General features: G+C 69.8%; 52 protein-coding genes and 1 pseudogene (1 of these 53 running past the window's edge). 29 read left to right on the plus strand and 24 right to left on the minus strand.

From position 1 onward, the window contains the following. Positions 1-170 precede the first annotated feature (170 nt). Positions 171-1,964: a gamma-glutamyltransferase gene (gene ggt / locus RN743_RS02380; RefSeq protein WP_310775870.1), complete on the minus strand. Its 1,794-nt coding sequence runs from the start codon at positions 1,962-1,964 to the stop codon at positions 171-173. Between the two features lie 147 nt (positions 1,965-2,111). Here ggt and RN743_RS02385 point away from each other — a divergent pair, with 147 nt between their 5' ends. The 12 genes from RN743_RS02385 to RN743_RS02440 all read left to right on the plus strand — a co-directional run bounded on the left by RN743_RS02385 (position 2,112) and on the right by RN743_RS02440 (position 13,448). Further along, a complete protein-coding gene (locus tag RN743_RS02385; protein WP_310775872.1) occupies positions 2,112-2,702 on the plus strand; it encodes a cob(I)yrinic acid a,c-diamide adenosyltransferase in 591 nt (196 codons plus the stop codon). Further along, positions 2,699-3,607 (plus strand): alpha/beta hydrolase, encoded by a 909-nt coding sequence (locus RN743_RS02390; RefSeq protein WP_310775874.1) that lies wholly within the window; start codon positions 2,699-2,701, stop codon positions 3,605-3,607. The genes RN743_RS02385 and RN743_RS02390 overlap by 4 nt, the downstream gene beginning before the upstream one ends. After that, entirely contained in the window at positions 3,604-4,128 is a 525-nt protein-coding gene (locus RN743_RS02395; RefSeq protein WP_310775876.1) for a nuclear transport factor 2 family protein, read from the plus strand. The genes RN743_RS02390 and RN743_RS02395 overlap by 4 nt, the downstream gene beginning before the upstream one ends. Before the next feature lie 6 nt (positions 4,129-4,134). After that, positions 4,135-5,370, plus strand: a complete 1,236-nt coding sequence (locus RN743_RS02400; protein ID WP_310775878.1) for an FAD-dependent oxidoreductase — start codon at positions 4,135-4,137, stop codon at positions 5,368-5,370. 73 nt (positions 5,371-5,443) lie between these two features. Then, positions 5,444-5,818 carry a metal-sulfur cluster assembly factor gene (locus RN743_RS02405; RefSeq protein ID WP_310775880.1) on the plus strand — a complete coding sequence of 125 codons (375 nt, stop codon included), beginning with the start codon at positions 5,444-5,446 and terminating at the stop codon, positions 5,816-5,818. Between the two features lie 36 nt (positions 5,819-5,854). Beyond that, entirely contained in the window at positions 5,855-6,379 is a 525-nt protein-coding gene (locus RN743_RS02410) for an FxsA family protein (protein ID WP_310775882.1), read from the plus strand. Between the two features lie 38 nt (positions 6,380-6,417). Then, positions 6,418-7,248: an intradiol ring-cleavage dioxygenase gene (locus tag RN743_RS02415; RefSeq protein ID WP_310775884.1), complete on the plus strand. Its 831-nt coding sequence runs from the start codon at positions 6,418-6,420 to the stop codon at positions 7,246-7,248. A gap of 73 nt (positions 7,249-7,321) precedes the next feature. Further along, a complete protein-coding gene (locus RN743_RS02420) occupies positions 7,322-7,915 on the plus strand; it encodes a hypothetical protein (RefSeq protein ID WP_310775886.1) in 594 nt (197 codons plus the stop codon). Between the two features lie 30 nt (positions 7,916-7,945). Next, positions 7,946-9,676 (plus strand): multicopper oxidase family protein, encoded by a 1,731-nt coding sequence (locus RN743_RS02425; RefSeq protein WP_310776072.1) that lies wholly within the window; start codon positions 7,946-7,948, stop codon positions 9,674-9,676. Positions 9,677-9,713: 37 nt separating this feature from the next. Then, positions 9,714-11,090, plus strand: a complete 1,377-nt coding sequence (locus tag RN743_RS02430) for a hypothetical protein (protein ID WP_310775888.1) — start codon at positions 9,714-9,716, stop codon at positions 11,088-11,090. 10 nt (positions 11,091-11,100) lie between these two features. Beyond that, the gene (locus tag RN743_RS02435) at positions 11,101-12,891 is read left to right on the plus strand and encodes a carbohydrate kinase family protein (RefSeq protein ID WP_310775890.1); all 1,791 of its coding nucleotides are present in this window, start codon (positions 11,101-11,103) and stop codon (positions 12,889-12,891) included. Between the two features lie 68 nt (positions 12,892-12,959). Next, positions 12,960-13,448: a nuclear transport factor 2 family protein gene (locus tag RN743_RS02440; RefSeq protein ID WP_310775892.1), complete on the plus strand. Its 489-nt coding sequence runs from the start codon at positions 12,960-12,962 to the stop codon at positions 13,446-13,448. 42 nt (positions 13,449-13,490) lie between these two features. Here the strand turns inward: RN743_RS02440 and RN743_RS02445 are convergent, their stop codons facing one another. From RN743_RS02445 to RN743_RS02500, 12 genes are all read right to left on the minus strand, one after another. Continuing rightward, on the minus strand, positions 13,491-13,922 hold the full coding sequence (locus RN743_RS02445; RefSeq protein WP_310775894.1) for a DoxX family protein: 432 nt from the start codon (positions 13,920-13,922) through the stop codon (positions 13,491-13,493). A 50-nt stretch (positions 13,923-13,972) separates the two neighbouring features. Next, positions 13,973-15,196 carry a hypothetical protein gene (locus tag RN743_RS02450; RefSeq protein WP_310775896.1) on the minus strand — a complete coding sequence of 408 codons (1,224 nt, stop codon included), beginning with the start codon at positions 15,194-15,196 and terminating at the stop codon, positions 13,973-13,975. Continuing rightward, complete coding sequence (locus RN743_RS02455) at positions 15,189-16,295, minus strand: multicopper oxidase domain-containing protein (protein ID WP_310775898.1); 1,107 nt, start codon at positions 16,293-16,295, stop codon at positions 15,189-15,191. The genes RN743_RS02450 and RN743_RS02455 overlap by 8 nt, the downstream gene beginning before the upstream one ends. A gap of 145 nt (positions 16,296-16,440) precedes the next feature. After that, positions 16,441-17,523 carry a fatty acid desaturase gene (locus tag RN743_RS02460; protein WP_310775900.1) on the minus strand — a complete coding sequence of 361 codons (1,083 nt, stop codon included), beginning with the start codon at positions 17,521-17,523 and terminating at the stop codon, positions 16,441-16,443. A 47-nt stretch (positions 17,524-17,570) separates the two neighbouring features. Continuing rightward, a complete protein-coding gene (gene queG / locus RN743_RS02465; protein WP_310775902.1) occupies positions 17,571-18,680 on the minus strand; it encodes a tRNA epoxyqueuosine(34) reductase QueG in 1,110 nt (369 codons plus the stop codon). A gap of 1 nt (position 18,681) precedes the next feature. After that, positions 18,682-19,341 carry an endonuclease III gene (gene nth, locus RN743_RS02470; RefSeq protein WP_310775905.1) on the minus strand — a complete coding sequence of 220 codons (660 nt, stop codon included), beginning with the start codon at positions 19,339-19,341 and terminating at the stop codon, positions 18,682-18,684. A gap of 4 nt (positions 19,342-19,345) precedes the next feature. Continuing rightward, on the minus strand, positions 19,346-20,554 hold the full coding sequence (locus tag RN743_RS02475; protein ID WP_310775907.1) for a site-2 protease family protein: 1,209 nt from the start codon (positions 20,552-20,554) through the stop codon (positions 19,346-19,348). Between the two features lie 4 nt (positions 20,555-20,558). Next, on the minus strand, positions 20,559-21,263 hold the full coding sequence (locus RN743_RS02480; protein WP_310775909.1) for a metallopeptidase family protein: 705 nt from the start codon (positions 21,261-21,263) through the stop codon (positions 20,559-20,561). A 27-nt stretch (positions 21,264-21,290) separates the two neighbouring features. Further along, positions 21,291-22,778, minus strand: coding sequence for a sodium-dependent transporter (locus tag RN743_RS02485; protein ID WP_310775911.1), 1,488 nt, complete (start codon positions 22,776-22,778; stop codon positions 21,291-21,293). Further along, entirely contained in the window at positions 22,775-23,767 is a 993-nt protein-coding gene (locus RN743_RS02490) for an alpha/beta hydrolase (protein ID WP_310775913.1), read from the minus strand. The genes RN743_RS02485 and RN743_RS02490 overlap by 4 nt, the downstream gene beginning before the upstream one ends. Positions 23,768-23,777: 10 nt before the next feature. Next, complete coding sequence (locus RN743_RS02495) at positions 23,778-25,268, minus strand: hypothetical protein (RefSeq protein WP_310775915.1); 1,491 nt, start codon at positions 25,266-25,268, stop codon at positions 23,778-23,780. A gap of 15 nt (positions 25,269-25,283) precedes the next feature. Further along, positions 25,284-26,660 (minus strand): glycine--tRNA ligase, encoded by a 1,377-nt coding sequence (locus tag RN743_RS02500; RefSeq protein ID WP_310775917.1) that lies wholly within the window; start codon positions 26,658-26,660, stop codon positions 25,284-25,286. Between the two features lie 137 nt (positions 26,661-26,797). Here RN743_RS02500 and RN743_RS02505 point away from each other — a divergent pair, with 137 nt between their 5' ends. Next, positions 26,798-27,424: a ferritin gene (locus RN743_RS02505; protein WP_310775919.1), complete on the plus strand. Its 627-nt coding sequence runs from the start codon at positions 26,798-26,800 to the stop codon at positions 27,422-27,424. Here the strand turns inward: RN743_RS02505 and RN743_RS02510 are convergent. The 4 genes from RN743_RS02510 to RN743_RS02525 form a co-directional block, all read right to left on the minus strand. After that, complete coding sequence (locus tag RN743_RS02510; protein WP_310775921.1) at positions 27,421-29,073, minus strand: D-aminoacylase; 1,653 nt, start codon at positions 29,071-29,073, stop codon at positions 27,421-27,423. The two genes, RN743_RS02505 and RN743_RS02510, sit on opposite strands and share 4 nt — an antisense overlap. After that, positions 29,073-30,476, minus strand: coding sequence for an amidohydrolase family protein (locus RN743_RS02515; RefSeq protein WP_310775923.1), 1,404 nt, complete (start codon positions 30,474-30,476; stop codon positions 29,073-29,075). The genes RN743_RS02510 and RN743_RS02515 overlap by 1 nt, the downstream gene beginning before the upstream one ends. 121 nt (positions 30,477-30,597) lie before the next feature. After that, complete coding sequence (locus RN743_RS02520) at positions 30,598-30,996, minus strand: type II toxin-antitoxin system VapC family toxin (protein ID WP_310775925.1); 399 nt, start codon at positions 30,994-30,996, stop codon at positions 30,598-30,600. After that, positions 30,993-31,241, minus strand: a complete 249-nt coding sequence (locus tag RN743_RS02525) for an AbrB/MazE/SpoVT family DNA-binding domain-containing protein (RefSeq protein WP_310775927.1) — start codon at positions 31,239-31,241, stop codon at positions 30,993-30,995. Before RN743_RS02525 ends, RN743_RS02520 begins: the two co-directional genes overlap by 4 nt. 175 nt (positions 31,242-31,416) lie before the next feature. Here RN743_RS02525 and RN743_RS02530 point away from each other — a divergent pair, with 175 nt between their 5' ends. From RN743_RS02530 to RN743_RS15955, 4 genes and pseudogenes are all read left to right on the plus strand, one after another. Further along, entirely contained in the window at positions 31,417-33,885 is a 2,469-nt protein-coding gene (locus RN743_RS02530) for a prolyl oligopeptidase family serine peptidase (protein WP_310775928.1), read from the plus strand. Continuing rightward, positions 33,807-34,676, plus strand: coding sequence for an enoyl-CoA hydratase/isomerase family protein (locus tag RN743_RS02535; protein ID WP_310775930.1), 870 nt, complete (start codon positions 33,807-33,809; stop codon positions 34,674-34,676). The genes RN743_RS02530 and RN743_RS02535 overlap by 79 nt, the downstream gene beginning before the upstream one ends. Positions 34,677-34,797: 121 nt before the next feature. Then, complete coding sequence (locus RN743_RS15950; protein ID WP_343218977.1) at positions 34,798-35,121, plus strand: redoxin domain-containing protein; 324 nt, start codon at positions 34,798-34,800, stop codon at positions 35,119-35,121. A 12-nt stretch (positions 35,122-35,133) separates the two neighbouring features. Continuing rightward, positions 35,134-35,484: pseudogene (locus RN743_RS15955) on the plus strand (redoxin domain-containing protein); the annotation flags it as partial. Between the two features lie 39 nt (positions 35,485-35,523). Here the strand turns inward: RN743_RS15955 and RN743_RS02545 are convergent. Both RN743_RS02545 and RN743_RS02550 read right to left on the minus strand, forming a co-directional pair. Next, on the minus strand, positions 35,524-36,453 hold the full coding sequence (locus RN743_RS02545; protein WP_310775934.1) for an SDR family NAD(P)-dependent oxidoreductase: 930 nt from the start codon (positions 36,451-36,453) through the stop codon (positions 35,524-35,526). A 17-nt stretch (positions 36,454-36,470) separates the two neighbouring features. Next, the gene (locus tag RN743_RS02550) at positions 36,471-38,408 is read right to left on the minus strand and encodes a hypothetical protein (RefSeq protein ID WP_310775937.1); all 1,938 of its coding nucleotides are present in this window, start codon (positions 38,406-38,408) and stop codon (positions 36,471-36,473) included. A 143-nt stretch (positions 38,409-38,551) separates the two neighbouring features. On the opposite strand from RN743_RS02550, the gene RN743_RS02555 reads away from it, so the two are divergent. Beyond that, positions 38,552-41,695: an aminotransferase class III-fold pyridoxal phosphate-dependent enzyme gene (locus tag RN743_RS02555; RefSeq protein ID WP_310775939.1), complete on the plus strand. Its 3,144-nt coding sequence runs from the start codon at positions 38,552-38,554 to the stop codon at positions 41,693-41,695. 11 nt (positions 41,696-41,706) lie between these two features. On the opposite strand, the gene RN743_RS02560 is transcribed toward RN743_RS02555, so the two are convergent. After that, positions 41,707-42,819 carry an ATP-binding protein gene (locus RN743_RS02560; protein WP_310775941.1) on the minus strand — a complete coding sequence of 371 codons (1,113 nt, stop codon included), beginning with the start codon at positions 42,817-42,819 and terminating at the stop codon, positions 41,707-41,709. Between the two features lie 163 nt (positions 42,820-42,982). Beyond that, positions 42,983-45,094 (minus strand): S9 family peptidase, encoded by a 2,112-nt coding sequence (locus tag RN743_RS02565; protein ID WP_310775943.1) that lies wholly within the window; start codon positions 45,092-45,094, stop codon positions 42,983-42,985. 206 nt (positions 45,095-45,300) lie between these two features. Here RN743_RS02565 and RN743_RS02570 point away from each other — a divergent pair, with 206 nt between their 5' ends. From RN743_RS02570 to RN743_RS02580, 3 genes are read left to right on the plus strand one after another with little or no spacing between them, the layout of a single operon-like run. Continuing rightward, on the plus strand, positions 45,301-46,623 hold the full coding sequence (locus RN743_RS02570) for an aminotransferase class V-fold PLP-dependent enzyme (protein WP_310775945.1): 1,323 nt from the start codon (positions 45,301-45,303) through the stop codon (positions 46,621-46,623). Further along, a complete protein-coding gene (locus tag RN743_RS02575) occupies positions 46,601-46,966 on the plus strand; it encodes a nucleotidyltransferase domain-containing protein (protein WP_310775947.1) in 366 nt (121 codons plus the stop codon). The genes RN743_RS02570 and RN743_RS02575 overlap by 23 nt, the downstream gene beginning before the upstream one ends. 5 nt (positions 46,967-46,971) lie before the next feature. Continuing rightward, positions 46,972-47,394 (plus strand): HEPN domain-containing protein, encoded by a 423-nt coding sequence (locus RN743_RS02580; RefSeq protein WP_310775949.1) that lies wholly within the window; start codon positions 46,972-46,974, stop codon positions 47,392-47,394. A gap of 3 nt (positions 47,395-47,397) precedes the next feature. Here the strand turns inward: RN743_RS02580 and RN743_RS02585 are convergent, their stop codons facing one another. Both RN743_RS02585 and RN743_RS02590 read right to left on the minus strand, forming a co-directional pair. Next, positions 47,398-48,297, minus strand: a complete 900-nt coding sequence (locus RN743_RS02585; protein WP_310775952.1) for a TIM barrel protein — start codon at positions 48,295-48,297, stop codon at positions 47,398-47,400. Continuing rightward, positions 48,290-49,168: a sugar phosphate isomerase/epimerase gene (locus RN743_RS02590; protein WP_310775954.1), complete on the minus strand. Its 879-nt coding sequence runs from the start codon at positions 49,166-49,168 to the stop codon at positions 48,290-48,292. The genes RN743_RS02585 and RN743_RS02590 overlap by 8 nt, the downstream gene beginning before the upstream one ends. Positions 49,169-49,303: 135 nt before the next feature. Here RN743_RS02590 and RN743_RS02595 point away from each other — a divergent pair, with 135 nt between their 5' ends. Next, positions 49,304-49,945 carry a gluconate 2-dehydrogenase subunit 3 family protein gene (locus tag RN743_RS02595; protein ID WP_310775956.1) on the plus strand — a complete coding sequence of 214 codons (642 nt, stop codon included), beginning with the start codon at positions 49,304-49,306 and terminating at the stop codon, positions 49,943-49,945. Next, positions 49,942-51,630 (plus strand): GMC family oxidoreductase, encoded by a 1,689-nt coding sequence (locus RN743_RS02600; protein ID WP_310775958.1) that lies wholly within the window; start codon positions 49,942-49,944, stop codon positions 51,628-51,630. The genes RN743_RS02595 and RN743_RS02600 overlap by 4 nt, the downstream gene beginning before the upstream one ends. On the opposite strand, the gene RN743_RS02605 is transcribed toward RN743_RS02600, so the two are convergent. Continuing rightward, positions 51,627-52,949 carry a hypothetical protein gene (locus RN743_RS02605; RefSeq protein WP_310775960.1) on the minus strand — a complete coding sequence of 441 codons (1,323 nt, stop codon included), beginning with the start codon at positions 52,947-52,949 and terminating at the stop codon, positions 51,627-51,629. The genes RN743_RS02600 and RN743_RS02605 overlap by 4 nt on opposite strands. 92 nt (positions 52,950-53,041) lie before the next feature. On the opposite strand from RN743_RS02605, the gene RN743_RS02610 reads away from it, so the two are divergent. The 6 genes in view from RN743_RS02610 to RN743_RS02635 are tightly spaced (at most 26 nt apart) and all read left to right on the plus strand, a layout consistent with a single transcriptional unit that may run on beyond the window. After that, the gene (locus RN743_RS02610; RefSeq protein ID WP_310775962.1) at positions 53,042-54,472 is read left to right on the plus strand and encodes a hypothetical protein; all 1,431 of its coding nucleotides are present in this window, start codon (positions 53,042-53,044) and stop codon (positions 54,470-54,472) included. Positions 54,473-54,479: 7 nt separating this feature from the next. Next, on the plus strand, positions 54,480-55,316 hold the full coding sequence (locus RN743_RS02615; protein ID WP_310775964.1) for a glycerophosphodiester phosphodiesterase: 837 nt from the start codon (positions 54,480-54,482) through the stop codon (positions 55,314-55,316). Next, the gene (gene dinB / locus RN743_RS02620; protein WP_310775966.1) at positions 55,303-56,526 is read left to right on the plus strand and encodes a DNA polymerase IV; all 1,224 of its coding nucleotides are present in this window, start codon (positions 55,303-55,305) and stop codon (positions 56,524-56,526) included. The genes RN743_RS02615 and dinB overlap by 14 nt, the downstream gene beginning before the upstream one ends. 26 nt (positions 56,527-56,552) lie before the next feature. After that, positions 56,553-57,023 carry a PH domain-containing protein gene (locus RN743_RS02625; protein ID WP_310775968.1) on the plus strand — a complete coding sequence of 157 codons (471 nt, stop codon included), beginning with the start codon at positions 56,553-56,555 and terminating at the stop codon, positions 57,021-57,023. A 6-nt stretch (positions 57,024-57,029) separates the two neighbouring features. After that, positions 57,030-57,617: an HDIG domain-containing metalloprotein gene (locus RN743_RS02630; RefSeq protein WP_310775970.1), complete on the plus strand. Its 588-nt coding sequence runs from the start codon at positions 57,030-57,032 to the stop codon at positions 57,615-57,617. Further along, positions 57,614-57,671: the start of a methionine/alanine import family NSS transporter small subunit gene (locus tag RN743_RS02635; protein WP_310755446.1), read on the plus strand. The gene runs 62 nt beyond the window's last position; 58 of the gene's 120 nt are visible here — the first part of the coding sequence; the start codon lies at positions 57,614-57,616; the stop codon falls past the right edge of the window. Before RN743_RS02630 ends, RN743_RS02635 begins: the two co-directional genes overlap by 4 nt.

Consider the following 57,671-nt stretch of genomic DNA (forward strand, 5'->3'; position numbering starts at 1 on the left):
AGCGGGGGCAGGATTCGAACCTGCGACCTTCGGGTTATGAGCCCGACGAGCTACCAGACTGCTCCACCCCGCAGCGCGACCCGCAGGATACAAACGCATGCGGGAGGTGTCAACCTCGAAACCACTTCGGCAGGGCTCCGGCCCGCGGCTTCAAGCCGGGGGCGCGGGGGCTATGCCGTAGCCGAGCCGCCGCCCCAGCCGCGCGGGTCCGGTCCCCCCGACAGTCGCCCGGTGTCCGGGTCGATTCCGACGGCGTGGAGTTGCGCGACGAAGGCGTCGTTCGCGACCTCCAGGCCGCGTCCCTCCAACTCCTCCTTCAGGTGATGAAACAGCTGCGGCTCCAATTCGAGCAGGTGGTCCTCCCAGTGCCAGCGCGGGACGGAGACGGCTTCGAGCGCCGACATGCCGAAGTCGACCGTGTTGCTGATCGTGTGCTGGACGGCGCCCAGGATCCGGGTGCCGCCCGCCGCGCCCGTGACGAGGATGGGCTGCCCGTCCCGCAGCACGATGGCCGGCGAGATCCCGGTGATCCGCGCCTTGCCGGGTGCGATGCTGTTGGGACGTCCGGCCACCGGGTTGAACTGGAACATGCAGTTGTTCCAGGTGAAGCCGAGCCCTTCGGTCACGACCCCCGAAGCGGAGCCCAGCGTGTGCGTGAGCGCCACGCAGTTCCCGGCCCGGTCGGCGGTCGAGAGGTGCGTCGTGTCGGGTCCCTCCGGCGGCTCCTCGACGACGTCGGGCGGGAGTTCGCGCCGGTCGATGAAGCCCCTCAGTTCGGCGGCGCGGTCCTTCGACACGAGGATGTCCGTCGGGTCGTCGATGAACTTCGGGTCGCCGTGGTACCGGCGCCGGTCGATGAAGGAGAGGATCTGGGCGCGGCCCAGGAGTTCGACGTGCTCCGCCTTCCCGTGTTCGAGACCCGGCACGTCGTAGCCCTCGAGGAGGTTCAGGATCTCGATCACCTGGGCGCCGCTGCCGGGCAGGGCGTTCGAGAACACGTCGTGGCCGCGGTACGTGCCGTGCACCGGTTCGTAGACGTCGGGGGTGTACGCCTCGAGGTCGGCCATCGCGAGCAGGCCCCCGTTGCGCTCGAAGTCCGCCGCGATGCGTTCGGCGATCTCGCCGCGGTAGACGACATCGGCGCCGCCCTCGGCGATGAGTTCGAGCGTGCGGCCGTAGTCCCGCTGCACGAGCCGTTCCCCCGCCCGCCACGGCACGCCGTCGTTGAGGAAGATGCGCGCGGAGGCCTCGGTCGTGCGGACCTTGGTAAAGAACGGGACGACGCCCGAGGATGACTCAGTCCGCGTCGTGAAGCCGCGCGCCAGGGCGCCGGGGATCTCGAAGCCATCGTACGCGAGCCGGATCGCCGGCTCGACCAGTTCGGCCCACGGCCGGGTCCCGAACCGGCTCCACGCCTCCCACAGACCGGCGATCGTGCCCGGCGTGACGACCGACTTGTAGCCGATCTGGTTGATGTCGTCGCGCACCTTCCAGCGGTCGGCGTGGCCGTAGATCCGCCCCTCGAGGGCGCTGCGGTAGATGTCGGGCGTCGCCCGGCTCCCCGCGCGCCCGTGGAAGTCGATGGAGGTGGCGCGCCGCGTGTTCGCGTCGTACACGACCATGCAGCCGAAGCCGCCCACGCCGGCGGAGAACGGCGTCGTGATGAACTGGGCGAACGCCGTCGCGATGGCCGCATCGATCGCGTTGCCCCCGAGCCTGAGGGCCCCGACCCCGGCCTCGACCGCGATCGGCCCGCGCGCCACGACGATCCCGCCCCCGGCGTCTCGCGCCCCGTCGTGCGGCGCTCCGTCGTCCGATGCGCTCGCGGCGGTCCCCTCGCCACCCGGACCGCACGCGCCGAGCGAGCCCGAGGCGACGGCCCCCACTCCGGCCGCCGCCGTCGCGATGAAAGCTCTTCGTGACTGAACATCCGCGGGCCGGACATCGCTTCGGTCGGTCTTCACGTGACGGCTCCCTGTTGGCGGCGCCCCGTGGCGACCCCCGGTGGCGGCGCCCGGTGGCGGCGTTTCGCCGCGGGCTGTTAAGGTTCGGCCATCAGCGTGGCGCACGACGCGCGGCACGCGGCCAAACCCGATGATGGCCGATCCCGATTGAAGATATACACGAAAGGCGGGGATGGAGGGGAGACCGGTCTCCTCGGGGGCGCACGGGTCCCGAAGGACGACGCGCGGGTCGCGGCGTACGGCACCGTCGACGAACTCAACGCCGCGATCGGGGTGGCGCTCGCCCTCGACCCGGCCGCCGCGACGCTCCGCGATTCCCGGCCGGCACTCAGGGCTGTTCAGGAGGACCTGTTCACGATCGGGGCCCGCCTCGCCGCCGCCAATCCCGGCCGGTTGCTGCGGAAGGGAACGATTTCCGCGCTCTCCGCCGACCGGATCGACGCGCTGGAGGCCTGGATCGACGCGCTGGACGCCGAGCTTCCCGCGCTCGAGGCCTTCGTTCTGCCTGGCGGGTCGCCCCTCGCCGCGCAGTTGCACGTCGCGCGCACGGTCTGCCGGCGGGCGGAGCGGGGCGTCACCGCCCTCCTCGACGAGCAGCCGGACCTCGCCGAAGTCGTCGTCCCCTACATCAACCGGCTCTCCGACCTGCTGTTCACCCTCGCCCGGGCCACGAACCGGCGCGCCGGCCGCGACGATGCGATGTGGCTGCCCCAGCGCCAGCGGGATGAAGCGGGATGAAGGCTGGCGCTGAAGACGCGATGGAGACCGTGAGGCGCACCCCGTTTCGACTTGCGCCGCCGGGCGCGGACCTGCGCGGCGACTACTGGTCGACCGCTCGGCCCGCCGGCGGCGCTTCCCCCGCGTACGGCACTTCCCTCGCAGATGACGCGGCGATCGTCGTCTGCCACGGCTTCAAGGGGTTCAAGGACTGGGGCTTCTTCCCCCATCTCTGCGAACGACTCGCGGAGCGGACCGGGATCCCCGTCGTCTCCTTCAACTTCGACGGCTCCGGCGTGCGCGACTCGGACTTCGATGACCTGGAGGCCTTCAGCCACAACACCTTCTCACGCGAACTGTGGGACCTGGAGGCCATCCTCGATGGACTCGCGAGCGGTCGGCTCGGAGACGTCAGGGTTGTCCCGGCCACGCGCTTCGGCCTGCTCGGACACAGCCGGGGCGGCGCGACCTGCATCCTGAAGGCGGGCCTCCGGTCGCAGGTCCGGGCACTCGTCACGTGGGCCTCGATCTCGTCGGTCACCCGCTACGAGAGCTTCGCCGACCGGTGGGACGCCGGGGAAACCGTGATCATCCCCAACGCGCGCACGAAGCAGGACATGCCGCTCGAGCGAAATGTGCTCGACGACATGCGCGCGAACCGGGAGCGCCTCGACGTGCTCGCCAGCGCCGCGAGCCTGCGGATTCCGGTCACCGTGGTGCACGGGACAGCCGACGAGTCCGTGCCCTTCAGCGACGCCTGGCGGATCGCCGACGCGGTGGGTGACCTCGCGCGGCTCGTCGGGGTAGAAGGGGGTACGCACACGTTCCAGGCGGGACACCCGTTCGCGGGGACGACACCGCAACTCGACGAGGCGATCGACGCCTCGGTCGAACTGTTCACGCGCGCGCTGAAACGAGACGAATGACTCAAGGTCTGTGGATCGAGGGGCGAAGATCGGGACTCGCGGCGGCGATGGCGGCCGTCCTGGCGGCCGGACTCGCGACGGGGGGCTGCCGCATCGTGCGGCTGGACGGCAACGGCGCTCCGGTGGCGGACGAGGGGCCCGATCTCGCCGAGCAGGTCGCCTCCCTGCTCGACCGGCAGGCGGCGGCGTGGAACGGGGGCGACCTTGAGGGCTTCATGAGTGCCTACTCTCCATCTCCCACGACGACCTACATCGGATCGACGGGACTCATCGAAGGCTACGACGGGATTCGGGAGCGATACGCTCCGGGATTCGCGCCGAGCGCGGCGCGTGACAGTCTCCGCTTCGAGGACCTGCGGGTCCGGGAGGTGGATGAGCGGGTCGGTGTCGCGACGGCGCGCTACGTCCTCGAACGCGAGGGGACGGTCACCTCGACCGGGCCGTTCACGCTCGTCCTGCTGAACCTGGAAGGGGCGTGGCTCATCGTCCATGACCAGTCGGCCGAAGACGGCGGGAGCTGACGACCGATGCGAACCTTCGACTACATCATCGTGGGGGGCGGCCTCGCGGCGGTCTCGGCGGTGGACGGGATCCGGGAGATCGACCGAGAGGGCTCGATCGCCATGTTCGCCGAGGAGGCGGACCCACCCTATCACCGGCCTCCCCTGTCGAAGGAGTTCCTGCAGGCCGAGGGGGCGCCGCGGACCCTGCTGCACGTGAAGCCGGTGCGCTGGTTCGAGGAGCGGGCGGACGGGCTCAAACTGTTCACGGACGCGCCGGTGACGCGCCTGGATGCTCGCTCCATGACGGTCCACACGGCTGGCGGCGACGCGATTCGAGGCGGCCGCATTCTGATCGCCACGGGCGGGCGGGCGAAGCGGCTCGAGGTGCCGGGAAGCCACCTCGCGGGCGTGTCGACGCTGCGCACCGCCGCCGACTCCGAGCAGCTGCGCGAGATGGCCCGCGGGGCGTCGCGCGTCGTGCTCGTCGGCGCCGGCTTCATCGGGATGGAACTGGCCGCATCGCTGTCGAGGTTCGACGTCGATGCGATCGTCGTTGAGGTGGAGCCGCGGGTCTGGGCTCGGGTCTTCCCCGAGGCGATCGCGGGGTTCCTCCGCCGCTACTTCGAGGAGCGCGGCGTGGGCTTCATGATGGGCTCGAGCGTGGCCGCCTTCGATGGCGAGGGACGCCTTGCGCGGGTCGTGCTCGACAGCGGCGAGGAGATTTCGACCGACCTCGCGATCGTGGGCGTCGGGATGTCGCCGAACGATGAACTCGGCGCCGAAGCGGGCCTCGCGGTCCAGGACGGGATCGTGGTGGACGGGTTCGCGGAGACGACGGCCGCCCACATCTACGCGGCGGGCGACGTGGCCCGCTTCCCGGATCCCGTGGGAGGCGAACTCTCGCGCCTCGAGCACTGGGACCACGCCCGCGCCCACGGGCGTCACGCGGGCCGCAACATGGCCGGCGCCAGGGAGGCCTTCGACCACCTCTCCTATTTCTTCACGCACGTGTTCGATCTCAGTATCAACGTGTTCGGAGAGACCGCCGAAGTGGACCGCACGATCGTCTCCGGCGAACTCGGCTCCGGCCGCTCGATCGTGTACTGCGTGACGGACAACCGGCTCACCGGCACGATCCTCATCAACGCGACCGGCGCCATGGAGGACTGCCGGGCGCTGGTGCGCGCGCGCCCCACAGTCGAGGATCTGTTGAAGGAATTCGAGAAGCCGGGCGTGCGCCCCGGCGAACTCGTCGGATAGGCAGGGTGGTCGGAAGGCGGGGCGGTCGGACCGTGGCTCGGGTGAGAAAAACCGTCGAAAGGTGACGAAACAGATGGAAACGAAGGATACGGGGGATACGAGGGATCCGATGGACGGCATGGGCTCGGCGGACGAGGCGTCGGGGGTGGCGCCCGAGATCGAGGAGCAGGTGCGGACGGCGCTTCGCACCGTGACGGATCCCGAACTCGGAATCAACATCGTGGACCTCGGGCTCGTGTACGATGTCGAGGTCGAGGAGGGCGAGGCGAAGGTCACGATGACGCTGACGAGCCCCGGCTGCCCCGCGGGCGGACAGATTCTCGGGGGCGCGAAGGACGCGGCGGAGACGGTGGACGGGGTGGAGGAGGCGGTCGTGAGCCTCGTGTGGAAGCCGTTCTGGACGCCCGAGAGGATCGATCCGGCCGTGCGGGCGATGATGGGCTTCTGACGGTGTCCGGATTCTGACGGCCCCGCGGGTCTGACGATGCTCCTGCGGCTCTTCCTGCTGTTTACGATCGTCCCCGTCGTGGAGCTTGCGCTCCTCATTCGAATCGGCGGCCTGCTCGGGCTCGGGCCGACGCTCCTGCTCGTCATGGGGACGGGGTTCGCCGGCGCGTGGCTGGCGCGGCGCGAAGGTCTTAGGGGCTGGCTGGCCGTCCGTGACGAGCTCCAGGGCGGCGCGCTTCCGGGCGAATCGCTCGTCCATGCGCTCCTGATCCTCGTCGCGGGCATCGTGCTCATCACCCCGGGTGTTATTACGGACATCGCCGGGATCCTGCTGCTCATCCCGCCGGTGAGGCGGCGCCTCATCGCCCGGGTCCGGGATCGGCTCAGCGCCCAGATCGAGCGCGGCACGATCCAGGTGATGAGCGGATCGGGCGGCGGGTTCAGCGGCCTGTACGGCAACTTCGGCGCGCGCCCCGGGACCGGCGGAGCGGGTCGCGGCCGCGGGCCGCGGTCTTCGCGGCGGGAGATCATCATCGAGGAGAGCGAGCCGGACGGCGACTGACGCCCGGGACGGGGCCCAAAGACTATGGAGGTGCGGCAATGGAGCACGAGGACATCGAACGGGGTCGGGTACTGACGCGGCGCGAGGTTCTCGCCGCGCTCGGCGTCGGCGGGGGGGCGCTGGCCGCCGGTCGGTGGGTTCTGGGAACGGGCACCCCTCTCGCCGCCCAGGCGGACGGGATCGCCCGCGCGCTGCCCGCCTGCGTGGCGAAGCCCGAGCAGACCGAAGGGCCGTTTTTCGTCGACGCGCGGCTCGGGCGTTCGGACATCCGGTCCGATCCGTCGACCGGCACGGTGAGCGAGGGCATCCCGCTGACGCTCCGGTTCAACGTCTCACAGATTTCCCAGGGCGACTGTGCGGCGCTGCCCGGCGCGCTGGTCGACGTGTGGCAGTGCGACGCCGACGGCGTGTACTCGGGCGTGGAGGACGACGGCGCCCCCGAATCGGCGAGGGACCGGCATTTCCTCCGGGGCTATCGGCACACGGACGAGGACGGCGTGGCCCGGTTCACGACGATCTATCCGGGCTGGTACCGCGGGCGCGCGGTCCACGTACACTTCAAGGTGCGCACCGACGTTTCCGGGCAGCCGTACGAGTTCACCTCGCAGCTCTACTTCGACGAGGCGCTCACGGACCGCGTGCACGCGCAGGCGCCGTACGCGGCGCGCGGACAGCGCCCCGTGAACAACGCGGACGACGGCATCTTTCGCCGCGACGGTGGCGAGCGCCTGATGGCCCAGGTGAGCGAGACGGACCACGGATACGCCGCCACCTTCGACCTGGGCCTCGATCTCACGGACGCCGAGACCGGCCAGCCCGACGGCCGCAGCGGCAGACGCGGGGGAGCCGGGCGGCCCGGGCTGGGCTGAGGGCCGCTCGCCCGGCGCACGCGCCCGGCCGCCGGCGCTTGCAAGGCGGGGCGCCGGAATCGACCTTTCGAGCATGAAGAGCATGAAACAGTCCGCCGGCGTCATCGGCGCCGGCACCGTCTTCGCGATCTCCCTCGGATCGCTCGTGTCGGGCGAGGCGCGGGCCGCCGGGCCGAGCGACATCCCGGCTCCGATGGGGACGGCGCCCTGGGTCGACGCGTCCCCCCGGGTCGGCACCTGCCTCGTCACGCCCGAAGTGGTTCCGCTCTCGGGCACGCAGAGCGCGCCCGGGAGCCGCGGGTCGATGACGCTCACGCAGCCCGGCTCACCGTTCGAGATCACCGTGGACGACGGCGGTTTCCAGACCTTCGACATCGAGATCCAGGTCGACCGGCTGCGCCGCCGCGGCGGGGCGGTCTACGTCGCGTGGGCCGCGAAGCCGGAACTCGACGAGTGGGTGCAGCTCGGCACGCTCGGCGAGGAGAACCGGCTCACGGCGCGGGTCGCATGGAACCAGTTCCTCGTGTTCGTGAGCGAGGAGGCGTCGGCCGCTGTCGAGCGCTGGCAGGGGCCGATCGTGCTCACCGGCCTCTCGCCCTCCGGCCGGCTGCACACGATGGCCGGGCACGGCCCGTTCGAGGCCATGAACTGCCAGCTCTACTTCTGAGCCAGCGATAGCGAGCCGGCCGGGACCGTGATGCCGCGCGGTACGATCAGCAGACCGGGCGGGCGGCTGGCCCGTCGCCTTGCCGCCGGCGCGGTCTTCCAGGCGGTCTTGTGGCTGGGCGGCGCACCGGCATCGGGGCAGCAGCACGCGGGCCACATGATGGCGACGGACAGCATGGGGGCCGTGTGGCGCATGCCGCCGCAGCCGATCCCGATGCCGATGATGCTTCCGGGTCTGATGGGCGCGGTCCCTGCGGTGACTCCGTATCTGCCCGACCCCGGCCACGACCCCGCGATGCTCCCGGAGGCGGTCCTCCGCGAGGTCGTGGAGATGGCCGACGGCGACACGCTCCGCCTCGAGGCCGGGTTCGTCCGGCGCACGATCGGGATGCGAACCTTCACGATGTACGGCTTCAATGGACAGTACCCCGGGCCCCTCATCCGCGTCCCGCAGGGCGCGGAGATCATCGTCCTGTTCACGAATCACATCGACCTGCCGACGGCGGTCCACTGGCACGGCCTGCGGCTCGAGAACGAGTTCGACGGCGTGCCCGGCCTCACCCAGGACCCGGTCGAGCCGGGCGAGTCGTTCATGTACCGGGTCTACTTCCCCGACGCCGGCCTCTACTGGTATCACCCGCACCACCGCGAGGACATCCAGCAGGACCTGGGCCTGTACGGGAACATGGTCGTCGACGCGCCCGCGCCGGATTACTACGGCCCGGCGAACGGCGAGGACTTCCTCATGCTCGACGACCTGCTCGTCGATGAGGGGGGACTCTTTCCCTGGGGACGCGAAGCCGCCGTGCAAACGTTGATGGGCCGGTTCGGGAACCAGTTGCTCGTGAACGGCGAGCCGCGCTGGGAGGCCACGGTCCGCCGTGGCGAGGTCCGCCGGCTCTATCTCACGAACGTCGCGAACACGCGCACCTTCAACCTCGTCCTGGAGGGCGCGGAGATGAAGCTGGTGGGGGCGGACGTGAGCAAGTTCGAGCGCGAGAGCTTCGTCTCCAACGTCGTCCTCGCCCCCGCCCAGCGGTACATCGTCGACGCGCGTTTCGACGAGCCCGGCACGTACGCGCTCCTCAACCCGATCCAGGCCATCGACCACTTCAACGGCCGCTTCTATCCGCAGACGGACACGCTCGGGATCGTCACCGTCCTCGACGAGCCGGTCGCGGAGGACCACGGGGACGCGTTCGCCACGCTGCGCGAACACGCGGACGTCATCGAGGACATCGACCGTTACCGCGCCGAGTTCAACCGCCCCGTCGACCATGAGATCGAACTCACGGCACGCGTGGGGGACCTGCCCAGCGACATCGTCGCCGTGATGGCGATCGACACGCTGTACTTCCCGCCCGTCGAATGGACGGACGCGATGCCGATGATGAACTACCTCTCCACGTCGGAGAACCTGACGTGGATCATGCGCGACACGCGCACAGGGAAGGAGAACGGGGACATCGACTGGCGCTTCACGGAAGGGGACATCCTCAAGATCCGGATCCACAACCTGCGCCGCTCGTTCCACCCCATGCAGCACCCGATCCACATCCACGGGCAGCGCTTCCTGATTCTCTCGAGGGACGGGGTGCCGTCGGACAATCTCGCCTGGAAGGACACGATGGTGATCCCGGTCGGGTCGACGTTCGACATCCTGCTCGAGGCCTCCAACTCTGGCCGCTGGATGGCGCACTGCCATATTGCGGAACATCTGGAGGCCGGCATGTCCATGGTGTTCACGGTGGACCCCGGCTAGCAGTCCGCGGGCTGCCCGCTCGAAAACGGAGGAAAGCATGAAGGTTGGAAATCGGACCCTGACACTCTTCGCGGTCGCCGTTCTCGGCGCAGCGTTCGTCGCCCCGGCGGCGCTCGGCGCCCAGGCGATCGACGTCGTGGAGCGCGGCAGCCGGAACATGGAAGTGCTCGGACACGTCCCGCTCGGCCCGCGGCTCAGCATCGCGGACATGGACATCGAGCAGGAGATGCACCGGCCGTACGCGTACGTGGCGCGCATGCAGTACGGGCCGGTCGGTCCGAAGGGGCTGGACATCGTCTCGATCGAGGACCCGGAGAACCCCGAGGTGCTCTACGAGTGGCGGATCGAAGACCAGGATCTCCACCAGCGCACGGGCGGGATGGACGTGAAGCACTTCAAGTGGGGCGACCGCTACTACGTCGTGCAGTCGCTCCAGTTCGGGCAGGGCGGCCCGGACTCCGACATGGGGGCCGTCGTCCTCGACGTCACGGGACTGCCGGACGCCTCCACCGTGCGTGAGGTGGCCCGCATCCGGGAGCCCGAGCTTCCGGGCGGCTTCCACAACATCTTCGTCTACAAGCACTCGAACATGAACGTCTACCTCGTGGCCACGGTCTCCGGACCGTACGCGGCCGTCTACGACCTCGGGGCCCTCGTCGAGGGGCGGGGCGATCAGATGGTGGCGCAGATCCCGGTCCCGGATCAGGGGATGACGGGGAACCGGCGGCGGGGCTACCACGATTTCTATCTCGGCTATCACCCGGAAACGGGGACGGACCGCTTCTACGGCGGCGGCACCGGCGGCTACTACATCTACGACGTGACGGACCTCGGGAGTCCCGAGCTTCTGACGCAGATCGTCGGCGTCTCCGGCATCCGCAGCGGCCACACGTTCACACCCACGCCGGACGGCAACTTCGCGATCGCGGAAACGGAGTATCAGTACGCGCCGCTCCGGATCTTCGACCTCCGGCCGGGGCTGAACGGCGAGGTGTCCGCCATCAACCGCCCGATCGCGGCGTGGACGGCGAACTGGAAGAACCTCGTCCACAACCACGAGGTGCGTTGGCCGCTCGTGTTCGTGTCCGGGTACCTGGATGGGCTCGTCGTGTTCAACATGATGGACCCGGAGAATCCGATCACGGTGGGCCACTACGACACCTACCTGGGGCCGCCGAACGTCGACCGGACGCCCGTCTTCAACGGCACGTTCGGGGTCGATGTCCGGAACGAGGACGGACTCATCGTGGTGAGCGACATGACGACGGGTCTGTGGACCTTCCGGATGGAGGGCTTCCAGGGGTGGAACGGCGACGACTGGGGCATGCCGAACATCTCGAGCGCCCAGGACTGGGACAACGGGCCCGCCGGCGCGGCCGGGCGCATCACGACGGATCAGCAGCAGGGCGACTGACGCCGGCGGCATGAGCGCCCGGCCACGGCTCCTCGTGGTCGGGAGCCCCTCACTGGACCTCCTGCACCTCGGCGGCCGCTCCGTGCGGTCCGCCGGGGGCGCGGGACTCTACACGGCGCTCGCGGCGCAACGGGTCGGGGCCGACGTCACGGTCGTCGCGCCGCGGCCCGATCCCATGCCGGCGGAACTCGATCCGGCGGACCGCATCCTCGACTGGCGCGGGCCTCCCGTCCCGCCGTCGGCACTCCCCCACTTCGAGATCGAGTACTTCCCCGACGGCCGGACCGTCTATCGCCGGGCGGTGCGCGGTTCCGAGGGGGACATCCGTTACGGCGACATCCCCGACGCGGGGCCGGGCGCCTTCGCCTACGTCGTCCCCCTTCTCGACCCGGAGCTGCAGCTGGGGTTTGCTCGGCGGCTGGCCGAGGCGGGCGTGCGCGTGGGGTGCGGGACGTACGCGCCGGGGATCCGCGCGCACCGGGAGGTCGTCTCGCGGGTGGTGGAGGCGTCCCACTACTTCTTCTGCAACGAGGAGGAGGCCGGTCTCCTCTTCGGGTCTCTCGACCAGGTGGCGGTCCCGCCGGGGCGCGTGGTTTTCGTTACCCGGGGACCGCGGGGGGCTCGTGTCGTTCTGGGCGACCACTCGATCGATGTCCCCGCCCCCGAGGTCGAGGAGGTGGATCCCACGGGCGCCGGCGACACCTTCTGCGGGACGGCGCTGGCCCAGGTGGCGGCCGGAGACCATCCCGCCATCGCCGCGCGCGTCGCGGCGGCCTGCGCCGCGCAGACGGTGACGGGCATCGGTCCGGCGCCGCTCCTCGCGGACGGCCCGCCGCCGACGGTGCCGCGGGATGCTCGGGTCCGCCTCGACGGGGATCGTATCCGGCGGGTGGCCGCGGTCATCGCGACGGCCCCCGAGGCGGCGGCGTTCGCCTTCACCGGACCCGACTTCCCCGAACCCGGCGATCCGGCGGCGCTCGATTTCTTCTTCGCCGGGACCGTGCAGCAGTTCGGTTTCTGGCACGAGCGCGAGGGTCGCTACCGGGAACCCATGATCGCCTCTCTGGGGGGCCGGGCCCTCAAGGGGAGCGACTACCTGTGGGCAACCTACCTGCGCTGGGCCCGCGAGGCGCCGGACGCACTCACGCCCGCCGGCCAGGCCATCCTCGACGACGCGGCGTTCGACCGCCACCTCCGGGACGACGGAGGAGGCAACCCGCTCCCCGCCGGCGCCCTCCATCCGGGGTGCGCGCGGGCCTACGGCCGCGACATGCTGGGTCTCGGCCTGACGCCGGCGTCGCTCCTGGCCGAAGCCAACGTCACGGAGCGGCCCCTCGCCCGCTTTCTCGCGCGCCTCGACGCGGTCGGCGGCTACAAGGAGGACCCGTGGCGGAAGAAGTCCGCCCTCCTCGCGGCGATCCTCAGCCAGCGCCCGGAACGCTTCCTGCGGCTGGGGGAGGCGGAGGACGTGCCGCCGATCGTCGACTACCACTGCCAGCGCAGCTGCCTCCGGCTCGGCGTCGTGTCCGTGGACGACGAGCTGCTGGCCGCGAAGCTCGCGAAGCGGGAGGTTGTGAGCGCGGAAGAGGAGGAGGCCGTGCGCGCCGCCTGCTACGAGGCGGTCGGAGAGATCCGGCGCCTGAGCGGGCGCTCCATGGGGGCGGTGGACTGGTTCTTCTTTCAGAACCGGACCCGCTGCCCGGAGATGACGGAACCGGACTGCGCGGCGTGCCCCGCGGATCCCGTCTGCGGGCACCGCACCCGACTCTTCCAGCCGGTGTTTCGCACGACCGCGTATTGAGTGTCCGGACGCGCCATGCACGACCAACCGGACGAAGGACGACCCACCACAGGAATCGGGAGAATCTCATGAGAAAGCTCGGAGTGACGTCGCTTCTCGCCGCGGCGATGCTCGTCGCGCCCGCGTACGCCGCCGCACAGGATGACGCCGAAGCGGGGGCGGTCGCGGCGGTGCAGGCGTTGTTCGACGCCATGGCGGCCCGCGACGGCGATGCGATCCGCGGCCTGCTGACCGCGGGCGCCACCTTCGTGGCAACGGCAGAGACCCCGGACGGGGTACAGGTCCGGGAGAGCACCGGCGCCGAGTTCGCGGCCTCCATCGGTCAGCCCGGCCCCGCCCTGCTCGAACGGATGTGGGATCCGCACGTGATGATCGAGGGTCCGATCGCCGTCGTGTGGACGCCGTACGACTTCCACGTGGACGGCGAGTTCAGCCACTGCGGCATCGACGCGGTCAGCCTCGTGCACTCGAGCGACGGCTGGAGGATCTCGAGCATCGCCTACACGCGCGAAACGGAGAACTGCGAGCCGAGCCCGCTCGGCCCCCCGGGCGGTTGACGCCGACGCCCAGCCCGTTGGAGGCGTTCCCGCGGGAACGTCTCAGTCGATGACGACCTCTACGTCGCTCGTGAAGAGGCTCCTGGCCGTCGCGATCCCGGATCCGGCCAGCACGAGGGTCAGCAGGGCGGCGATCAGGAGCAGGTTGAACTCGTAGCCTCCCTGGCCCGGGCCCACGACGTAGAAGCCGTTGGCCAGGTGTACCAGAAAGATCCCCGCCACCATGTGCGCGGCGAGGAGCAGTGAGAAGGGCGTCACGAACAGGCCCGCGATCAGGCACGCGCCGCCCAGGGTCTCGGCGAGCGCGATCCCCCACGCGGCGACCCCGGAGAGCGGGATTCCGATCGATCCGAGGAAGACCGCGGTGCCCTCGATGCCGCCGGCCAGCTTGGGCGCGCCGTGCATCACGAAGATCAGACCGATCACCACGCGGAGGATGGCCAGACCGAGACCGGGGTTTCTGCCACCGAGCATCGTGCCTCCTTTGGTGTGACACCACACGGCTTACGCCGTCAGGCCAGCAGCTATGCGGTCACCATGAGTGCGGTGCCGTACATGACGAGCAGGCCGAGGAGGAGGCCCGTGGCGTTGAGGGGAGTGAACAGGCCCTGCGGCCAGCTCTTCCGGATCAGCCGCGTGACCTCGACGATGACCTGCAGGATGGCTCCGGCCCCGAGCGCGAGGAAGAAGGTCGCCAGCGTCGGCGAATAGGAGAAGCCGCCGGCCCACGCCCCCAGGACGGTCGGGACGCCGGCGATGCCGCCCATGAAGGCGAAGTGCCGCAGCGCGGGCCGTCGGTCCGCCACGGGCGCGACAATCGCGAGCCCCTCCGTCGTGTTGTGGAGCGCGAATCCGATGACGAGGAAGCTCCCGAGCGCGATCTCGCCCAGGGAGAAGGCCGCCCCGATCGCGAGCCCCTCGCCAAGGTTGTGCAGCCCGATGCTGATGGCGATCAGGTACGCCACCGTGAGCCCGGGGCTCGCCCCGCCGCCCGCGCCCGTGGAGCCTCCGCCGCTCCTGCCGCGTCCGAGGTTCCCCAAGGCTCTGAGCCCGACGATGGCGCCGATCACCCCGACGGCGATGAGCCCGGCGGCCTGGAATCCCTCCGGCACGAGCGCCGATGCCTCGAGCGTGTCCTCGAACGCATCGACGACGAGGAACGCCAGCAGGCCCACGGTGAGGCTGAGGTAGAAGTGGATCCACTTCCGGTCGATCCGGCGCAGGAAGGGATACCACAGCAGGCCCACGAGGACCGGGATCACGCCCGCGTAGAGGCCGAGGAGGCCGAAAGTCGTCAGGTAGAGGGCGTTGGGGCGCGGCGAGAGCGTCGCCACCGCCACCTCGCGGTCGAAGGTGAGCCCGGTAGAGGTCACCAGCCGGATGACGTGGAGTTCGCCCTCCACCCAGGGATAGTCCAGTTCGAGCGTGGCCCGGGCGAGGCGCGGCAGGGTCGGATCGCCATCGATTTCGAACTGCCAGAACGCATCGTCGACGATCACCTGCGCGATGGTGGCCGCCTCGGGGCCGCCGTTCACGACGTGCAGGCGCATGACGCCGGTCTCCGGGAAGCTCACGCGCTCGATCGTGAGGTCCTCGACGGGCGGGAACGCGTCCCGGAAGGGAGCCGTGGGATCGGCGCCGAAGAAGAACGCGATGAGCCCCGCCAGCAGCGCGAGCGGGAGGAGGCCCAGGACCCAGCGCGCCGGACCGCTGCGGCGAGGAGCGGCGTCGGGCCGCTCGTCAGACATCGCGCGGCGCGGGGCCTACAGGCACGCCCTCTCCGGCGGCGAGCCGCTCGACCGCCTCGAAGAAGCCCATCCACCCCAGTTCCGCGAACTCGCTCTGGTGGGCGTGGAACATGTGCATGCCGGGGTGCTCGAGCCGGAACTCGAGGACGTGCCGCTCCCCCTGGCACAGCATGATCGTGTCCGTGAGTTCGTACTGGTCCGGCCGGGTGCCGGTCCGGAACACCTTGAACATGCCCGCGTGCAGGTGGAACGAGTTGATGAGGTCGAACTCGGTCGTGTTCACGAGATAGATGCGGCACAGGTCATCCACGCCCACGCGCACGGGATGGTGGTGGTAGTAGAACGCCGATGTGTTGACCGCGTACACCTCGTTGTCGCCGTCCAGGTTGCTGTCGAACGCGTTCATCACCATGACCATCTCCCGCGCCGGCTCCCGGCCTTCGGGCGGATCGACGATGAACGTCCCGTACAGACCCTTATGGATGTGCCGCTTGAGCGGCATCGTGTGGCAGTGGTACAGGTGGAGGCCGAATGGCTTCGCCTCGAACTCGTAGGTGAAACGCTGCCCCGGCTCCACGATCGGCTCGAAACCGTCCATCTCCGGCGGGTGCGTGCCGTGGAAGTGGATGGTGTGGGGGTGCGAGCCCGCGTTCGTGAACTCGACCTGGAGGATGTCCCCCTCGGTGCAACGCAGCGTCGGGCCGGGCACCTGCCCGTTGTAGGTCCACGCCGGGAAGAAGACGCCGGGCGCGATCTCGATCTCCCGGTCGAGCGCCACCATCTGCCAGCGGCGCACGACGCGCCCATCGGCCCGGGTCGTGACCTCTCCGTAATCGAAGTCGGTCAGGAAGGCCGCCGGATCGAACGGCCCATCGGGCCCGGGCATGCCGACGATCCCCATCGCCTCCTGGTGCGCCGCGTGCGAGCCCGCCGCGGCGTCAGCCGTTCCCGGCTCGCGCGGCAAGGCGCCGCTGGCCGCCAGCGCCGCAGCCGCGCCGCCCCGGGAGGCAAGATCCAGCACCGTCGCGCCCGATACGCCGGCAACCCCCGCCGCACCAAGCTTCAGCCAGTCGCGCCGACTCAACCTCTCCGGCTTCACTCGTCCTCCGAATTTCCCGCGAACACCCGTCCGGACCGCGGCCCGGGACCGATTTTTAGCCTAGGCTAAAAATCGTTTTTCGGAAGATGCACGGATCGTGGAGCGGCGTCAACAAAGCGCCCGGGTCCGGCCGTGGCAGGCGGGGTCAGTCGGTGGCGGGCTGGCTCTCGAGGGTCATCGCTTCCACGGCGCGGAGGATGCGGGCGCGAGCGGTCTCGCGAGCCCGATCGAGTTCCGTGCGGGCTTCCGCCTTGGCCCTGGCCACGCGCGCGAATTTCCCGGGCCGGACCCGATCCAGACGGGCCCGCGCCCGGGAAGCGGCGCGGTCGAGACGCTTGAGGGATTGTTCCTCGCGGGCGCGTTCGATGCGCAGGAGTCCGGCCTCCCGGGTCCGCTGGATGCGCGACAGAGCCCTGTCCAGACGCCGGTTCATGCGGTCGGCCGAGTCGCGGTAGAACTTCGCCGCGAACTCCCGCGGGGTCGCCGTGCGCGCGTAGAGCACGTTGGCGAGCCGCAGCACGCTCAGAATCCGGATGTAGAACCAGCCGATGTCGAATTCCCACCAGTGCGCCTTGAACTTGGCCGAGCGGGGGTCCGCATGGTGGTTGTTGTGGAGTTCCTCGCCGAGAATCCAGATCCCCCACGGATAGAGATTGCGGCTGTCGTCGCGCGTCCCGAAGGTCCGGTAGCCGAGCGCGTGTCCGAGGCCGTTGATGATGTTCCCCGTGATCGGCATCCAGAACACCATGCACGTCCAGACGATAAGCCCGGGGATGATCCCGAACAGGTACAGGCTGAGGACGAGCATGATCCTGAGCCCCAGGCCGCGGCGCCTCGTGTAGACGTTGCGCTCGACCCAGTCTTCCGGCGTCCCCTTCCCGTACTTCTCCAGCAAGGCCTCGTCCTTCGCGGCTTTCCGGTAGAAGAAGAGCCCGCCGAAGGCGATGTTCGCGAGACCCTCGAGCGTGGGCGAGTGGGGATCGCCCTCACGGTCCGCGTAGGCGTGGTGCTTCCTGTGGATCGCGACCCACTCCTTCGTCACGATCCCGGTCGTGAGCCAGCACCAGAAACGCATCGCGTGCTCGACGACGGGATGGAACACGACGCCGCCGTGCGTCGCGGAGCGGTGCAGGTAGAGCGTGTTGACCATGTTTGTGAGGTGGCCGGCGACAAGGATCCACACGAGGGCGATCCACCACGGCTCTCCCAGGACCGCATAACCTGGCATGCGCTGTTCTCCGGATTTCAGGGTCCGCATCCACGACGGCCTTGAACCTAACCCGGGAGCCGGTCGAGCGCCCACCGGGCATGCTCGCGGACGAGCGGGGAAGCGTCCGCGCGCAGCCGCTCGAGGACGGGGCGGGCGGCGGCCCCGCCCGCGTTGCCGAGGCCGACGGCCAGGTTGCGGAGGAGCCCGTCGCGGCCGGGACGGCTGAACGCCGTCCCGCGGTAGCGGGCCCGGAACTCGTCGGCGTCGAGGGGGGCGAGTTCCTCGGCCCACGCGATCATGTCGTCCGGCGGCATCGGCTGGCCGGGGCGGGGCGCGAACGGCGGGTCCGCGGGCACGGGCGCCTCGGCGTTCCAGGGACACACTTCCTGGCAGATGTCGCAGCCGAACACCCGGTTCCCGATCGCGGGGCGCAGCGCCTCGGGGATGGGACCGCGGAGTTCGATCGTGAGATAGGAGATGCAGAGGCGCGCATCGAGGACCCGGCCATCGAGAATCGCGTCCGTCGGGCAGGCGTCGATACAGCGGCGGCAGGTGCCGCAGCGGTCGTGGACGAAGGGGGGATCGGGTTCGATCTCGACGTCCGTGAGCAGCTCTCCCAGCATGAAGTAGGAACCGAGGTCAGGGTGGAGGAGCATCGTGTTCCTGCCGATCCAGCCCAGGCCGGCGCGCTGCGCGTGGTCCCGCTCGAGCACGGGGCCGTAGTCGACGTAGCGCTTCGTGCGGGCGCCGGGAGCGAGGTCCTCGATGGCGGCTGCGAGCGCGTCGAGCCGCTCCTCGAACACGTCGTGGTAGTCGCGGCCCAGCGCGTAGCGGGCGACGACCGGCAGCCGCCGGCGCCGAGCGGGGTATCCGCGGCCGCCGGGCCGGCGGGGCGGTGTCGTGGTGCCGGCCGGCTTCGATCCGTACAGGAGGCTCACGACGATGACCGTCCGGCAGCCGGGAAGGGCCTCTCGCGGGTCGAGGCGGCGGCGCACCGCGTCCTCGCGCGCCATGTAGCCCATCTCGCCGTGGTAGCCGTTCGCGAGCCAGGCTTCGTATGCGTCCCCGTGCGCCGGGGGCGCCGCCGGCGCGAATCCCACCTGGTCGAACCCGGCGGCCCGCGCGGCGGCGCGGACCTCCCGCTTCAGCGCGGCGGCATCGCGGGCGACGGTCACATCACCCGAACTTCCCGGCGCTCGGGCACAGGTCGGCCACCGGACACTCGGCGCAACGCGGCTTCCGGGCGTAGCACACGGTGCGCCCGTGCAGGATCGAGCGCCACGCGAAGGGGTGCCATTCCTCCCGCGGCAGCACCCTCATCAGATCCTTCTCCACCCTCGGCGGATCGACCTCGTTGGTCAGGCCGAAGCGGTGCGTGACCCGCTTCACGTGCGTGTCCACAACCACGCCCTCGTGAAGCCCGAACGCGTTGGAGAGCACGACGTTCGCGGTCTTCCGGGCGACGCCGGGGAGCGTGAGCAGATCCTCCATCGTCCGCGGAACCTCCCCGTCGTACACATCCACGAGACGGCGGCCCAGCCCTTTCAGGTGGCGCGCCTTGTTGTTGAAGAACCCCGTGGGGCGCACGGCCTCCCGCAACGCCTCCAGCGGCGCGTCGGCGTACGCGCGGGCGTCGGGATAGGCCGGGAAGAGGGTGCGGGTGACCCGGTTCACGCGTTCGTCCGTGCACTGGGCCGAGAGCACTGTCGCGACGATCAACTGGAGCGGCGTCTCCCAGTCCAGCGAGACCGTGAGGTCCGGATAGAGGACGGCAAGACGCGGGGACAACGCCGCGGCCAACTCGGAACGGGCCTTCCAGGTGCGAGGCCGGGGCATGGCGTCAGGCGCTCCTGGCGGGCGGTGGCCCGAGGTCCTCTCCGGAGGCAGCCCCCCGGACAGCGGCCGGCTTCTCGTCCAGCGACACGAGCCCCATCAGGTGCAGTCGTTGCACTCTCGCGCTGACCTCCCGCGGGTCGAGCGCGCCCACGACGAACCCGTTCTCGATCACGAGCAGATACGGCACCTGGATTCGAATCCGGAACAGGGCTTCGGCCAGAGATTCATCGGGACGGGCCGAAGGGAACTCCTCAACGGGTCGCGTGATCGCCGATACGGGTGTTGTCGCGCGTGCGTTCTCCGGCACCGCGGAGGCGGCGCGCGCCTCGACGACTCCGATCAGGCTGCCGTCGCGCGCGACCGGATACGCCTCCTCCCGTCCGCGCAGGAAGTTGTCGGATATGGCCCTCTCCACAGGCATCTCCGCCTCGATCATGCGGGGGCGCGGGTTCATGACCGTCGCGACCGGAATCCGGCGCAGGAGCGTACGGAGTTCGAAGTGCCGCAGGCTCGACGAGGCCGCGTTGACCACGAACCAGCCGATGAAGGCCGCCCACACGCCGGAGATGAACTGCCCGCGGCTGAGGTTGTAGAGCCCGAGCACGATGAGCGCGCCGCCGAACAGCCGTCCCCCCTGTGTCGCCCACCGCGTGGCTTTGACGAGATCCCCGGTGACCGCCCACACGATGGAGCGGAAGATCCGGCCCCCGTCGAGCGGAAAGCCGGGGATCATGTTGAAGACGGCGAGCACGAAGTTGAGCAGCGCCAGGAACCCGAGCACCGTGACCACCGGCGCCGGGGCGGCCCAGGCCTCCGCCGCCAGGCGCCCTCCGTGGAACGCTGCGGCCAGCGCCACGCTCGCGAGGGGACCCGCCGCGGTGAGCAGGAACTCGTCCAGCGGACGCCGCGCCTCGTCGCGCGCCTGCGCGATGCCGCCGAAGATGAAGAGCGTGATGTGCTCGACCTCCACGCCCCGCGCCCGGCCCGCCAGGGCGTGACCCAGTTCGTGCAGGAGCACGGAGAGGAAGAAGAGGAGCGCCGCCGCCGTCCCCATCGCGAGGTAGGTGGATGAGGGATAGAAGGGCAGCGCGCGCGGGAATTCGCGCGTGGTGAAGGTCCAGATCACGAGCGCCGCGATCGGGAACCACGAATAGTCGATCCGGATGGGGAAGCCGAACCAGCGTCCGATCCGGAAGCTGCCGAACAGCGGCACGGCCCTAGCCGTCCTTCTCGGGCAAGAGGTGGGCCGGGACGGAGACTTCCGCGGGCCTGTAGTTCCTCCCGCGCCCGAACCGCCACCATGGGAGGCGGCGGCGGATGATGACGCACAGACGGCCCCCGGCCAGGTTCGGCACTTCCACGAATGCGCGGTCCGCATACACCGGAGCCTCCACGGCGTAGCGGCGCCCACGCCATTCGAAGACGGCTTCATGCGCGCGTTCCGCGATCACCGACTCTATGAACAGCTCCGATTCCAGCTTCACAACTCCGTCGGGGCCGGACGGCACCGCCCGGCAGAAGTCCGGGTCGAAGGGCTCTCCCGCGAGCCGGCGCAGATTCTGTTCGTTCGCCCAGTCCACCTCATCCAGGCCCGCCTCCCCGGCGGCGGACTCCCGGTGGTGCAGCAGTTCGTGCAGGATCGTCTCCCACAGCTCGCCCTCCCAGTCGAAGTCGGGGTCCTCCTCGGCGAGGGCCCGGAAGGAGCCGTGATAGAGGACGAGTTCGGAACGCACGTCGCCGTCCCCGCCAGCCCCGCTCGGCCAAGCTTCCGTGAGGCACTCCCCCATCGTGTACACCCAGCCGAAGTCGGGGTGGCTTGCGGCCTTCGGCTCGATCGTCAGCCCGTCGACCCCCTCCCGCGCCTCGGCGGGGATCTCGTGCCACATGCGGCGAGCCGCCGTCTCGAATCGGTTGAAGTTCACCGTGCGATCGAACGGCAGCCGCCCCCGTCAGGCGTCTTCGGCCGAAGCCGCCGCGCCCGCGGCGTTCGCGGCCAGCCAGCGGTTGAGCCCCAGGAAGGCGGCGATGGCGATCGCCCACTGGATGAGTACCGTCCCGACGTTGAACTCCGAGAACAGCGTGAACGACCCGGCGAGGTCGTTCAGGTCGACGGACCGCCACAGCCACCACACCGTGATCACGACCGCCTGCAGAGCCACGAGTCGAATCACGACGTTCCACCACCTTCCGACCACGAGATCGCTGCCCTCGCTGTTCACGAGGCGCCTGCGGAAGCGGTCCACGCCGTGGCGCATGATCATGATCGAGAAGAAGAGGCCGCTCATCATCAACCCGACGCCCCACACCCAGTCCTGATTGCGGAAGACCTCGATCCAGATCGCCGACGGCAGTCCGAGGATGAACCCGAGGCCGCCGATCGTCAGCACGGCCTTCCTGCGGGCGATCCCCGCATCCGCGAGTACGCGCGTGGGCATCTCGATCATCGCGATCAGGCTGCTCCAGGCCGCGAACACGAGCGCGAGAAAGAAGAGGACCATGAACACGGAGCCGCCCGGCATGAGTCCGAAGAGCTGCGGCACCCAGATGAAGGTCAGCCCCTCGTTCCCGGCCCCGACGATCTGGTCCGCCGCGTTGGGCAGGATCGCGAACACCGTGCACAGCACCATGATCCCGGCCAGCAGCGACACGGAGTTGTTCCCGAACCCGAGCATGAAGGCGTTCAGCGTCGTGTCCTCGCGCTTCTTCATGTAGACGGCGTAGGCGGTGATCAGCCCCCAGCCCGCGCCCGTGTCCCAGGCGTTCTGCGTCAGCGCCTCGAGCCAGATCGTGGGGTTGCCCAGCTCCGCCCAGTTGGGCGTGAAGAGGAACGCGAGGCCCGCGCTCGCCCCCGGGAGCGTGACCGCCCGCACCGTGAGCGCCAGGACGAGCAGCAGCAGGCTCGGGATGAGGAAGCGCGCGGCACGCTCAATCCCCTTCACGCCGCGCAGGACCACCAGCACCGCGAGCCCGATCGCGATCGCGTGCGTGAGGATGGGCCATGGAGAGCCGATGAAGCTGTCCCAGTACTCCTGCGGCCCGACGCACGCCGCGGCCCCGGCCTCGCAGGGAGCGGTGGGCACGGTTCCGGTGACGGCCCCGACGAGATACCGGATCGTCCAGCCCATCACGACCGTGTAGTAGAACATGATCGCGGTCGAGATGAAGGCGATCCAGGCGCCCATCCAGGCGGTTTTCTTCCCTCCCAGCTTCGTGAACGCCCCGATCGGACCCGAGCGGGTCGCCTTGCCGGCGGCGAACTCCGCCAGGATCAGGGGCACGGACCACAGGAAGAGGAACACGACCCACGCGACGAGGAAGGAGCCGCCCCCGTTGGAGGCCGCGATGCGTGGGAAGCGCCAGATGTTGCCGGTTCCGACGGCCATCCCGAGCATGGCCAGCATCATCGCGGCCCGGGAACTGAAGACGGGATTCGTCATGCGTCGCCTCTCTCGGCTGACTCTTCTTCCTCTTCGCGCGCCCGGAGCCGCTGGAGCCAATCGTCCAGCGTCTCATTGAAGGCGCCGGGGCGCGAGATGTGCGAGCAGTGTCCGGTGCCGGGAATGGGGACGTACTCGGCGTCGGGGAGCAGTTCGGTGATTTCGCGCGCCCAGTCCACCGGACAATACTCGTCGCGTGGGCCCTTCACCACGAGCGCGGGCACCGCGATGTCGGCCAGATCCGCTCGCAGATCGACCCGCCGCAGGCCTGAGACGCGCCGATCGGAGACCGTGGGGGGGACGGTCCGCGGCCCGGTGAAGAGCGCGTACTCGATCAGGGCATCCCGACCGGGTGAGTCGTCGAAGATCCACACGCCGAGACGGCTCCAGGCTCGGGCCAGGCCGCGCGAGAGTTCCGTCGGAAGATATCGGGTCGTCAGCATGGCGAGGGGGATGAGCGCGGCGCGGTTGAAGCCGACGTGGCGGTAGGACACACGCGCGAGCGGGTTGCACAGGACGATCCCCCGCAGGCGCTCCGGAAAGCGGTTCGCGAAGCGCATCGTGATCGCGCTCCCGAGGCTCGTCCCGATGAGCACGAAGCGGTCGACGGCGCGCGCATCGACGAGTTCGGCCACGTCGTCGACGAGGCGGTCGAAGTCATCCGTCTCCGCAAACTCACGCCGCAGATCCGCGCACACGACGCGATGGCGCCGGGCGAAGCTCGGCAGCTGATAGCGGAACGTCTCCTTCGGGCCGTCCGCGCCAGGGATCCAGACGAGCGCATCCCCCGACCCCGCGTCGACGTATTCGACCCTCTCGCCGTCGGAATACTCGATGACGCCGCCGGGGAGCGTCTCGCCGGAGCCGTCCCGGACGGGCGGCCGCACGAGCGCCTCGTTGCGACGCGTCATGGCCAGCCACCACGCGGCGCCCGCAACTCCGGCCGCCGCCCCCAGCGCGAACCTGCCCGGCCAGCGCAGCCCGCTCACCTCGGTCCGCTCACTGCCAGCGCTCGACCCGCCCGAGCAGCGTCTCGGGCGTGAGCCCCTCTACTCCGAACTGCGGAGCGACCTGCGCGGCATCCTCGCGGCGGCCGGTCGAAAGGACCTCGAGCAGGAACTTTCCCGCCGCGGCGCTGCGGTGCCATTCGGCCCCGAAGCGCTTGTTCAGGCGATCGATGATGATGGAGCTGAGCATCCAGCCCCTCAGGCGCCGCGCGGCCTGGAAGCCCCGACGATGATCCGTCAGGTAGGTGCCCGGATGGTGCGCGAACCCGGTCGCTTCGCTCAGCAGTTCGGCGTATCGGCCGGCCTGCTCGCCCGGCCGCACCGCCCGTGCCAACTCCACCTCCCAAAGGAGCCGCGCCGCATCCCGGCGCAGACGGTAGAGCCGCAGGAAAGCCGCGAGTTGCCGATAGTCCTCCAGCGCGGCGCCCCCGAGCCCCGTCGCGGACTCGACCCATCCTCGATCCAGCGTCAGCGAGTCGAAGACCAGCCCGAAGGACTCGCCGATCGAATCGTCGCCCAGCACCCGCTCCTCCCACGAGAGCGCGGCCGATGCGTGTGTGTAGTGGAGAGCGTGTCCCGTTTCGTGGAGCAGGCGGCGCGCGTCGATCCAGCCGCCGAGCGGACACACGACGAGCCGCACGTCCCCGGGCACGTCGATGACCGCCGTGAACGACCGCTCGTCCTTGAGCGATCGCCGGTCGATGTCGACGCGCACGGAGCGATCGAACACCCGGCCCAGTCCCATCCCCTGCATGGCGCGCCGAAGATGCGCGGCGAACGGCTCGATCTCGAAGTGACGCCCGAGCCAGCGCATCCCCATCAGCCACCGCGCGTCGGCCCGCGAGGGCGGCCCCTGGCGCGCATCGAGGCGAGCTTCCGCCTCGGCCGCGAACATCCGCCGGTAGCGCGTTTCCGTACCCTCCAGGATCGCCGCCGCATCGCGCTCCACGCGCTGCAGGTCCAGGCCGGCCAGCCGCTCCCGCGCCTCGACGAATCCCCCGAGACCCAGTTGAACCACCGCCTCGCGTCCCCGGTGCACGACATCGAGCCGGAGCGCCGCGGCCTCTTCGATCCGTCGGTGGCGCGCCGCTTCCCACCCCAGCCGCTCGCCCCGGTCCTCCGCGCGCACGATCCAGTCCGGGACCCGTCTCAGCGGAATCTCCCGTTCGGTGAGTGTGACCGTCGCCTCCGTCTCCCACGACCGCAGTTCGTCGTCCAGCGGGGCGAGTTCCGCCTCGATCTGCTGGCCCGCGACCCAGTTGAAGAGCGTCTTCAGGCGCCGGCGCTCATCGCCCTGCGCCTCGGAGAGGTCGCGCTGGATGGCCTGGAGCACCCCGGGGCTGAGGAGAAGCCGATGCTGCCGGTACAGCGACGCGAGCGCCGACCGCTCGTCCAGGCCGCTGCGAAGCCGATACCAGGCGCGCGCCAGGGCGCTCTGCAGGCGCTGGGCCCGGTCGCGAATCTCCGCGACGCGAAACGGCACGCGCGGCCCGTCCGGTCAGGTGCCGGCGATCGCGGCGCCGAGCCACGCCGCGACCCCCGACAGCGGTACGCGCGTCTGCTCGAGCGAATCCCGATCGCGCACCGTGCACGTTTCGTCCTCGAGCGTCTGCCCATCGATCGTCAGACAGAACGGCGTCCCCGCCTCGTCCTGCCTCCGGTAACGCTTTCCGATCGATCCCGCGATGTCGTGCAGCACGTTGAAGGGCCCACGCAGTTCATCGGCCAACTTCTCCGAGATCTCCGGCATCCCGTCCTTCTTCACGAGCGGGAAGACCGCCGCCTGGAAGGGCGCAAGCGCGGGCTTGAGCCGCAGCACGACGCGCTTCTGGCCGTCGACTTCCTCTTCGTCGTAGGCATCGGCCAGCACGACCAGGAGCGTCCGGCTGAGTCCCGCGGAGGTCTCGATCACGTACGGCACGTACTTCCGGTTCGCCGGCTGGTCGAAGTACTCCAGCTTCTTCCCCGAGTGCTCCTGGTGCCGCCCGAGGTCGTAGTCCGTCCGGTTGTGGATGCCCTCGAACTCCTGCCACCCGAACGGGAACCGGTACTGGATGTCCGACGCGTCCTTGCAGTAGTGCGCGAGTTCGTCCGGCCCGTGCCGGTGGAAGCGCAGCCGCTCCGGCCGGATGCCCAGCGTCTCGACCCACACCATGCGCCGTTCCTTCCACGCCTCGAACCACTCGTCCTCCGTCCCCGGCGCGACGAAGAACTGCATCTCCATCTGCTCGAACTCGCGCGTGCGGAAGATGAAGTTCCCCGGCGTGATCTCGTTCCGGAACGCCTTCCCCACCTGCGCGATCCCGAACGGAACCTTCTGGCGCACGGATTCCTGCACGTTCCGGAAGTTGACGAAGATCCCCTGCGCCGTCTCCGGGCGCAGGTAGACGGTCGAGGCCTCGTCCTCCACCACCCCCATGAACGTCTTGAACATGAGGTTGAACTGGCGCGGGTCCGTCCACTCGCCGGTGGATCCGCACACCCCGCACTGCTGGGCTTCGGGCTCGCCCGCCTCCAGCTTCGGCAGGTCGTCGGCGCGGAAGCGGCGGTGGCAACTCCGGCACTCGACGAGCGGGTCCGTGAAGGCGCCCACGTGTCCGCTCGCGACCCACACCTCGGGGTTCATGAGGATCCCCGCGTCGAGCCCCACGATGTTCGGGTGGCGGTACACCATCTCGCGCCACCACAGATCCTGGATGCGGTTCTTGAGTTCGATGCCGAGCGGGCCGTAGTCGTACACCGACCCGACGCCTCCGTAGATCTCGGAGGACTGGAAAATGAACCCGCGCCGCTTGGCGAGGGACACGAGCTTGTCCATCAGGCCGGCCGGATGGCCCGAGTCGGCGGCGGAATCCGTGTTCGTTTTGTCTACCATGGAGTTCTTCGGCAGCCGCTCGCGCTGGGCGCGGCGGCGAAATCGGCTGGACTTGCCGGAGCCTTGGGAATCGCGAACGACGCGGCTTCGGATGCGAGCCGCAACCATAGCCGCCGCCGGCAAAGAGGAGCAACCATTTGTCGCTGGCGATTCGGTACGGGGGAGACGAGATTCGGACCCGCGCGGTTGTGGCGGAGATTCCGCCGCCGGCGCGGATTCCCGACGAGACGAGAGGAGCGGCGGACGAGATGATCGGCACCAGGATGCAGGCGGCGCTCAACGAGCAGATCACGCAGGAGCTGTACGCGAGCCAGGTCTACCTGTCCATGTGCGCGCACTTCGAAGGCGAGGGGCTACCGGGCTTCGCGCACTGGATGCGCGCGCAGGCCGAGGAGGAGCGGGCGCACGCGCTTCGCATCTTCGACTTCATGCACGACCGCGAAGGACAGGTTTCACTCGAGGCGATCGATGCCCCGCCCGCGGAGTTCGGTTCGCCCCTGGAGGTGTTCCAGGCGGCGCTCGGGCACGAGCGGAAGGTCTCCGGGATGATCGGCGACCTCTATCGCCTCGCGATGGACGAAGCCGACTACCCGGCCCAGGTCATGCTGCAGTGGTTCGTCAACGAGCAGGTTGAGGAGGAGAAGACGATCTCCGACATCGTGGACCGGTTGCGGCTCGCGGGCGACGACAAGTCGGCCCTCCTCATGCTCGAGACGGAGCTGGGCCAGAGGACGGGCGACCCGGAAGCCGACCCCGCCGGCTAGCCACGGGCTTCGGTGAGGTGGCGGGCGGGGCCCTTCAGCACGTGGCCCGGCTTCGCGCCCGTGACGGAGCCGTCGAGGATGACGGGGACGCCGTTCACGATCACGTGGTGGATGCCGACCGAGTAGCGGTGCGGGTCCACGTAGTCGGCGCGGTCGATGATGCGGTCGGCGTCGAAGACGGTGATGTCCGCCCACATGCCCGGCGCGATCCGGCCGCGCTCCGACTGGCCGATCTGGTCCGTCGACATCGAGGTCATCTTGCGGATCGCTTCCTCCAGCGTGAGCACGCCCATCTCGCGCACGTAGCGCCCGAGGATGCGCGGGAAGGTGCCGTAGCTCCGCGGATGCGGGAAGCCGAGGCCGTAGCCGACCGGGTCGCCGTCCGTCTCGAACATCGCGTGCGGGTGCCGCATGATGCGGATGACGTCCGCCTCGTCCATGAAGTGGTAGATGGCGCTGAACCCGCCCGCCAACTGGAGTTCGATCGCGAGCTGCACGCCCGTGGCGTCGTTGTTCGGGAGTCCGCGGTCCGCGGCGAGGTCGGACATCCGCCTCCCGTTGTATTCGGGGAAGGCGCGGAGCGTGCGGAACTGGATGCGTGACAGGTCGCCGCCCGTCCAGTCGCGGCGCATCCACTCCTCGATTTCCCGGTGCACGCGCCCCCGGGTCTCGGGGTCGGTGACGCGGACCCGGAACGAATCGATGCCGCCCGCCAGCACCCACTGCGGGAAGAGCACGCCGGAGCCCGTACTGCCCGCCGTGTACGGGTAGACGTCGACCTTCACATCGATGCCTTCGGCGCGCGCGGAGTCCACGAGCGCGAGCGACTCGATGGTCTTCCCCCAGCTATCGACTCCCATCGCCTTGAAGTGGTTGATGTGGACGGGAAGTCCGCCCTCGGCGCCGATGCGGATCGCCTCGCGCACGGCCGGCAGGAGGCCGCGCGCCTCGTCCCGCATGTGCGTGTAGTAGATGCCTCCGTATTCGGCCGCGACCTTCGCCAGTTCGATGACCTCCTCCGTCTCGGCGTAGTTCGCCGGGACGTAGAGGAGCCCGCTCGCGAGCCCGAGCGCGCCGTCCTCCATCGTCTCGCGCACGAGGTCCCGCATCTCGTCGAGTTCCTCCGGCGTCGCCGCGCGGTCCTCCATTCCGAGCACCTGCCGGCGGGTCCAGGTGTGGCCCGCGAAGAAGCCGATGTTGGGCGCGACCTCGAGGTCCTCCATGTAGTCGCGCAGCGGGTACGGCTGGTCGCCGCTGTGCAGCGAGGGAAGGATCGTCGTGATCCCCTGGCGGATGAAGTTCTCGACCAGCGGTCGCCGGTGGACCTGGTTCTGGACGTGGTTGTGGTGGTCGACGAACCCCGGCGAGACGATGAGCCCGCCGGCGTCGATCTCCTCGGCCCCCCGACCGGAGAGCCCGCCGCCGCGCGCAATCTCGACCACGCGCCCGTCACGGATGCCCACATCGGCGGTGAAGCGGTCGGCCCCCGTCCCGTCGACGACCGTTCCGCCGACGATCACGAGGTCGTACGGAGCGTCGCCCGCGCGGGATGTGGGGGCGTCGTCGGCCGACTCCGGCGCGGCGCCGCACGCGGCGATGACGAAGGCGGCCGCAAGTGCCGGGGCCGACCGCGGAAGGGCGCCGCGCATCAGCGCCCGCTCGTGCTCGTCCGCGCCTGCTCCATCTCCCAGACCGGGACGCCGTCGCGCTTGTAGATGATCCCGTCCTTGATCACGTCGGTCACGTACCCGAGCACGTTGATATCGAACAGCGGGTTGCCGTCGACGACGATGATGTCGGCGAGCTTGCCCGGCTCGATCGTCCCCGTCTCGCGGAGCCCGAGGACCTCCGCCGAGACCTTCGTGGCCGCCGAGATCGCCTCGATTTCCGTCATCCCCATGTCGACGAACGCCGATACTTCACGCCACGCCGACTCCGCGTGGAAGTTCAGGGGCGACCCGGTATCCGTGCCCATCGCCATGACGGCGTCCGCATCGATGAACTGGCGCCCCGCCCGCTCGCTGTTTCGGATCTGGCGCGGCGTGCTGCCGAAGTAGGGTTTCCGCCAGAAGTCGTTTTTCGTGTAGGAATTCAGCACCTGCTCCCGGATCGGCTCGGGGAAGGTGTCGATGATGTCCGGGTCCCAGAGGCGCTCCGGGAACTCGACCGTGGCGGGGTAGATCCAGATCCGGTGCGAAATCGTCTGTACGACCGGGATCCCCTCCATCGCGATGTGGTCGACGAGTTCCTGCGAGTAGGGGGGGACGCTGCCGCCCGAGCCCGCGTGCTGGAGCACGTCGCAGCCGCCTCTGATCGCCCCCCACACGACCTCCTCCGCGTACACGTGGCAGTGGATGGGGACGCCAGCCGGACCCGCCACCGCCTTGATCGCCCGCATGTCCTCTTCGGTCGTGCCGATCCACGTCTTGATGACGTCGACTCCGGCGTCGATCAGCATCCGCGCCCGCTCCGCCGCTTCTTCGGGCGTGCGGTGCAGGACGCGGAGTTCGTCGGGCAGGAAGCCCCAGGCGTAGCGGGTGACCCAGGGGCCGCTCGCGAGAAGCCTGGGACCGGGGACTTCGTTGCGGTTCACCCGATCCCGGAAGGCGAGGCTGGACATCGGTGCGGCGAGGTCGACCCCCGCGGTCACGCCCGCCGCCAGCAACTGCTTGGCGGATGTTTCGTATACGAGATCGTCGTTCCCCTCGAACCACGGGAACCACTGGCTGTAGTCGCCGTGTCCGAGAATCATGATGTGGACGTGCGCGTCGACCATCCCGGGCATCATCGTCTTGCCCCGGGTGTCGATGATCTCCGCGTCCGGCGGGATCTCGATCTCGGCCGCGGGCCCCACGGCGACGATGCGGTTCCCCTCGATGACGACGGCCGCATGGTGGATCGGGGGCACCTCGTATCCGTCCAGCAGCTGGCCTCCGACCAGCGCGATCGTCCCTTCCTGGGCGGTGGCGGGCAGCCCTCCGAGGAGCGCGGCGAACGCCGCGAGTGCTGGAAGGCCGGCGAGTCGGGGTGAGCGGCGGGCGGAATCCATCATATCCTCCTCTGCCTTGGCTGCTCTGGATCGATTCGGCTCTATCAACGTGCGGCGCAAATCCGTCGACGGGCAATGGCGGGCGGGCGGACCTCCGGACGTTCCCGCGGGAACGTCCGACCGGTCAGGTCGCGAGCTTGAACAGGCTGTCCCGCGCCGCCCGACGATCGAACGTGTACGTGGGAGCAAAGCCACGTGCGTGGTTACAGCGCCCGATGAGGTAGTCGGCGAAATCGGCCGTACCCGACTCATAGTCACGCAGGGCAAGTCGAACCGTTTCGCTGTCCTCCACGATGAGTTCGGCCGCGCCCAGGAGCTTGCCGACCACCTTTACGACGGCGGTCTTCTCATAGCGATAGCCGCGCCGCAGCACCCACACCAGTTCGACGAGGACGGGTACGCACACGTAGCCGGGCGTCTCGGCGGTACAACGGCTCTCGATCAGCCGCGTGGCGGCGGTCGCGAGTTCCCGGTCGTCCCGCGTGACAAAACGCACCAGGATGTTGGTGTCCAGCCCGATCAATCGCGTAGCGCCCGGCGAACGGCCTCTTGAGCGACCACTTCGTCCATCTCTTCCTGACTGAGCGGAACGGGGGGTCTCGGGAGCATGCCCGCGAGATCCATGACGGACCCCGTGACAGGCGTCACAAGGAGCCTGCCATCATCCTCCATCGAGAATGCGATCCGGTCGCCCGCCTTGAGATCGAGCCGATCCCGGATGGGCTTCGGGAGCGTGACCTGCCCCTTGCTGGTGATCGTCGCTTCCACCGAGATCCCTCCTCTGGTTCCTTACCTGAAGTAAGGTAGGCACATCTGTACTCGATGTCCACTTTCCGGGGCGTCTTGCGTGCGCCCTGGGCGGTTCGGACTTTTCCGGGACACGACACCAAGTGGTCCTGATCACCGGTTCAGGGGACCGCGGTCATCAGCTGGAGCTCTTGCAATGCGACACGATCACAGCCCTCGAATCCTTCGATTCTCCCTCTCCTTCGCGTTCCTCCTCGCCGCGGCCACGACGGATGTCGCCGCGCAGGAGGGGGCGGACGGATACCAGACGCCGGCCGCCGAACTCGCCGCGCTCGTCGACGCCCCCACGACCCCGGGCATCAGCCTGAGCCCCGACGAGTCGTTGATGCTGCTCACGATGCGGCCCAGCCTGCCGTCGATCGGTGAGGTGGCGGCGCCGGAGCTGCGGATCGCCGGACTGCGCATCAACCCGCGCACCAACGGCCCCAGCCGCGCGCGGCCCTCGAACGGGCTCGCGCTACGCACGTTCGAGGGCGAAGAGCGCGCCGTGACCGGGCTGCCGGAGAACCCGCGCATCCGCAACGCGCGCTGGTCGCCCAACGGAAGCACGGTGGCGTTCACGCACGACACCGACTCGGCCGTGCAGCTCTGGATCCTGGATGTCGCGTCCGCGGCGGCGCGACGGCTGTCGGACCTCGACCTCGTGAACGTGGGCTTCGGAGCCCCGTTCAACTGGTCGCCCGAAGGCGACTTCCTCTACGCCATGGCGGCGCCGGCCGGCCGCGGCCCGGCTCCCGCGGAGCCGATGGTGCCGACGGCGCCAATGATCGAGGAGACGTCGGGGGAGGCGGCCCCCGCCCGCACGTACCAGGATCTGCTGCAGGACCAGCACGATGAGGCGCTCTACGAGTATTACTCCACGGCGCAGCTGACCCGCGTCGGCCTCGACGGATCGGTGGCCATGGTCGGCGATCCGTCGATCTTCTCGGGCGCCTCGCCGTCGCCGGATGGCGAGCACCTGCTCGTGCAGACGACGCACCGGCCGTACTCGTACCAGGTGCCGGCCTCCCGCTTCCCGCGCACGATCGAGGTGTGGGACACGCAGGGGAACGTGGTCCACCAGGTCACGGAACTCCCGCTCCAGGATGGCGTCCCCACGTCGTTCGGGTCGGTGCCGACGGGCGTGCGGTCGATCTCGTGGCGCGCCGACGCGGACGCGACGCTGTACTGGACGGAGGCGCAGGACGGCGGCGACGCGCTCGCCGAGGCGGACATCCGCGACCGGGTGTTCATGCACGCGGCGCCCTTCTCCGGGGAGCCTGTCGCGATCGCCGACCTCGCGCTCCGCTACGGCGGCGTGATGTGGGCGGATGAGGGATTCGCCTTCGTGAACGAGAACTGGTTCTCCACCCGCCAGCAGCGCACCTACCGGATCGATCCGGACGCGCCGGGGGAGGTGGAGCTGATCTTCGACCTGCAGACGGAGGACCGGTACAACGACCCCGGCTTCCCGATGTTCACGACGAACGCGCGCGGACAGGGCGTCCTCATGACCGCCGACGGGGGGTCCTCGATCTACCTCGCGGGACAGGGCGCTTCGCCCGAAGGCAACCGTCCCTTCCTAAGGAAGCGGAACCTCGAAACGGGAGAGGAAGAGGAGTTGTTCCGTTCCGAGGCGCCGTACTACGAGGGCGTGGTCACGCTCCTCGAGGACGGGCGACTGATGACGCGGCGGGAGTCGGTGGACGAGCCCCCGAACTACTTCCTGCGCGACCTCGAGCGGGGGACGATCAGCGCCGTGACCGAATTCCCGCACCCGTATCCGCAGTTCGCCGGCGTTCGCAAGGAGGCGATCCAGTACGAGCGCGAGGACGGCATCCCGCTCTCGGCCACGCTCTACCTGCCGGCGGACTATGACCAGGAGCGCGATGGTCCGCTCCCGACCTTCGTGTGGGCGTATCCGACCGAGTTCAAGAGCGCGGCGGCGGCCGGCCAGCGGCGCGACTCGCCCTACCAGTTCACGCGGATCCCCTATGGCGGCGCCGTACCGTACGTGACCCGGGGCTACGCCGTGCTCGACAACGCGTCGATGCCGGTCATCGGCGAGGGCGATGCGGAGCCCAACGACACCTTCCGCCAGCAGCTTGTGGCGAACGCACAGGCGGCGGTCGACGAGGGCGTGCGGCGCGGCGTCGTGGATCCGGACCGGGTCGGCGTCGGCGGACACTCCTACGGCGCCTTCATGACCGGCAACCTGCTCGCGCACTCCGACATCTTCCGGGCCGGCGTGGCGCGCAGCGGCGCGTACAACCGGACGCTGACGCCGTTCGGCTTCCAGCGCGAGCAGCGGCTCTTCTGGGAGGACCCGGACCTCTACCTGTACATGTCGCCCTTCATGCACGCGGACAAGGTGAACGAGCCCATCCTCATCATCCACGGCGAGGACGACAACAACTCGGGCACCTTCCCCATCCAGTCGCGGCGCTTCTACGCGGCGCTCAAGGGGCTGGGCGCGACGGCGCGGCTCGTCTTCCTGCCGGCCGAGAGCCACGGCTACGCGGCGCGCGAGTCGGTTCTGCACGTCCTGTGGGAGACCGACCGCTGGCTCGAGATGCACGTGAAGCCGGCGAAGCCCGTCACGACGACGGACGACGCGGGAAGCTGAACGCCGCCGCAGAGGTCCCGCTCCTGGTCGAGGCGGAGGGTCCCGTCCGGATCCTCCGCCTCAACCGTCCCCGCCGTCTCAACGCCGTCAGCCTCCCCATGTACGAGGCGCTGGAAGCCGAACTCGCGCGCATCGGAGCGGACTTCGAGACGCGCGTCGTCATCGTGACGGGGACGGGGCGGGGGTTCTGCTCCGGGGCCGACCTCAAGGCGCACCGCGACCGCGAGGCGTCGCAGGCGGAGCGCCGCGCCTATATCGAGACGAGCCAGCGCGTGTTCCGCACGCTCCAGACGCTGCCGCAGCCCGTCGTCGCGGCCGTTAACGGACACGCGATCGGGGCGGGCTGCGAACTCGCCCTCTCGTGCGATTTCGTCATCGTGGCGGAGGAGGCGAAGCTGCGCATGCCGGAGGTCGCGCTGGGAACGTTCATCGGGGGCGGCACGGCCTATACGCTGCGCCGACGCGTGGGCCACGCGCGCGCGGCCGAACTCATCCTCCTGGGGCGCTACTTCACCCCCGAGGAGGCGGGCGCATGGGGGCTGGCCAACGAGGTGCTCCCCGCGGAGGAGGTCCTCCCCGCCGCCCTCGATCTCGCCGGCCGGCTGGCCCGCAACGCCCCGATCTCCATGCGCCTCGCCAAGCGCCTGCTCGACCGGGCGGAATCCGTCAACGCCGAAGAGGCGCTGCGCCTCGAGGCCGAAGCGCTCTTCACCTGCATGGCCTCCGAGGACTGGCGCGAAGGCCTCGAAGCCTTCGCCGAGAAGCGCACCCCCGCCTATCGCGGCCGGTAGCCTGCTTGGCGGCCGCCGCTGTCGCGCGGCCCCCCGGTGCGATAGCGTTGCCGGGCCGGCGGACGGCGGCGGCGTTCGCGGGCGCACACAAAAGGAAAAGGGAGACACGGAGATGCGGATAATGGACGCGCGTCACGCCCGGTTGTGGGCGGCGGGAGTCGCGCTGGCGGTGGGAGCGGCCGGCTGCGCACCCGGGGGAGACACCGGAGATGCCGACGCCTCCGCGGCGGCGGGGGCCGACGAGGCCGCGGCGCAAGAGGCGGCCCAGGTGGCGCTCGGCCCCGTGGACGGGCACGACCTGCCCCCGGTGGACCTCGAGCGCGTGCTCGCCGGCGGCCCGGCGCCCGACTTCACGGCCCTTTCAAGCGCGGGCGAGCCGATCACGCTTTCGGACTACCGCGGAGAGAGGAACGTCATCCTCTTCTTCTACCGCGGCCACTGGTGACCGTACTGCGCAAAGCAGCTCGGAGAGCTGCGAGACTTCATGACGCCCGAACAGCGCGAACGGACCCAACTCCTGGCGATCGCCCCCGACAGCCCCGAGGACATCGGGCTCATGATCGACCGCGTCCTCGAGGACTACGACTACGCGCTCGACTTCCCGCTCCTGTCCGATGACGGCTCCGCGATCACGAACCGCTACGGCCTCCTGAACGAGAACTCCGGGCGCGGACGCCAGCTCCCGCACCCCACGACCTACGTCATCGACATGGACGGCACGGTGCGCTGGAGCTTCACGGAGGTGGACTACACCGTCCGCCCGGAGCACGCCGACATCCTCGCCGCGCTCGAAGCCCTGGAGCGCTAGCGCTTCTGGCGGAGCGGCTCTGGGGGAGCCGCCCGCCGGTCAGCGATCCAGCCGGCAGCGGCCCATGTTGCAGGTGAGGCCGGTCAGTTCCTGACTCAACTCCCGGAGGCGGGCGCGCGCCTCGGCGTCGTAGGCCTGGTCGTTCGCGCGGGTCGGACGGAGGCCGCTGAAGTACTGCCCGCTCTCGAAGTCGTCCGAGTCCACCACCTGCATCACGGCGTCCGCCCCCTCGTCGATGGTGGCGCGCGGCGTCGCGCCCAAGCGCCGCACCATCTCGGTCGGCATGTAGGTCGCCGGATGGAGGGAGCCGACCACGATGCCCGTTCCGGCCAGGTCATCGGCCAGATCGTGCGTGAACATGATCTGGGCGAGCTTGCTCTGGGCGTAGGCGCGGCGCCCGCTGAAGTCCTTCTCGATCATCACGTCATCGAAGTCGATCGGCGTCTGCGCGCCCGAAGACACGTTCACGATGCGCGACGGCGTGCTGTCGAGCAGGCGCGGCATCAGCATGTGCGTGAGCAGGAAGGTGGAGAGGTAGTTCACCTGGAAGCGGTACTCGTGGCCGTCCTCCGTGACCCACCGCTCGTCCGGCGCGGACCCGAACCCCGCGTTGTTGATCAGGATGTCCAGGCGGTCGTAGTCGGCCCGCAGCGTCTCGGCGAAGGCCCGGACCTCCGCCAGCGACGCGAAATCGGCGCGGTAGAAGCGCGCGCTCCCGGGCCCCGCCGCGTTGATCGCATCCACCACCTCGGCGCCGCGTTCCTCGTTGCGCCCGTGGACGATGACGTGATCGCCCCGCGCGCCCAGCCGCAGGGCGAGTTCGCGGCCGAGGCCGGAGGTGGCTCCGGTGACCAGGGTCACATTCTGCCCGGGGGTCGGCGCAGGGGCCTCCTGGGCCATCGCCTCGGCGACGGAAGCCGGCCAGAGGGAGATGAGGACGGCGGCGGCCGTCACGGCAGCGCGATGCATGGTGCTCTCTTTCGTTCTCATGGGACGAGTTCCTCCTCGACGAGGCGGGCGATCCACAGGCCGGAGTGGAGGTCGGAGGTGAAGATCCGCCCCTTGAACAACTGGGCGCCCCACGTCATCGACCAGTTCGGCACCGCGGCGTCCGGCGATGACGTCTTGATCGCGCCGATCTCGCGGCCCTGGCGGTAAAGGTCGCCGCGCAGTTCGCCCGAGATGTCCAGCACCCGCAGCCCCGCCTGGTAGTAGCCGACGTAGAGCCGGTCGCGGTCGTCGCTCCACAGGTTGTGGGCTCCCGCTTCCGGCACGGTGTAGTGGGCGACCTTCACCGGGTCTTCCATGTCCGTCATGTCGAGCACTTCCACGTAGCCCCGCGCCTCGATGGGGCCGAGCACGTTCGGATCCCAGTCGGACGGGTATATCTCGGCCGCCACGAACAGGTACTTGCCGTGACGCCAGGCGACGTGCGTGTTCCCCTGCCCCGACACCCACCGCGAGACGAGCTTCGGGTCGCGGGCCGTGCCTCCGTGCGTGCCCGCCCCGGCGTCGAGGATATAGATGCCCTCGTTCCAGAACGACGCGTACGCGTACCCGTCCTGGACGATCACGTCGTGCAGGCTGCGGATCGGTTCGTCATGAGCCCAGCGGTTGATCTCGCGCGGGTTCGCCGGATCGGAGATGTCGATGATGACGATCTCGCTCGTCCCGTTGTGGCAGGCGTAGACGAGATCCTCATCCCCCAGGATCCAGACGTTGTGCACGCCCCCCGTCACCGTGTCCGTGTACTCCGAGAGGATTTCCGGATGGGCGGGATTCGAGAGGTCGAGGAGGACGATCCCGTTCCTGCGGCTGGAGGCCCCCTCGCGGGTGACGATTCCCAGGCGGTTGTTCGGGTGGATCTTCACATCGTTGATGCGGCGGGCATCGAGCTGGATCGAATCGGTAAGGACGGGCTGCGCGGGGTCCGTCACGTCCCACACCTTCATCCAGTCGTGGTAGAAGGTGCCGAGGTAGGCGTAGTCGCGTCCGTCCACGCCCTCGAACACCCAGGTGTCGCCGGCCCGGTGCGTGGAGGTGATCCCGCTTCCCACGAGTTCGAGCCGTGCGGTGTGGCGGCGGGGACCGACCTGCACGGAAACCGTGCGTGCGATGGCCGGGCCCGCGATCGCGGTCACGTGGTAGGTACCCGGCTCCTCCGCCACGAAGAGCCCGCGTCCGTCGACGGGTTCGACGCTCGCCCCGCTCGGCGTCACGCTCCAGAGCGGCGCGAGGGGGAACTCGCCGCCCCCGGCGGCGCGGCCCGCCAGCCGGAAGGCCGCGACATCCCCCGTCGAGAGCGAGCTGACGTCCCCGGAAGCCACCAGTTCGTATTCTTCGGCGGTGTTCGGCTCGACGGTCACCGCGACCCGGGTCGAGACACCGCCAGTGGAAACGGTGAGGACCGTCCGTCCCGGCCCGTGGCCGAGCACGCGTCCGGCGCCATCCACCGTCGCGACAGCCGGGTCGGCGGAGGCGAAGGCGAACTCGGCATCGTCCACCACGGTGCCGGGTTCCGTATAGGCCGCGAGACTCAGGGCCGCGGTCGCACCCGCGTAGACGGGCCCGGCGACGCGGGCCTCGATGCGGGCGGGCTCGAGCCGGGGCACGCGGATCGCCACCCAACTCGGCTGGCCGCGGAACATTGCCGCCACGCGCGACTCGCCCGGCCGCACCGCCGTCACCACGCCGTCGTCCGTCACCGTCACGCCGTCGTCCGCCGCGAACCAGCGCACCTCCGAGGCGGCGCCTTCCTCCGCGGTTCCCTGGATCTCCGCGGTGAGCTGGAAGGACGCCCCGACCTCCAACTCCAACTCGGGGGGCGAGGCCACGGCGTACACCCGCTCCTGCGCGTGGACGGCCGGCGTGCCCGCGACACCCAGGACGAGGGTGGAGGCGATGAGCCCAAAGCGGAGCGACATGATTCTCCTCCATGTGGCAAAGCGACATGCGACCAGGCGATCGAACCGGGATCGAAAGCTCGTTTCGACCGGCGCGGGCGGCAATAAGCGGCAATTGCCGGCGTGGTTGACCGAACCTTTGCCGGGTGGGAGCTTCGCCCATCATGGAAACACTCGACGCCGGATATGCGGCCGGGAGACCTTCGCTCTCGGAGGGAGAAGCGGCCGGACTCGTCCGGGACTTCTGGGGCGTGCACGGGCGGGCCCGCGAGTGCGCGAGCGAGCGCGACCGGGTGTTCGAGATTTCGGACGCGACCGCTCGGGAGACTTCCGGCGGGTCGCGGGTCCGCGGGTACCTGAAGGTCTCGAACCTGCTCGAAGGCCGCGCCGTCCTCGAGGAGGAAGCGGCCCTGCTGGCGGCGCTCTCGGAGTCCCAGGCCTGCTTCGCGCTTCCGCACTGGCGCCCCGCCGTGAAGAGCGGGCGTCTCGTCGAAGACGCGATCGGCGGGCACACCCACTTCGCGCGGTTCCTGGAACCGGTCCCGGGCATTCCGCTGGACGGTTTCCGGCCGCACGGACCCGAACTGCGCCGGCAGATCGGCCGCCTCGCCGGAATCCTCGATCATTCTTCGTCTCAGCTCGCGGGCGCGGACCGTCCGATGATCTGGGACCTCCGCGGCGCCGCCTCGCTCATCGCGGAGCACCTGGACGCGATCCCGGAGCCGGGCCGGCGCGAACTCGTCGCGCGGATTCTCGAGCGGCACGCGGCCGTCGTGCGGCCCCGCGCGGGCGAGTTGCGCGAGAGTCTGATCTACAACGACGCGAACCCGGCCAACATCCACATCGATCCGGGCCGGATGAAGGGCGGAGCGCCCCACCTCGTGGGCATCGTGGACTTCGGCGACACGGTCCGCTCGTGGACGGTGGCGAACCTCGCCGTGGCCTGCGCCTACGCCGGGTTCGGGACGCGCGATCCGGTGGCCGCCTTCTGCGACGTGGCGCGGGGTTACGTCGCGGAGCACGAACTCGCGGAGGTCGAAGCTGATGTCGTGTACGAACTGGCGCGGCTGCGCCTCGCGCTGAGCGTGACCATCTCGTCGGTGCGCGGTGCGCAGGAGCCGGACAACGAGTACCTGCTCGTGAGCCAGGCACCGGCCTGGGAGGTGATCGAGCGGCTGGACGCGACGCCGCCGAACCTGGGACGCTACCGGCTGCGGGAGGCCTGCGGGCACGCGCCGTGTCCCTCGACGGCCCGGGTCATCGCGGCGCTCGAACGCGCCGCCCCGGACGCGGCGCCCGTGCTCGATCCGGACCCCCGCACCGCGCCCACCGTCACGCTCGACCTGAGCGTCGAGTCGGGGGACGACGGCGGAACCTTCGATCCGACGGACCACTCGAGCTTTTCGCAGAGGCTGTTCGACCGGATGCGGGATGCGGGCGCGGCGATCGGCATTGGCCGCTACGACGAGGTGCGCTGGTGGTACACGGGCGAGGCCTTCCGCGCGCCGGGGAACGAGATGGACGAGTGGCGGACCGTTCACCTCGGCGTGGACCTGTTCGCGGAGCCGGGGACACCCGTGCTCGCGCCGCTCGGGGGCCGCGTGGTGTCCGTGCGCGACAACGCCGACCGACTGGACTACGGCCCCACGATCATCCTCGAGCACGAGGTGGAGGACCCGGCCGGCGAGGCGGATGGGCCCGTCCGATTTCGGACGCTGTTCGGGCACCTGTCGCCCGAATCCCTGCCGAACGTCGCGCCCGGCGAGGTCGTGGAGGCGGGCCGGACCATCGGCTGGATCGGCGCCCCGCCGGGCAACGGCGACTGGGCCCCGCACCTTCACTTCCAGATCCTCCTCGATTCCCTGGGCTACGAGGGGACCTTCCCGGGCGTCGCCGCCCCGGGCGCCCGCGGCGCGTGGACCGCGGTGAGCCCCGACCCGAACTACCTGCTTCGGCTCCCGGGCGAGGCGACGGCGCCGCGACCCCGCAGCCACGCCGCCCTCGTCGAGGACCGCAACCGGCGGCTCGGCCCCTCGCTGAGCCTCTCCTACCGGCGGCCGCTCCACATCGTGCGGGGCCGGGGCGCCTGGCTCTACGACATCGACGGCCAGCCCTTCCTCGACTGCGTAAACAACGTCGCCCACGTCGGACACTCGCACCCGCGCGTGAACGAAGCGGCGCGCCGCCAGATGGCCGCCCTCAACACGAACACGCGCTACCTGCACGAGACGATCCTCGAATACACGGAACGGCTGACGGCCCTCTTCCCGGCCCCGCTCGACGTGTGCTTCCTCGTGTGCTCCGGCACCGAGGCCAACGAACTCGCCCTGCGCATGGCGCGCACGCACACCGGCAAGGTGGGCGCGGTCGTCCTCGACGGGGCGTACCACGGGAACTCGAGTTCGGTCGTCAACCTGAGCCCCTACAAGTTCAACGGCCCCGGCGGGAAAGGACTCCGGCCGTGGGTCCGCATGGCGCCGATGCCGGATCGGTTCCGGGGGCGCCACCGCGGGCCCGATGACGAGATCGCACCGCTCTACGCGGCCCATGTCGGCGAGGCGGCGGCGGCGCTCGAGACCGAGCCCACCTGGTTCGGGGACCGCCCGACCGGCGCGGCCGCCTTCTTCCACGAGTCGATCCTCAGTTGCGGCGGACAGATCCCACTCCCGGCCGGATACCTCGCGGCTTCCTACGCGGCGGCCCGCGAACACGGCGCGGTCTGCGTGGCCGACGAGGTGCAGGTCGGCTTCGGCCGCGTGGGATCGCACTTCTGGGCCTTCGAGGAGCACGGCGTCGTCCCCGACATCGTCACCCTGGGCAAGCCGATCGGGAACGGCCACCCCCTCGCCGCGGTCATCACCACGCGCGAGATCGCCGAGTCCTTCGCCAACGGGATGGAGTACTTCAACACCTACGGCGGGAACCCCGTCTCCTGCGCCATCGGCCTCGCCGTCCTCGACGTGATCGAGGAAGAGGGCCTGCGGGAGAACGCCGCCATCGTCGGCCGGCGCCTGTTGGCCGGCCTGGAACGCCTCCGGGACCGTCACGCCCCGGTGGGGGACGCCCGCGGCCGCGGCCTGTTCACCGGTATCGAGTTCGTGCGTGAGGGCGACGACCTCGAACCGGCCGCCGACTGGGCCGACGCCGCCGTCCAACGCATGCGCGACAAGGGGATCCTCCTCAGCACGGACGGCCCCGACCACAACGTGATCAAGATGAAGCCCCCACTCGTCTTCTCCGAAGCCGACGCCGACCTTCTCGTCTCCAACCTCGACGAGATCCTCTCCGAGACCCTCTTCCAGCCTTGATGGCTGCTGGCTCAGGTCGGGAGTTGTCGGAGAAAATCCTCGAGCGGGAGGACCTCGACGCCGTCGAGACGCTGAGGACGCTCACCGAGGAACACGACGATCCGACGTGCGAGGCGGTCGCATCGGCTGGCAAGGGATGAGAGGCCGCTCAGCATGCGCCGGCCCACTCTGCGGCTCGCCTTGACCTCGATCCCCCACACCTCGCGCCCAACCTCCAGCACGAGATCCACTTCGGCGCCGTGCCGGGTCCGGTAGTGGTAGAGCGCGGCCTCCGGCCAAAGCGTCCCCAGCCTTCGGTGCAACTCGCAGGCGATCAGATGTTCCAGCAGCATGCCGCGTTCGTCGGCGAGCGGTGCATCCAGCGGTCGCCGAAGCAACGCATTGCGCACCCCCAGATCGAAGAAGAAGAGTTTCGAATGCCGGACGAAACTCGCGCGGCTCGACCCGCGCAGCCCGCTCCATGCCGGCACCCGGAACATCACGAGCGTGTCCTCAAGGACATCGACGTACCGCCGCGTCGTCTCGTACCCGAGACCCGCGTCCCGGCACAGCGCCTGGACGTTCAGGATGCGACCCGACGCGGCGGCCATCAGGTCCAGCAACCGTGCGAAACCGCCGATGTTCCGCACCAGCGCCTCCGCCTGGATTTCCTCCCGCAGATAGGTGTCCGTGTAGCTGCGCAGGTCGGCTGCGCGGGTGACGGGATCGCCTTCCGAGTAGATGCCCGGCAGCGTCCCGTGCGCGAGGACGCGGTCGAGGTCGAAGTCCCGTCCGAGTTCCGCGGCGAGAAGCGGATACAGATGATGCACATGGACGCGTCCCGGCAGGAGGTTCGCCTGCCCGCGACGGAGTTTGCGCGCGCTCGATCCCGAGAGCAGAAACCGGAAGCGGCCGGGCTTGTCGTCGAGACAGACCTGCACGGCATCGAGAAGAGCGGGTATCCGCTGTACTTCATCGAGGAAGACCGTCTTCACGGCCGGGGGCGCCGCATCGAGTTCCCGCTGAAGCCGCTCGGGGTGGGCCGCGTAGTCTCGGAAGGTTCGCGGGTTCGCGAGATTCAGCGAAAGGTCAGGCTCGAGCGAGGACAGAAGGGTGGACTTCCCCACCTGTCTCGGCCCCAGCACGAGGGCGCTTCGACGCGTGGATCGCAGATGTAGAGACAACAATCTTGCGTACATATGGGTATTATAGCCGCATTTTTACCCACGTACAAGCGATGACAGCCGGTGCTGTCACCCCCGTGGCCGATTGCGGCTCCGAACGGGCGCCACCTGGTCCCAGGGTGCGTTACGAGCCGGTCTGGGTGGTGGCGGTGCGGTCGTCGTCGTGGGTGCCCCAGCGCTCGAACCACTTCCTGAGGATGAGTTGCGTGCGCAGGAAGTTGGACGGCAGGCGCGACGTTCCGTGCCACTCGCCCTGGAACTGAACCATCGCCGTCGGCTTGTTCTGCGCCTTGAGCGCCTGGTAGAACTGCTCCGTCTGCGACATCGGCGTGCGCAGGTCGAGGACACCCGTCATCAGCATCGTCGGCGTGGTGACGTTGCCCACGTAGGTGATCGGCGAGCGTCGGATGTGCTCGCTCGGATCCACCCACGGGAACTCCTGGAAGTCCGCGTACCAGCGCAGGTAGTTGCCGTCGACCTCGTTCGGGAAGTTGAACCAGTTCACAACCGGACAGTTCGCCGAGGCGGCCCGGAAGCGGTCGGTGTGTCCCACGACCCACGATGTGAGGACGCCGCCGCCCGAGCACCCGTAGACGAACAGGTTGCTGTCGTCCACGTAGCCGCGCGCGATGACCTCGTCCACGCTCGACATGAGGTCGTCGAAGTCGTGGTTCGGGTAGTCGTACTGGATCGCGTTCCCGAACTCCGTCCCGTAGCCGGAGCTTCCGCGCGGGTTCGTATAGAGGACGACGTAGCCGTTCGCGGCGTGCTCCTGCCACGAGAAGTTGAACCCGCCGTTGTACATGCCGTGCGGCCCGCCGTGAATCACGAGAATGAGCGGATACTGGCCCGCCGGATCGAAGTCCGGCGGCTTGATGACCCAGCCGTGAATCGGGAGTCCGTCGTGGGACGATTCGCTCCAGACCTGTTCGACTTCGCCCAGCGCCACGCCCGCGAGCACGTCGGCGTTCACATCGGTCAGCCTCGTGCGACGGTCGGGCTGGTCCACGGGGAAGACGTAGATGTCGCCGGGTTCATGCGCATCGCCCCACATCCCGACGGCCAGGCCGCCGCCGCTCACGTCGTTGAGGCCGAACATCTGCGGGCCCTCGGTCATCGCCCGTACGTCGCCGTCCACCGAGGCGTAGTGGAGGTTGCGATAGCCGTCCGCCGCCGCGTCGAAGTAGACGCCGCCGCCGTCCGGGGCCCAGTGCAGCGCCCCGGGACTGCGGTCCATCTCGGCCGTGAGGGCGCGCGGGTTCGATCCGTCCGCGTCCATCACGTACACGGCGGACTCGATGTAGTCGAACGTCGTCGTGTCGTGCCCCACATAGGCGATCATGCGCCCGTCCGGCGATGGCACCGGCCGGTTGTCCGGGCCCTTGCGCGTCGTGACCTGGCTCAGCTCGCCGGACTCCGCGTCGAGCCGGTAGACCTCGGTCTCCTGCCACCGGTACACCGCGTCGTCCGCGATGAGACCGCTGAACAGGAGCGACTGTCCGTCAGGTTCCCAGACGGGGACTCCGTAGTTGAAGTCGCCCTCACTGAGCCGGCGCGCCGTACCCCCCTCGGCGGGGACGACGAAGATGTGCTGGTACTTGTCGCCCAGGAAACCGACGCGGTCCTGCCGATAGACGAGACGCTCGATGATCCGGGGGCCCGGCGTCCACGTCGCCCCTTCCGGCTTGGGGAGCGCGATCGACCAGTGGCGCGCCGTGGGCTCCTCCGCCCCCACGCGCATCGTGAACGAGAAGCGCGTCCCGTCGGGAGACCAGGCGATGTTCGATGGACTGTCCGTGAGCCGCGTGACCTGGGAGACGGCGCCCTCGGCGTCCATCCAGCGCACGAAGATCTGCGCGTTCCCCTCGTCGTCGGGCGCGAGGAACGCGAGCCGGCTGCCGTCGGGAGACCAGCGCGGCGAGGATCCGTCGACGAGGTGGCGCGGGCGGCTCCCGTCGGGATTCACGATCCAGATCGACGACTCCCACGCGTCGTTCATCTTGTCGACCCACAGACGCTCGTACACCACGGCGCCTCCATCCGGCGAGATCCTCGGATCCTGGACCCGCTCCCAGTCGAGCCACGACTCGAGCGCGAGCGCGCCGTTCGCTTCCTGGGCGACCAGCGCCGAGCCGGGGATCGCGGGGCTGCAGAGCAGGCCGAGCGCACAGAGCGCTACGAGGGTGAAGGGATTCCGGAAGTGGGCGCGGCGGGAAAGGGGGGCGCGCGTGTCCATGGGTACCTCCTGGTGTGGTGGGCGCGGGGCCTTTCGGAACATGGGACACGCCTCGCCGCATGCATAGACCGCGTCCGCCGCGCGCGCCCCCATGCCGCCTGAAGTTCCGCGTCTTATGTTGGATGGCAGTCCGTTTTGCCGCGGGCTGCCTGAACGACCGCGGCTGCCGCTCCGGGATGCGGCAACCCATAACACGGGAGGTTTCCGTGACGACCCGCTCGCCCACCGACGCGACCCGCCTGCCCGACCGCCGCCGATTCCTCAAGCACGCCGCGGCGGGGGCCGCCCTCGCGGCGACTCCGGCCTGGACGCGGGCGCCGTCGAGGTCCGGCCTCAGCCTGGAGGAACTGTCGGCGCGGCGGGACTTCCTCGGGTCGGAGGACGAGTCCTTCTGGGAGATGGTGAAGTCCCAGTTTCCGCTTCGCCCCGGACTCATCCTGGTGAACGCGGCGAATCTCTGCCCCTCGCCCTGGCCGGTGCAGGAAGCCGTGTTCGGGTACACGCGCGACATCGACCGCGACGCCTCCTTCCACAACCGGGCAAAGTTCAACGCGCTGGCCGAGAAGTCCGTGGCGGCGCTCGCGCGGCTGCTCGGCGCCTCGCCCGAGGAGATCGTGATCACCCGCAACACCTCCGAGAGCAACAACACCGTCATCAACGGGCTCACGCTGGGCGCGGGAGACGAGGTCGTGCTGTGGGACCAGAACCATCCCACGAACAACGTGGCGTGGGAAGTCCGCGCCGACCGCTGGGGCTACAAGGTGCTCCGCGTGGCGACGCCGCCTGTGCCCGAGACGGAGGACGAACTCATCGACGCCTTCGTGAGCGCCTTCACCGACCGGACGCGCGTGCTCGCCGTCACGCAGATCTCGAACATCTCCGGGGTCGAGTTGCCGGCGCGGCGTCTGTGCAGCATCGCGCGCGATCGGGGCATTTACGTACACATGGACGGGGCCCAGAGCTTCGGCGCGGTGGAAGTCGACCTCCACGCCATGGGCTGCGACTCGTACACCGGGAGCGCCCACAAGTGGTTCTGCGGACCGAAGGAAGCCGGGGTCCTCTACGTCCGGGCCGAACGCGTCGGGGAGTTGTGGCCGAGCGACGTCGGCGTGGGCTGGGAGGGCGCGGTCGCGGGAGGCGGGGCCGACAAGTTCGGCACGTACGGCCAGCGGGACGACGCGGCGGTGGCGGGCGTGGGAACGACGGTGGAGTTCCACGAGGCGATCGGGGCGGCGGAGATCGAGGCCCGCATGCGCGCCCTGGCGACCGGGCTCAAGTCGGCGATCCGCGAGCGCATACCCGAGGTGAAGTTCCACACGTCCGACGTTCCCGGCCTCGGCGGGGGCGTCGTCATCGCGGAACTGCCGGTCGACGACCACACGGACATCTACAACCGGATCTACGAGGAACACGGCGTCGCGGGAGCGCTCCGCCGGGGCGTATTCCCGGGCATCCGCCTCTGCCCCCACATGTACAACACGATGGCCGAGATGGAGCAGATCGCCGATGCCCTCGCCGCTTCCGCCTGAATCGCGACGCGCGGTCGAGTCGAATCGGGGCGCCGACACGTTGCGCCGTTTCCTGGCCGCCTTGCGTCCCCTTCTGCGCGAGCACTCCGCCCGCTCGGCCTGGATCGTCGGATCCCACGCCCGCGGGACGGCCGGTCCCGAGAGCGACATCGACGTGATCGTGGTCGCGCCGACTCCCCGTCCTTCGGTGGAGCGGTTCCGGGACTACCTGCCTGCCATTGTCGCCGCGGGCGTCGGGGTCGACCTCGTCGTATACACGCCGACCGAGTTCGAGCAGCTGAGGCGCGAAGGGCGCCCCTTTCTCCGGCACGCCATGCAGTCAGCCGTAGCCATCGAGGTCTGACCGCCGTGTGGGATGGCGCCGAGGAGGCGCGCAGGTGGTTTGCCCAGGCCGAGAACGATCTCGATTTCGCGCGCCTGGCCCTGCGCGAGAAGTTCTTCCATCAGGCGTGCTTCATCGCGCAGCAGAGCGCGGAGAAGTCCGTCACGGCCATCGGCTACGGACTCGGCGACCGGACGATCATCGGCCACTCCGTAGTCGCGCTCGTGGAGCGCTATGCGGGAAGGATCACGGGCCTGGACCGTCTGCTGGAGGACGCCGGAGTCCTGGATCAGCTCTACATTCCGACCCGCTACCCGAACGGCCTCCCGGGAGGGGTTCCCTTCGCCGCGTTCCACGAGCCTCAGGCGCGCGTCGCGATCGAGGCCGCCGGACGCTTCCTGGCCCTCGCACGCGAGCGGATCGAACGGCAGTCGTCCGGCGAAGGTTAGCAGCTAGACGGCGCACAACTCCACGGCCTCGCGCAGCGAGCGCAGGGGGTCGCCGCTCCGCGGGATGAACTCGTGGGCCATGAAGCCCTCGAAACCCGTGTCCGCGATCGCCCGCACGATCGGGGGATAGTTCAGTTCCTGCGTGTCGTCGATCTCGGCCCGCCCGGGGACGCCGCCGGTGTGGTAGTGGCCGATCCAGGGGCTCGCATCCGTCAGCGTGCGGATGATGTCCCCTTCCATGATCTGCATGTGATAGATGTCGTAGAGGATCTTCACGCGGGGCGAGTCGACGGCCCGGATGATCTCGAGCGCGTAGTCCATGCGGTCGCCGATGTAGTCGACGTGCCCGCCGGGCTTCGAGTTGAGGACCTCGACGAGGATCGTCACTCCCTCGGCCTCGGCGATGGGAGCGCACGCCTCGAGGCAGCGGATGGAGTTCTCGATCCCGACGCCGTTCTCCATGCCGCGGCGGTTGCCGAAGAAGCAGATGACGTTGGGGACCGAGACGCGCGCGGCGTGCGGGATGTGGCGCTCGAAAGCCTCGATGATGCCGGCGTGGTTCCGCGTTTCGTTGAGGCCGTCCTCGATCGTCCCGGCCGCCACGTCGCCGCACGAGACCGTGAGGCCGTGGTCGTGCGCGACCGGCCATTCCTCGACCGTGAGCAGATCCATCGCGGTGAGACCCATGTCGGCCACGCCCCGGCAGAAGGGGACGAGGGGGATCTCCTCGAAGCACCAGCGCGCCACGGACTGCGTGATGGCGTCGGCGGAGCGGCGGGCGAGCGCGGACCCGGAGTTCGCCCTGCCGCCGACGAGCAGGCCGAGCGAGGCGGCGCCGGTCGCGCGCAGGGCGTCGCGGCGGCTGACCGGCTTCCGGTCCCGGGGCGGGGCCGGATCAGCCATCGAGCGCGTCGAGGTGCTCGAAGCTCGCGCGTACGGACCCCATCGGGTCGGCGGGCGCGTCGTGTTCGACGAAGTAGTGGACGAGCCCTGCCTCCTCCGAGTGCTCGAAGATCGCCGCGAAGTCGATGACGCCCGCGCCCACGTCCGCCATCTCGCCGTCCGGCGTGCGGTCCTTCACGTGGCAGAGTTCGAAGCGGCCGGGGTATCGGCTGAAGTAGTCGAAGGGATCGGCGCCGGCGTGCACGAGCCAGTAGAAGTCGACCTCGTAGGTGACGAGTTCGGGGTCCGTGTTCTCGATCATGACGTCGAAGAGACGAACGCCGTCCACCTCCTCGAGTTCGAAGTCGTGGTTGTGGTAGCCGAAGACGAGGCCGGCCTCGCGGCAGCGCGCCCCGAGCCCGTTGAACTCGTCCGCGAGCCGGCGGTATCCGTCGACGAGGGCCGATCCCGTGGCGCCGTCGTTGCCCGGCCGCTCGGAACCCCCGAGGTAGGGGACGACGAGGTACCGGTGTCCGATCTCGGCGGCCGCGGCGGCGGCCTCGTCGAAGCTCGACCGGAGTTCGTCGAGCGACAGGTGGGCCGCGGGAGCCGCGAGGCCTTCCGCTTCCAGCGCGGTCCGGATCTCGGCCGGAGAGCGGCCGAAGTAGCCGGCGAACTCCACCTCGCCGTAGCCGATGCGGGCGACGGACGCCAGCGTCCGCTCGACATCGCGCGCCATCAGCGAGCGCACCGTGTAGAGTTGGAGCCCCCGCGCCTCGGGGAGGGTCGGGGCCGCGGGTAGCGTCCGGGCCGCGGCGGGCGCCGCGCGTCCGGCGCCGGCGAGGAGGAGGCCGGCGCCGAGCGAGTTCTGCACGAATCTTCGTCTGTCCATGCGCGCAATATGTCGCGCGTCCCGGTCGGCGTCGAACGCGGCGGGGCTTTTGCCGCGGGCCGCCGGGCCTATTATGCGGGGCGCGGCGGCGCCTCCGCCGTCCGCGCATGTCGATGCCGGCCGGGAGGACCGACTGTGAGACGGCGCAGGGCTCTCGAGATCCTCGGTGTGGCCGCGGGCGCGCCGCTGCTGGCGCCGGGGAGCGCGGTGGCGGAGGCCCTGGCGCTCGGGCAGCGCATCCGGTCGGTGGCGGGCCCGGTCGGCGGCGCGGCGCCCGCGACGCTCACGCCCGCGCAGGCCCGGACGGTGACGGCGCTCGCCGAGGTCATCATCCCCCGGACGGACACGCCCGGGGCGAGCGAAGCGGGCGTTACCGCATTCGTCGATGCCCTCCTGACCGGTTGGCTGGACGCGCCGGACCGCGACCGTTTCCTCGCCGGCCTGGACGAAGTGGACTCCATCGCCCGGGCGGCCCACGGCGCCGGCTTCGCCGACTGCACCCCGGCCCAGCAGACGGAACTCGTAGCGCGGCTGGACGAGGACCTCGACCGCCGCCGCCGGGATCCCGGGATCGACGAGACGCAGACCTTCTTCTACGACATGAAGCGCTTCACGCTCGCCGGCTACTTCACCTCGCGGCCCGGCCTGCGCTCGCTGGGATACCGGATCATCCCCGGCGCCTTCGAGGGGTGCGTCATCCTTGACCAGTACGGCGCCGGCGAGGGCCGTCCCGGCGGACAGCGCGGCCGGCAGAGCTGTTCCGGAGAGCAGCAGTGAGCCGCCAGGAGGTCTGGGACGCGATCGTCGTCGGCTCCGGGATCACCGGCGGCTGGGCCGCCAAGGAGCTCACCGAACTCGGCCTCCGCACGCTCGTGCTCGAGGCGGGGCCCATGATCGTCCCCGAGCGCGACTACACCGAGCACGTGCCCCCGTACCGCATGCCGTACCGCGGCTGGAACGACCGCAAGGCGCTCGCCGCCGAGCAGCCCGTGCAGCGCGAGTGCTACGCCTGCGACGAGATGGGCCGGAAGTTCTTCGTCAACGACATCGAGAACCCCTACACGACACCCGACGAGAAGCCCTTCCTCTGGATCCGGGGCCGCCAGGTCGGCGGCCGCTCGATCATGTGGGCGCGCCAGTCCTACCGTCTCAGCGATCTCGATTTCGAGGCCAACGCGCGCGACGGGATCGGGGTCGACTGGCCGATCCGCTATGCGGACCTCGCGCCGTGGTACAGCCACGTCGAAGCCTTCGCCGGCATCAGCGGCCGCCCCGAAGGCCTGCCCCAGCTGCCGGACGGCGTCTTCCTGCCGCCCATGCAGATGACGTGCGTCGAGAACGCGGTGAAGGAGGCGATCGCGCGCGACTTCGGCGACACGCGGATGATGACGATCGGGCGCACGGCCGTCCTCACACGCGACCACAAGGGACGGAGCGCCTGCCACTACTGCGGTCCCTGCCACCGCGGCTGCCGCACCCGGAGCTACTTCAGCTCGCTCAGCGCCACCCTGCCCGCCGCCGAAGCCACGGGGCGCATGACGCTGCGGCCGGACAGCGTCGTGCACAGCGTGATCTGGGACCCCGCCCGCGGCCGGGTCACGGGCGTGCGCGTCATCGACCGGCAGACGGGAGAGGACCTGGAGTTCCACGGGGAGATCGTCATGCTCGGCGCCTCGGCGCTGGAGTCGACCCGCATCCTCCTCCACTCGACCTCCGCCGACTTCCCGGACGGGCTCGCGAACTCAAGCGGCGCCCTCGGCCGCTATCTCATGGACCACACGATGAGCACCGGGGCGAAGGCGAAGTTCCCCGGCTGGGAGAACCACGGCTACACCGGCCAGCGTCCGAACGGGATCTACATCGCCCGCTTCCGGAACGTGACGGAACCCTCGCCCGACTTCATCCGAGGCTACGGCTACCAGGGGTGGTCCACCCGGCAGGGCTGGAGCCGCGGCCTCGACATGCCGGGCTTCGGCACCGACTACAAGCGCCGGCTAACCGAACCCGGCGTGTGGGAGTTCGAACTCGGCGCCTTCGGCGAGTGCCTCCCGCGCGAGGAGAACTACATCGAACTCGATCCGGAACGGGTCGATGCGTGGGGAATCCCCGCCCTCCGCATCCACTGCGAGTGGAGCGACAACGAGCGCCGGATGATGCGCGACAGCGCGGACCGCGCCGCGGAAATGCTGGAGGCCGGTGGCGGAACGGACGTCGAGTTGCTCACGGACCTCACGGCGCCGGGCCTCACGATCCACGAGATGGGGACGGCCCGCATGGGACGGGATCCGGCGACCTCCGTCCTCAACGGCTACAACCAGGCCTGGGACGCGCCGAACCTGTTCGTGATCGACGGCGCGGCCATGGCTTCATCCGCCTGTCAGAACCCGTCCCTCACCTACATGGCCCTCACCGCCCGCGCCTGCCACTACGCCGTCTGGGCAAGAAACCGCGCCGAACTCTAGCGCTCCGCAGCAAGACCTCGCTGCTGCCTTCCCAGCCACAGCGCGATCAGCAGCCACAGTCCGGCGAGCGGGACCATGGTCAGAGCCAGCGCGGAGCTTCCCAGCCCCAGCGCGCGCAGACCGGCGAACGACCACACCCCGATCTGGTCGCCCGCACGGTAGACGAACAGGTCGTTGAAGTTCTTCGCCTTGTACTTGTCGCGGCGCGGAAGGACGGTGTAGAGCACCTCCCGGGTCGGCACCGCGAGCGCGAAGTTCCCCGCCCTCCGCAGCACCTGGAACACGACGAACACCGCGAACACCGGCGCCGCTCCCAGCGCCAGGAAGCCGAGGACGCTGAGCACGGGCAGGATCCCGAGCGCCAGGCGCACGCCGAGCCACTTCAGGATGCGGCCCGTCAGGAAGAGCTGGGTGAAGAGCGTGAGGATGTTCACCGAGAGGTCGATGCGCGCGAAGACCGAGGTCCGCTCCGCTCCGGTCGCGAAGGTGCGCGAGACGATGTCCGCCTGGATGTTGTAGAGGAAGGTGGAACCGATCGTGAACAGCAGCATGAACGCGCCGATCCCGAGCAGGTAGGGCGACGCCAGCACCCGCCGGATCCCCTCCAGCGCCGACCCCCCGATCACTTCGTCCGCTTCTACTCCGTCACGCGCACCGGCCGCTGAACCCTCGACCGCTACCGGGGAGGCCGCGCAGCGCGAATCGAGCGCCTTGAGGCAGACGACCGCGCCCTCCAGCAGCAGCACCGAGAACAGGAGGAGCGTCGCGGGCGAAAGGAACCCGACCAGAAAGGCCGTGATCGCGGACCCCACGATGCCCCCCACGGTGCCGCCGACGCCGATGAGGCCGAACAGGCGGCGGCTCTGGCGCTCCCGGAAGATGTCGGTCATGAACGACCAGAAGACGGAGACCACGAACAGGTTGAAGACGCTGATCCAGACGAAGAAGGTCCGGCCGATCCACACCGAAGCGGCGCCGTCGGCCACAACCCTCAGCAGCACGAAGTAGACGAGCAGGTTCAGCATGAAGAAGCGGTACGTGAGCGTCACGAACCGCCGGCGGGTCCACCGTGACACGACCGCGGCGAAGATCGGGTGCACGAGGAGCATGGCCGTCAGCGTCCCCGTGAAGAGCCAGGGGATGTTCTCGACTCCGCCCGCGACCGCCATCTCTTCGCGGATGGGCCGGATCACGTAGTACGCCGACAGGATGAAGAAGAAATAGAGGGCCGACAGCAACACGAGCCCGGCCTCTCCAGGGCGGGCGCCCGTCAGCCGGGCGGCGAACGTGCGCGGCTCGCTCTCCGGCGGCGGCGTCATCCGGGGGAAGCTCCGGGTTGGCGCTTCATCGTGGCTCTGCTTGCCGGTAGATGGAAAAAGGGATTCTCTTCAGAGGATCCTGGAACCTAACGGTGAGAGCGAACGTGGCCAGCTTCCTGCAATCTGTCGCCGGCGCCGCCCGGCGGATCCTCAACATGCGACGGGGCGAGTTCAGGCTCGCCGTACTGTCCGCGCTTTTCTTCTTCCTCGTCCTCTGCGGCTACTTCTTCCTCCGTCCCGTGCGGGAGGCGATGGGGGTCGCCCGCGGGATGGACGACCTGCGCTGGCTCTTCGCCGTCACTTCGGTGGGCTCCCTGTTCGTGGTTCTCGTCTTCGGGGGCGTCGTGGCGCGGACGAACCGGCGGCGCTTCATCCCGATCGCGTACCTGTTCGTCATCGCCTGTCTGATCGGCTTCGCGACGCTGCTGATCCAGGACGTGCGGGCGGGCGGCGGCCTCATCGGCACCGACGCGGAGACCGGCCTCGCGCGCGGCGTCGGCTACACCTTCTACGTGTGGCTGAGCGTCATCAACCTGTTCTCGACCAGCGTATTCTGGGCCTTCATGGTCGACGTGTTCGATGTCGACCAGGGGAAGAGGATGTTCCCCTTCATCGGGATCGGGGGCACGCTGGGGGCGCTGGCCGGGGGGCGCGGCGCGAGCTTCGTCAGCGGGCTGACCGAGAGTCCGTACCTGCCCGCCGGCCTCATGCTGGTCGGGGCCGGCTGCTTCGCGCTCGCGATCGCCGTCATGCTGATCCTCGACCGCAGGGCCGGGGCGTCGGACCTCTCCCGGCTCGGAGCGGACCCGGCCGGCGGACCGGTAGCGTCGGACGGCGGGGCGTCGGACGGCCGGGCGTCGGAAACCGGACCCCGGCGACGAGGCGATGGGGGCACGCGGATCGGGGGCGGGGCGCTGGAGGGTCTGCGGGCCGTGTTCACCTCGCCCTACCTGCTCGGCGTCGGCCTCTGGGTCGTGTTCATGGCGATCTCGAACACGCTGATCTACTTCACGCAGGCGAACGTCATCCTCGGGGCCACGGACACGTTCAGCCAGCGCGTCGGGAGCTTCGCCGACTTCGACTCGCTGGCGCAGTTCGGCACCCTGCTGACGCAGATCTTCATCACGACCCACTTGATCCGGAAGCTCGGGGTCGGCTGGACGCTCGCCATCCTGCCGCTCGTCACCGTGCTCGGGTTCGTCGTGCTGGCCGTGTGGCCGATCTACGGGGTGATGATGATCTTCCAGGCCGTCCACCGCGCGACGCGCTACGCGATTTCGCGGCCGTCGCGCGAGACGCTGTTCTCGGTCGTGCCGCCCGCGGAGAAGTACAAGGGGAAGCCGATCGTCGACGTCTTCCTGTACCGGGGCGGAGACCTCGCGGGCGCCGGCATCGACAGCCTGTTCGCGATGCTCGGGCTGACGCTGGCGTGGGTCGCGATGTCCACGGCGCCGCTGGCCGGGATGTGGATCGTCCTCTCCATCGCGCTCGGGCGGGCCCAGGCACGGCGCATGGACTCCTGAGCCGCCGGTGCTGCCCGACGATCTGTTCGGTCCCGGCTCCCCGCTGCGGGTCATCGGCCACCGGGGGGCCGCGGCGTTCGCGCCGGAGAACACGCTCCCGTCCTTCGAGCACGCGGTGCGCGTGGGGGCCGACGCGGTGGAGCTCGACCTGCACCGGAGCGCGGACGGCCGCCTCATGGTCATCCACGATCCGACTCTCCCCCGCACCACCGACGGGTCGGGGGACGTCGAGGCGCTGACGCGAGACGAACTGCGCGCCTTCGACGCCGGATACCGCTTCACGACGGACCACGGGAAGACGTTTCCCTTCCGGGGAATGGGGGCTGGCGTGCCCACGCTCGAGGAGGTGCTGGAGGCGGTGGGAGACCTGCCCGTGATCGCGGAGATCAAGTCGGCGGCGGCGGGGCACGAACTGGGCGCGTGGCTGCAGCGGAGCGGGAATCGCGCGGACCGGGAGCGGATCCTGGTCGGCGGCTTCGAGCGCGCGGAGGTGGAGCTTGCGAGCCGGCACGCGCGCTGGCACTGCGCCTACCAGGACGAACTCCGCGCGTACGTCCTGCTCGGCAAGGTCGGCCTCGGCCGCCGCTTCGCCCCCGCGGGTTGCGCCGCCGCCATGCTGCCCGAACGGCAGGGTGCGCTGCGCATCGTCACGCCACGCTTCGTCCGGCGCGCCCACGCCGACGGCATGGGCGTCTTCGTGTGGACCGTGAACCATCCCGATGACATGCGGCGCCTCCTCGACTGGGGCGTTGACGGCCTCGTGAGCGACGCGCCGGGGCGGGCCCGGCGGATCCTGGACGAGCGGGACGTGCAGGGAGGCGCGGGACGACATGCCGCAGCCTGAGCCGCGGCCCCGGACGATCCTCCACGTGGACATGGACGCCTTCTATGCCGCCGTCGAGGTGCGCGAGGACCCGTCGCTGCGCGGCAAGCCCGTCATCATCGGATCCGCCCCGCGCAAGGGCCGCGGCCGTGGCGTCGTCTCGACGGCCAACTACGAGGCCCGGCGCTACGGGATCCACTCCGCGATGCCGATCTCGCAGGCGTGGCGCCGCTGCCCCGACGGCGCCTACGTGCGCCCCCGCATCGCCTTCTATGCGGAGATCTCGGGGCGCATCTTCGACATCTTCCGCTCCTTCACCGACCAGGTGGAGACGCTCTCGCTGGACGAGGCCTTCCTCGACGTGACGGCGAGCCGGCGGCTGTTCGGCACGGGACCGGAGATCGCGGCCCGCATCCGGCGGCGGATCGCCGAGGAGGAGCGGCTCACGGCCTCCGTCGGCGTCGCCTCCAACAAGTACGTGGCGAAGGTGGCGAGCGACCTCAGGAAGCCGGACGCGCTCGTCGTCGTGCCGCCGGGGACCGAACGCGAGTTCCTGGCGCCGCTCTCCGTCTCCCGGCTGTGGGGGGCGGGGCCGAAGGTGCAGGCCCGGCTCGCCCGGCTCGGCTTCAGGACGATCGGGGACGTGGCGCGCAACAAGCCCGAGTTCCTCGAGGCCTCCCTGGGCCGCAAGCTGGGGCGGCGGCTGCACGAACTCGCGAACGGCCTCGACGTGCGGCGGGTCGACCCCAGGCCGGGGCGAAAGTCGCTCGGCAAGGAGGTGACCTTCCCGCGGGACGTCGAGGACCGCGCCCGCGTCGAGCGCACCCTGCTCGCCCTCTGCGAGGGGGTCGGGCGGTCGCTGCGCCGGAAGGGGATCGCGGGGCGCACGGTGCAGTTGAAGCTGCGCTGGGACGGCTTCGAGACGCATACGCGCCAGCGGACGCTCGAGCGGCCGGCGGACATGACCGAAGCCATCTGGCCCGTCGCGCGGGAGCTGTTCCGGGAGGCCGACGATCCCCGCCGCCTCGTCCGCCTCATCGGGGTCAGCCTCTCCGGCTTCGATCATCCGCAAGACGAGCAACTCGGGCTCCTCGGCGACGACGACCCGGCCACCGCCGGCGGGGAGAGCCGGCGCGAACTGGCGAAGACGATGGATGTCGTGGCGGACCGCTTCGGCCGCGATGCGCTGAAGCGGGCCGCCCTTCTCGATTCCAACGTGCGAGGCACGTAGCGCGACGCACAGCGAGGCACACGACCATGCAGGCATTTCCGATTCCACCGGCCTCCGGGCGCGGCATCCTCTGGTTCTTCATCATCATCATCGTCGTCCTCAGCGGCGTGACGCTCATGCTGGGCTGGGCGGCCTGGTCCACGCGGAACAGCCGGGCCGAGGTGTCGCCGGCCGGCCTGAAGCTGGTGGGAGACCTCTGGGGGCGGACGATCCCCCTCGACCGGCTCGAACTGGACGACGCCCGGATCGTGGACCTGCGCGGCGAGCCCGATCTCGTCCCCCGCCGGCGCACCATGGGGACGGCGCTCGGAGGCTACTCGGCGGGATGGTTCCGGCTCCGCGGCGGGGAGAAGGCGCTCCTCTACCTCACGGACCGCCGGAGGGTGGTGTACATTCCCACGCTCGACGGATACTCGCTCCTCGTCAGCCAGGACGACCCCCGGCGCTTTCTGGACGCGCTCCACGAGACGGCCGGCAACACCACCGAAGGAGAGTGACCACGGATGCTCCCGACACGGGCTGAGGCGCTCGCGATCGTCCACGAATACACCGAGAGTCCCGGACTCCGGCGCCACATGCTGGCGGTCGAGGCCGCCATGCGCGCCTACGCGCGGAAGTACGGCGAGGACGAGGACCGGTGGGGCGTGGCGGGGCTGCTGCACGATTTCGACTACGAGCGCTGGCCCAACCACGACCACGCGCCCGATGCGGAGCACCCCTCGACCGGGGTCGCCATCCTCCGAGAGAAGGGGGTGGATGAGGACATCCTCGAGACGATCATGGCCCACGCGGACTACACGGAGGTCGAGGCAACGACACGGATGTCGAAGACGCTCCGGGCCGTGGACGAACTCACCGGCTTCATCACCGCCTGCGCGCTCGTGCGGCCCACGCGGCTCGCCGGCATGAAGACGCGGTCGGTGAGAAAGAAGATGAAGGACAAGGCGTTCGCCGCCGCGATCAGCCGCGACGAGATGCTGGAGAATTGCGCGGAACTGGGCGAAGACATGGGCGAGCACATCGCCTTCGTCATCGCCGCCATGCAGCTTGCGGCGGAAGATCTCGGTCTGAACGGTCCGGGGGGAGCATGACCACGACAACGATCATCATGATGATCCTCATCCTCGGATTCGTCTGGGGAGGAC

The organism is Candidatus Palauibacter scopulicola, assembly GCF_947581915.1.
GTDB classification, from domain to species: Bacteria; Gemmatimonadota; Gemmatimonadetes; order Palauibacterales; family Palauibacteraceae; genus Palauibacter; species Palauibacter scopulicola.

Bases quoted from the DNA above. Each gene is read 5' to 3' on its own strand.
- RN743_RS02390 (WP_310775874.1), top strand. From the start codon at position 2,699: ATGAAGGCTGGCGCTGAAGACGCGATGGAGACCGTGAGGCGCACCCCG.
- RN743_RS02395 (WP_310775876.1), top strand. From the start codon at position 3,604: ATGACTCAAGGTCTGTGGATCGAGGGGCGAAGATCGGGACTCGCGGCG.
- RN743_RS02400 (WP_310775878.1), top strand. From the start codon at position 4,135: ATGCGAACCTTCGACTACATCATCGTGGGGGGCGGCCTCGCGGCGGTC.
- RN743_RS02405 (WP_310775880.1), top strand. From the start codon at position 5,444: ATGGAAACGAAGGATACGGGGGATACGAGGGATCCGATGGACGGCATG.
- RN743_RS02410 (WP_310775882.1), top strand. From the start codon at position 5,855: ATGCTCCTGCGGCTCTTCCTGCTGTTTACGATCGTCCCCGTCGTGGAG.
- RN743_RS02415 (WP_310775884.1), top strand. From the start codon at position 6,418: ATGGAGCACGAGGACATCGAACGGGGTCGGGTACTGACGCGGCGCGAG.
- RN743_RS02420 (WP_310775886.1), top strand. From the start codon at position 7,322: ATGAAGAGCATGAAACAGTCCGCCGGCGTCATCGGCGCCGGCACCGTC.
- RN743_RS02425 (WP_310776072.1), top strand. From the start codon at position 7,946: ATGCCGCGCGGTACGATCAGCAGACCGGGCGGGCGGCTGGCCCGTCGC.
- RN743_RS02430 (WP_310775888.1), top strand. From the start codon at position 9,714: ATGAAGGTTGGAAATCGGACCCTGACACTCTTCGCGGTCGCCGTTCTC.
- RN743_RS02435 (WP_310775890.1), top strand. From the start codon at position 11,101: ATGAGCGCCCGGCCACGGCTCCTCGTGGTCGGGAGCCCCTCACTGGAC.
- RN743_RS02440 (WP_310775892.1), top strand. From the start codon at position 12,960: ATGAGAAAGCTCGGAGTGACGTCGCTTCTCGCCGCGGCGATGCTCGTC.
- RN743_RS02445 (WP_310775894.1), bottom strand. From the start codon at position 13,922: ATGCTCGGTGGCAGAAACCCCGGTCTCGGTCTGGCCATCCTCCGCGTG.
- RN743_RS02450 (WP_310775896.1), bottom strand. From the start codon at position 15,196: ATGTCTGACGAGCGGCCCGACGCCGCTCCTCGCCGCAGCGGTCCGGCG.
- RN743_RS02460 (WP_310775900.1), bottom strand. From the start codon at position 17,523: ATGCCAGGTTATGCGGTCCTGGGAGAGCCGTGGTGGATCGCCCTCGTG.
- nth (WP_310775905.1), bottom strand. From the start codon at position 19,341: ATGCCCCGGCCTCGCACCTGGAAGGCCCGTTCCGAGTTGGCCGCGGCG.
- RN743_RS02485 (WP_310775911.1), bottom strand. From the start codon at position 22,778: ATGACGAATCCCGTCTTCAGTTCCCGGGCCGCGATGATGCTGGCCATG.
- RN743_RS02500 (WP_310775917.1), bottom strand. From the start codon at position 26,660: ATGGTAGACAAAACGAACACGGATTCCGCCGCCGACTCGGGCCATCCG.
- RN743_RS02510 (WP_310775921.1), bottom strand. From the start codon at position 29,073: ATGCGCGGCGCCCTTCCGCGGTCGGCCCCGGCACTTGCGGCCGCCTTC.
- RN743_RS02515 (WP_310775923.1), bottom strand. From the start codon at position 30,476: ATGATGGATTCCGCCCGCCGCTCACCCCGACTCGCCGGCCTTCCAGCA.
- RN743_RS02530 (WP_310775928.1), top strand. From the start codon at position 31,417: ATGCGACACGATCACAGCCCTCGAATCCTTCGATTCTCCCTCTCCTTC.
- RN743_RS15950 (WP_343218977.1), top strand. From the start codon at position 34,798: ATGGACGCGCGTCACGCCCGGTTGTGGGCGGCGGGAGTCGCGCTGGCG.
- RN743_RS02545 (WP_310775934.1), bottom strand. From the start codon at position 36,453: ATGCATCGCGCTGCCGTGACGGCCGCCGCCGTCCTCATCTCCCTCTGG.
- RN743_RS02550 (WP_310775937.1), bottom strand. From the start codon at position 38,408: ATGTCGCTCCGCTTTGGGCTCATCGCCTCCACCCTCGTCCTGGGTGTC.
- RN743_RS02555 (WP_310775939.1), top strand. From the start codon at position 38,552: ATGGAAACACTCGACGCCGGATATGCGGCCGGGAGACCTTCGCTCTCG.
- RN743_RS02565 (WP_310775943.1), bottom strand. From the start codon at position 45,094: ATGGACACGCGCGCCCCCCTTTCCCGCCGCGCCCACTTCCGGAATCCC.
- RN743_RS02575 (WP_310775947.1), top strand. From the start codon at position 46,601: ATGCCCTCGCCGCTTCCGCCTGAATCGCGACGCGCGGTCGAGTCGAAT.
- RN743_RS02585 (WP_310775952.1), bottom strand. From the start codon at position 48,297: ATGGCTGATCCGGCCCCGCCCCGGGACCGGAAGCCGGTCAGCCGCCGC.
- RN743_RS02590 (WP_310775954.1), bottom strand. From the start codon at position 49,168: ATGGACAGACGAAGATTCGTGCAGAACTCGCTCGGCGCCGGCCTCCTC.
- RN743_RS02605 (WP_310775960.1), bottom strand. From the start codon at position 52,949: ATGACGCCGCCGCCGGAGAGCGAGCCGCGCACGTTCGCCGCCCGGCTG.
- dinB (WP_310775966.1), top strand. From the start codon at position 55,303: ATGCCGCAGCCTGAGCCGCGGCCCCGGACGATCCTCCACGTGGACATG.
- RN743_RS02625 (WP_310775968.1), top strand. From the start codon at position 56,553: ATGCAGGCATTTCCGATTCCACCGGCCTCCGGGCGCGGCATCCTCTGG.
- RN743_RS02630 (WP_310775970.1), top strand. From the start codon at position 57,030: ATGCTCCCGACACGGGCTGAGGCGCTCGCGATCGTCCACGAATACACC.